46 protein-coding genes, 1 tRNA gene and 1 other RNA gene are annotated in these 42881 nt (G+C 38.4%); 38 read left to right on the forward strand and 10 right to left on the reverse strand.

Annotation, left to right across the window (positions count from 1 at the left end; translation table 11 throughout):
* Window positions 1-94: 94 nt before the first annotated feature.
* Window positions 95-700, reverse strand: coding sequence for an ATP-dependent Clp endopeptidase proteolytic subunit ClpP (gene clpP, locus CHI06_RS01590; protein WP_095246672.1), 606 nt, complete (start codon window positions 698-700; stop codon window positions 95-97).
* 198 nt (window positions 701-898) lie between these two features.
* Here clpP and CHI06_RS01595 point away from each other — a divergent pair.
* From CHI06_RS01595 to ssrA, 15 genes are all read left to right on the forward strand, one after another.
* Window positions 899-970: transfer RNA gene (locus CHI06_RS01595), tRNA-Arg, on the forward strand.
* Window positions 971-1102: 132 nt separating this feature from the next.
* On the forward strand, window positions 1103-2104 hold the full coding sequence (locus CHI06_RS01600; RefSeq protein WP_095246673.1) for a DUF3231 family protein: 1002 nt from the start codon (window positions 1103-1105) through the stop codon (window positions 2102-2104).
* Window positions 2105-2250: 146 nt separating this feature from the next.
* Entirely contained in the window at window positions 2251-3576 is a 1326-nt protein-coding gene (rpoN, locus tag CHI06_RS01605) for an RNA polymerase factor sigma-54 (RefSeq protein ID WP_095246674.1), read from the forward strand.
* A 13-nt stretch (window positions 3577-3589) separates the two neighbouring features.
* On the forward strand, window positions 3590-3847 hold the full coding sequence (locus CHI06_RS01610) for a glutaredoxin family protein (protein ID WP_095246675.1): 258 nt from the start codon (window positions 3590-3592) through the stop codon (window positions 3845-3847).
* Window positions 3848-3980: 133 nt separating this feature from the next.
* Window positions 3981-5003 carry a sugar-binding transcriptional regulator gene (locus tag CHI06_RS01615; protein ID WP_095246676.1) on the forward strand — a complete coding sequence of 341 codons (1023 nt, stop codon included), beginning with the start codon at window positions 3981-3983 and terminating at the stop codon, window positions 5001-5003.
* A gap of 47 nt (window positions 5004-5050) precedes the next feature.
* Entirely contained in the window at window positions 5051-6058 is a 1008-nt protein-coding gene (gene gap / locus CHI06_RS01620) for a type I glyceraldehyde-3-phosphate dehydrogenase (protein ID WP_095246677.1), read from the forward strand.
* A 165-nt stretch (window positions 6059-6223) separates the two neighbouring features.
* The gene (locus CHI06_RS01625) at window positions 6224-7408 is read left to right on the forward strand and encodes a phosphoglycerate kinase (RefSeq protein ID WP_095246678.1); all 1185 of its coding nucleotides are present in this window, start codon (window positions 6224-6226) and stop codon (window positions 7406-7408) included.
* Between the two features lie 32 nt (window positions 7409-7440).
* On the forward strand, window positions 7441-8202 hold the full coding sequence (gene tpiA / locus CHI06_RS01630; protein WP_095246679.1) for a triose-phosphate isomerase: 762 nt from the start codon (window positions 7441-7443) through the stop codon (window positions 8200-8202).
* A complete protein-coding gene (gene gpmI, locus CHI06_RS01635; protein WP_095246680.1) occupies window positions 8195-9727 on the forward strand; it encodes a 2,3-bisphosphoglycerate-independent phosphoglycerate mutase in 1533 nt (510 codons plus the stop codon). The genes tpiA and gpmI overlap by 8 nt, the downstream gene beginning before the upstream one ends.
* A gap of 27 nt (window positions 9728-9754) precedes the next feature.
* Window positions 9755-11053: a phosphopyruvate hydratase gene (eno, locus tag CHI06_RS01640; protein ID WP_095246681.1), complete on the forward strand. Its 1299-nt coding sequence runs from the start codon at window positions 9755-9757 to the stop codon at window positions 11051-11053.
* 233 nt (window positions 11054-11286) lie between these two features.
* Window positions 11287-11520, forward strand: coding sequence for a preprotein translocase subunit SecG (gene secG, locus CHI06_RS01645; RefSeq protein ID WP_095246682.1), 234 nt, complete (start codon window positions 11287-11289; stop codon window positions 11518-11520).
* 138 nt (window positions 11521-11658) lie between these two features.
* Entirely contained in the window at window positions 11659-12405 is a 747-nt protein-coding gene (locus CHI06_RS01650; protein WP_095246683.1) for an alpha/beta hydrolase, read from the forward strand.
* 66 nt (window positions 12406-12471) lie between these two features.
* The gene (rnr, locus tag CHI06_RS01655) at window positions 12472-14769 is read left to right on the forward strand and encodes a ribonuclease R (protein ID WP_373558124.1); all 2298 of its coding nucleotides are present in this window, start codon (window positions 12472-12474) and stop codon (window positions 14767-14769) included.
* A gap of 87 nt (window positions 14770-14856) precedes the next feature.
* Window positions 14857-15324 (forward strand): SsrA-binding protein SmpB, encoded by a 468-nt coding sequence (gene smpB / locus CHI06_RS01660; protein ID WP_095246685.1) that lies wholly within the window; start codon window positions 14857-14859, stop codon window positions 15322-15324.
* Window positions 15325-15479: 155 nt separating this feature from the next.
* Window positions 15480-15815, forward strand: a transfer-messenger RNA (tmRNA) gene (ssrA, locus tag CHI06_RS01665).
* Window positions 15816-16153: 338 nt separating this feature from the next.
* Here the strand turns inward: ssrA and CHI06_RS01670 are convergent.
* Window positions 16154-16561: an LAGLIDADG family homing endonuclease gene (locus tag CHI06_RS01670; RefSeq protein WP_095246686.1), complete on the reverse strand. Its 408-nt coding sequence runs from the start codon at window positions 16559-16561 to the stop codon at window positions 16154-16156.
* A 143-nt stretch (window positions 16562-16704) separates the two neighbouring features.
* Complete coding sequence (locus tag CHI06_RS01675) at window positions 16705-17385, reverse strand: spore coat protein (protein WP_095246687.1); 681 nt, start codon at window positions 17383-17385, stop codon at window positions 16705-16707.
* Between the two features lie 162 nt (window positions 17386-17547).
* Here CHI06_RS01675 and CHI06_RS01680 point away from each other — a divergent pair, with 162 nt between their 5' ends.
* From CHI06_RS01680 to CHI06_RS01690, 3 genes are read left to right on the forward strand one after another with little or no spacing between them, the layout of a single operon-like run.
* Window positions 17548-18117: an IMEF encapsulin system ferritin-like cargo protein gene (locus CHI06_RS01680; RefSeq protein WP_095246688.1), complete on the forward strand. Its 570-nt coding sequence runs from the start codon at window positions 17548-17550 to the stop codon at window positions 18115-18117.
* A gap of 20 nt (window positions 18118-18137) precedes the next feature.
* Window positions 18138-18986 (forward strand): family 1 encapsulin nanocompartment shell protein, encoded by an 849-nt coding sequence (locus CHI06_RS01685; protein WP_095246689.1) that lies wholly within the window; start codon window positions 18138-18140, stop codon window positions 18984-18986.
* Complete coding sequence (locus CHI06_RS01690) at window positions 18986-19330, forward strand: 2Fe-2S iron-sulfur cluster-binding protein (protein ID WP_095246690.1); 345 nt, start codon at window positions 18986-18988, stop codon at window positions 19328-19330. The genes CHI06_RS01685 and CHI06_RS01690 overlap by 1 nt, the downstream gene beginning before the upstream one ends.
* A 127-nt stretch (window positions 19331-19457) precedes the next feature.
* On the opposite strand, the gene CHI06_RS01695 is transcribed toward CHI06_RS01690, so the two are convergent.
* The 3 genes from CHI06_RS01695 to CHI06_RS01705 all read right to left on the reverse strand — a co-directional run bounded on the left by CHI06_RS01695 (window position 19458) and on the right by CHI06_RS01705 (window position 22607).
* The gene (locus CHI06_RS01695; RefSeq protein WP_095246691.1) at window positions 19458-19922 is read right to left on the reverse strand and encodes a hypothetical protein; all 465 of its coding nucleotides are present in this window, start codon (window positions 19920-19922) and stop codon (window positions 19458-19460) included.
* 208 nt (window positions 19923-20130) lie between these two features.
* The gene (locus CHI06_RS01700) at window positions 20131-22014 is read right to left on the reverse strand and encodes a vWA domain-containing protein (protein ID WP_257009128.1); all 1884 of its coding nucleotides are present in this window, start codon (window positions 22012-22014) and stop codon (window positions 20131-20133) included.
* Window positions 22015-22253: 239 nt separating this feature from the next.
* The gene (locus tag CHI06_RS01705; RefSeq protein WP_095246693.1) at window positions 22254-22607 is read right to left on the reverse strand and encodes a DUF192 domain-containing protein; all 354 of its coding nucleotides are present in this window, start codon (window positions 22605-22607) and stop codon (window positions 22254-22256) included.
* A 241-nt stretch (window positions 22608-22848) separates the two neighbouring features.
* On the opposite strand from CHI06_RS01705, the gene CHI06_RS01710 reads away from it, so the two are divergent.
* The 10 genes from CHI06_RS01710 to CHI06_RS01755 all read left to right on the forward strand — a co-directional run bounded on the left by CHI06_RS01710 (window position 22849) and on the right by CHI06_RS01755 (window position 30403).
* On the forward strand, window positions 22849-23034 hold the full coding sequence (locus CHI06_RS01710) for a Flp family type IVb pilin (RefSeq protein ID WP_095246694.1): 186 nt from the start codon (window positions 22849-22851) through the stop codon (window positions 23032-23034).
* 78 nt (window positions 23035-23112) lie between these two features.
* Complete coding sequence (locus tag CHI06_RS01715; RefSeq protein ID WP_095246695.1) at window positions 23113-23619, forward strand: A24 family peptidase; 507 nt, start codon at window positions 23113-23115, stop codon at window positions 23617-23619.
* Window positions 23619-24017, forward strand: coding sequence for a TadE/TadG family type IV pilus assembly protein (locus CHI06_RS01720; protein ID WP_095246696.1), 399 nt, complete (start codon window positions 23619-23621; stop codon window positions 24015-24017). Before CHI06_RS01715 ends, CHI06_RS01720 begins: the two co-directional genes overlap by 1 nt.
* Window positions 24018-24947, forward strand: coding sequence for a pilus assembly protein TadG-related protein (locus CHI06_RS01725; protein WP_095246697.1), 930 nt, complete (start codon window positions 24018-24020; stop codon window positions 24945-24947).
* A gap of 30 nt (window positions 24948-24977) precedes the next feature.
* Window positions 24978-25589 (forward strand): Flp pilus assembly protein CpaB, encoded by a 612-nt coding sequence (gene cpaB, locus CHI06_RS01730; RefSeq protein WP_095246698.1) that lies wholly within the window; start codon window positions 24978-24980, stop codon window positions 25587-25589.
* Window positions 25589-26776 carry an AAA family ATPase gene (locus CHI06_RS01735; RefSeq protein WP_095246699.1) on the forward strand — a complete coding sequence of 396 codons (1188 nt, stop codon included), beginning with the start codon at window positions 25589-25591 and terminating at the stop codon, window positions 26774-26776. Before cpaB ends, CHI06_RS01735 begins: the two co-directional genes overlap by 1 nt.
* A gap of 13 nt (window positions 26777-26789) precedes the next feature.
* Window positions 26790-28139 carry a CpaF family protein gene (locus CHI06_RS01740; protein WP_095246700.1) on the forward strand — a complete coding sequence of 450 codons (1350 nt, stop codon included), beginning with the start codon at window positions 26790-26792 and terminating at the stop codon, window positions 28137-28139.
* Window positions 28140-28141: 2 nt separating this feature from the next.
* Window positions 28142-29104 (forward strand): type II secretion system F family protein, encoded by a 963-nt coding sequence (locus CHI06_RS01745; protein WP_179292503.1) that lies wholly within the window; start codon window positions 28142-28144, stop codon window positions 29102-29104.
* 3 nt (window positions 29105-29107) lie between these two features.
* Complete coding sequence (locus CHI06_RS01750; protein WP_095246702.1) at window positions 29108-30037, forward strand: type II secretion system F family protein; 930 nt, start codon at window positions 29108-29110, stop codon at window positions 30035-30037.
* A 27-nt stretch (window positions 30038-30064) separates the two neighbouring features.
* Window positions 30065-30403: a helix-turn-helix domain-containing protein gene (locus CHI06_RS01755; RefSeq protein ID WP_095246703.1), complete on the forward strand. Its 339-nt coding sequence runs from the start codon at window positions 30065-30067 to the stop codon at window positions 30401-30403.
* A gap of 37 nt (window positions 30404-30440) precedes the next feature.
* Here the strand turns inward: CHI06_RS01755 and CHI06_RS01760 are convergent, their stop codons facing one another.
* On the reverse strand, window positions 30441-31085 hold the full coding sequence (locus CHI06_RS01760; protein ID WP_095246704.1) for a DUF2085 domain-containing protein: 645 nt from the start codon (window positions 31083-31085) through the stop codon (window positions 30441-30443).
* 63 nt (window positions 31086-31148) lie between these two features.
* Window positions 31149-31367 (reverse strand): hypothetical protein, encoded by a 219-nt coding sequence (locus CHI06_RS01765; protein WP_095246705.1) that lies wholly within the window; start codon window positions 31365-31367, stop codon window positions 31149-31151.
* A 222-nt stretch (window positions 31368-31589) separates the two neighbouring features.
* Here CHI06_RS01765 and CHI06_RS01770 point away from each other — a divergent pair, with 222 nt between their 5' ends.
* Window positions 31590-32597 carry an AI-2E family transporter gene (locus tag CHI06_RS01770; RefSeq protein ID WP_095246706.1) on the forward strand — a complete coding sequence of 336 codons (1008 nt, stop codon included), beginning with the start codon at window positions 31590-31592 and terminating at the stop codon, window positions 32595-32597.
* A 12-nt stretch (window positions 32598-32609) separates the two neighbouring features.
* Complete coding sequence (locus CHI06_RS01775) at window positions 32610-32843, forward strand: group-specific protein (RefSeq protein ID WP_095246707.1); 234 nt, start codon at window positions 32610-32612, stop codon at window positions 32841-32843.
* Between the two features lie 38 nt (window positions 32844-32881).
* Here the strand turns inward: CHI06_RS01775 and CHI06_RS01780 are convergent, their stop codons facing one another.
* Complete coding sequence (locus tag CHI06_RS01780) at window positions 32882-33589, reverse strand: DNA alkylation repair protein (protein ID WP_095246708.1); 708 nt, start codon at window positions 33587-33589, stop codon at window positions 32882-32884.
* 165 nt (window positions 33590-33754) lie between these two features.
* Here CHI06_RS01780 and CHI06_RS01785 point away from each other — a divergent pair, with 165 nt between their 5' ends.
* The gene (locus tag CHI06_RS01785) at window positions 33755-34726 is read left to right on the forward strand and encodes a cation diffusion facilitator family transporter (RefSeq protein ID WP_095246709.1); all 972 of its coding nucleotides are present in this window, start codon (window positions 33755-33757) and stop codon (window positions 34724-34726) included.
* Between the two features lie 30 nt (window positions 34727-34756).
* On the opposite strand, the gene CHI06_RS01790 is transcribed toward CHI06_RS01785, so the two are convergent.
* The gene (locus CHI06_RS01790; RefSeq protein WP_095246710.1) at window positions 34757-35269 is read right to left on the reverse strand and encodes an acyl-CoA thioesterase; all 513 of its coding nucleotides are present in this window, start codon (window positions 35267-35269) and stop codon (window positions 34757-34759) included.
* Window positions 35270-35428: 159 nt separating this feature from the next.
* Between CHI06_RS01790 and nadE the strand changes: the two genes are divergently transcribed.
* From nadE to CHI06_RS01825, 7 genes are all read left to right on the forward strand, one after another.
* Window positions 35429-36244 carry an ammonia-dependent NAD(+) synthetase gene (gene nadE / locus CHI06_RS01795; RefSeq protein WP_095246711.1) on the forward strand — a complete coding sequence of 272 codons (816 nt, stop codon included), beginning with the start codon at window positions 35429-35431 and terminating at the stop codon, window positions 36242-36244.
* Window positions 36245-36550: 306 nt separating this feature from the next.
* Window positions 36551-37978: an amino acid permease gene (locus tag CHI06_RS01800; RefSeq protein ID WP_095246712.1), complete on the forward strand. Its 1428-nt coding sequence runs from the start codon at window positions 36551-36553 to the stop codon at window positions 37976-37978.
* A 169-nt stretch (window positions 37979-38147) separates the two neighbouring features.
* Complete coding sequence (locus CHI06_RS01805) at window positions 38148-38981, forward strand: amino acid ABC transporter substrate-binding protein (RefSeq protein ID WP_095246713.1); 834 nt, start codon at window positions 38148-38150, stop codon at window positions 38979-38981.
* Entirely contained in the window at window positions 38968-39663 is a 696-nt protein-coding gene (locus tag CHI06_RS01810; protein ID WP_095246714.1) for an amino acid ABC transporter permease, read from the forward strand. The genes CHI06_RS01805 and CHI06_RS01810 overlap by 14 nt, the downstream gene beginning before the upstream one ends.
* Before the next feature lie 22 nt (window positions 39664-39685).
* Window positions 39686-40420 (forward strand): amino acid ABC transporter ATP-binding protein, encoded by a 735-nt coding sequence (locus tag CHI06_RS01815; RefSeq protein WP_095246715.1) that lies wholly within the window; start codon window positions 39686-39688, stop codon window positions 40418-40420.
* A gap of 121 nt (window positions 40421-40541) precedes the next feature.
* Entirely contained in the window at window positions 40542-41075 is a 534-nt protein-coding gene (locus CHI06_RS01820; RefSeq protein ID WP_095246717.1) for a hypothetical protein, read from the forward strand.
* A gap of 13 nt (window positions 41076-41088) precedes the next feature.
* On the forward strand, window positions 41089-42603 hold the full coding sequence (locus CHI06_RS01825; protein ID WP_095246716.1) for a flotillin family protein: 1515 nt from the start codon (window positions 41089-41091) through the stop codon (window positions 42601-42603).
* Window positions 42604-42881: the final 278 nt, after the last annotated feature.

Genomic DNA, 42881 nt, shown 5'->3' on the forward strand with positions numbered 1-42881 from the left:
TCTCGCACCTTCCGCTCCAATCAACAAAGTTAGCATTTTTTACTTAGTATTTCCAAAAAAAAGCAGCCGGACGAATCATCGGCTGCTTTTTTTTTTATTTTTCTTTCTTTTCTTCTGCAAGGCTTCTTGTGATAATGTGATCAACAAGACCGTATTCTTTTGCTCTTTCAGCTGTCATGAAGTTATCGCGGTCAGTGTCCTTTTGGATTACTTCAAGAGGCTGGCCAGTACGCTCTGATAGGATTCCATTCAATTTTTCACGAAGGAATAGAATGCGCTTTGCTGCAATTTCAATCTCAGTCGCTTGACCTTGTGCTCCACCTAATGGCTGGTGAATCATTACTTCAGCATTTGGTAACGCATAACGTTTACCCTTTGTACCAGCAGCAAGTAAGAAGGCACCCATAGAAGCAGCCATACCGATACAAATGGTTTGAACATCTGGCTTAATGAACTGCATGGTATCAAAGATGGCCATACCAGCTGTAATACTGCCGCCAGGGCTGTTAATGTAAATGGATATATCCTTTTCAGGGTTTTCCGCTTCTAAGAATAATAATTGTGCAACAATGCTGTTTGCTACATGATCATCAATACCACTGCCAAGCATGATAATGCGGTCTTTTAAGAGACGAGAATAGATATCGTATGCTCTCTCTCCGCGGTTTGTTTGTTCAATAACTGTAGGAATCAAGTTCATTTTTCTTCCTCCTTTAAGTGTGAAAGGTATTAGTATGTATAGTTAATGATACACTGATGGTCAATTAAGGTCAAACAATTCGCCTTTATATTTGTTCGACAATCTTCACTTTTCCATCATAACCAATGAGGGCTTTTTTAAACATATCAGAGTTGCAAAGTTTCGCAAATTGGCATATAATATGTAAGTCGCATATTTGCGCTCGTGGTGCAACGGATAGCACGTAAGATTCCGGTTCTTAAAATGGGGGTTCGATTCCCTCCGAGCGCGTCATCCAAAACAGAGCTCCTACGCTTTAAAAGCGCGGGGGCTTTTTTCGTATAGTCATTTGTCTTGAAACATGAATAAAGCACCTTTCTGCAGGGAATCTTTCATATAGAACATATAAGGAGGCTTTCATTGATGGTTAAGCACAGTATTAGGTTATCTAGTGCGGAGATTGGTGGTTTATGGGCTACCTTTATCCAAGATAATATGACGATTTGTTTAGTAAAATACTTTCTTTATCACAATCAGGATGAAGAAATTAAACCTCTTTTGGAAAAAGCGCTTAAGACTGCTGAAAACCATATTCAACAAATATCCGCTATTTTTACGAAGGAGAATATCCCCTTACCCGATTCGTTTACGGACGAGGATATTAATTATTCAGCGCCGCCTTTGTTCTATGATATGTTCGGGCTTACCTTTGTTTATATGATGAATCGGCTGGGAATGATTAACGCTGGTTTTCTGACCGCGAATGTTGCAAGAGAAGATGTTCTGAATTTCTACGTAACTACCGTTAATGAAGCATCCCTATTATATAAGGCATCGACGGAACTCATGCTGTCAAAGGGTATATATGATCGGCCTCCTATGATTCCCTATCCCAAGCAGATAGAATATATTGAGAAGCTTTCCTATCTAAGCGGGATGATAAAGAAAAGACCATTAAATGCAATTGAAATAACAGAAATCTTTTTTAATCTCGAACGCAATTATTTTTCCATGCTTCTATGTACGGCGTTACTCCAAGTTGTCGACGACAAAGAAATAAAGGATTTTATTAAAGAGGGAAAGGAAATTTCAGAAAAGCAAATAAGAGTATTTCTTGAAATTCTAGTAAAAGAACAACTTCTTGGCAATACCTCAACCAATACGGAAGTAACCGATTCAACTGTGCTTCCTTTTTCGAATAAACTAATTGTTACCTTATTTGATGCTTTGAATGGCATCGATATTACGTTGCTTGGCCACGCGGTGTCCGTGTCGATGCGAACAGATTTGGTGGTCAATTATCAAAAATTTATAGCAGAAATTTTAATTTATGCTGGTAAAGGGTTTAATTTATTAGTTGATCGCGGATGGCTACAGCAGCCTCCGATGGCACCCAATCGAAAGGAACTTGAAAATATGAAATGAGGAGGAAAAGGCTTGTTTCCATGCAAGCCTTTTTTGAGTTTAGTGACATTAAAAGTGGTAATAACCACCTAAAGTCAAGTTACCCAGATTTTTTCCATTCACCAATTCTCTATTATCCTGTAAAATAGAAAAAGGGGGGTTAGGAAATGGACTTAAAAGCAGGTTTATGGCAGCAACAATCTTTGAAATTGGCAATGACGCAGGAATTAACACAAGCGATTGCACTTTTACAATATTCAGCCCAAGAGCTTTCCTCTTTTTTAGAAAACAAGGCGCTTGAAAATCCCCTGCTCCAAGTTGAGAATAACAACATTCAGCCTATTAACCCTTTAATAGACCGCAATCGGCGGAAACATACGAGGAATACGGAAAACGAGTGGATTGAACAAATTGCAGCAAAGTCGTCCTCAATTGAAGAACAATTGCTAAATCAACTTAATCTTCATAAATACTCTAGTATTCAATTAAATATAATTAAACATTTGATTCAGAATCTAGATGTAAACGGATACTTAGCCTCTGAACCAGAGGATATCGCAGATAAATTAGGTGTCCACTTGGAACTGGTTGAAGAGAGCGTAATTGTGATTCAGGCCTTGGAGCCTGCAGGAATCGGGGCCAGGAACCTTCAGGAATGTTTATTAATTCAAGTCGAACGGGAAAACCTTAAAGATGATTTAGCACTAACGATTCTATCGGACTACTTCGTACCGTTTGCTGAAAAGAAATGGAAGAAAATTTCAAAAGAGTTGGAAATTCCCTTGCAAAAGATACAAGAAGTATTTGATACCATACAGAAGCTTAATCCACGGCCAGGTGCACTATTAGAGCAGGAAAATGCATCCTATATTATCCCAGATGTGATCGTTGAAAGAATCGGCGATCAGTTTTCCGTACGATTGTGTGATGACATTATCCCTAAAATTAGCTTTAACAATCACTATTACCAAAAATTTAATGCAAACCAGGATTCACAGGTTGGTCGGTTTTTGCAGGAAAAGGTACAGGATTATCAGTGGATACAGAGGAGTATTGAGCAACGAAAAGAAACCTTAACAAGAGTGGCAGGGAAAATTGTTGAAAAGCAGACGCTTTTTCTTCAAAAAGGGCGTGAATACCTTGTTCCAATGATCATGAAGGAAATCGCAATTGAGCTGGATATTCATGAATCCACTGTAAGCCGAGCAGTAAAGGATAAATACGTTCAGACTCCGGTTGGAACCTTTTCGTTAAAATCTTTTTTTACAAGTACAATTCAAACGGTTTCAAATGAAAATACTTCCTCTAGTCAGGTGAAAAACGCTATAGCTGCCATGATTGAAAAAGAAAACAAACAGAGACCGTTATCCGATCAAGAAATAGTGGAAAAACTAATGAGTACCCAAGGAATCGTGGTTTCAAGGCGAACCATCGCTAAGTATCGAGATCAGTTGGGAATTCATTCTTCATCCAAAAGAAAAAGGTTTGATTGAAAGGAAATAAACTATGCCGCAAACAGTGATTACCTTTTATACTAGAAAACGCTGTCCACTTTGTGAGAAAGCAAAAAAATTAATCCTTGAATTACAGGAAGAATGGAACTTTACTTTAGAGGAATTTGATATTGATGAGAGTGATGAACTAACGGAGCTGTATGGTATTATGATTCCTGTTGTTCATATTAATGGAGAAGAAGTTTCTTTTGGAATAATTAACAAAATCGACATAAGTAACCGTTTGCAAGAAAAAACACAAAACTTTTAAGTTGAAATAGGTTTTCACTCCTGTTAGAATGTAAATTGTTAGCAGGGGTGATTTTTTTTCGGTGATGTGGGACATAATTTGTCTATGGTGGACATTTTATGACCAGTCACATATAATAAAGGAGCAAGATGTTATGCAATCACTCATCGATATTCAGAAAAGATTATTACCTGATCTCCTTCAAGTGCTACATAAACGATATTCTATCCTTAGGCATATTGGTTTTATGCAGCCCGTTGGAAGAAGAAGTCTTGCTAACAATCTTGGCTATACAGAACGAGTCCTTCGCAGTGAAGTTGATTTCCTAAAGGAACAAAATCTTGTTTCCATTAACAATATTGGAATGAATTTGACCCTTGAAGGGAAAAATTTACTGGAAGACTTAGAAGAAATGATACGCGAGTTAATTGGAATTGATGTAATGGAACTGGAGTTGAAGCACCGCCTTAAAATTCGTAAGGTAGTGATTGTTCCAGGTAACAGTGATGAGTCCCTAATGGTGAAGGATGACCTGGGTAAGGCCAGTGCAATTTGCATGAAAAACAACTTAACAGGAAAAAATATTATCGCTGTAACTGGCGGCTCAACCATGGCAGCCGTCGCAAATGTACTTACACCAGAGCTTGGTAAAAAGGATTTACTTTTTGTTCCTGCTCGTGGCGGCATTGGTGAGGATGTTCAAAACCAGGCAAATACGATTAGCTCGATTATGTCAAAGAATACAGGGTCGAAACATCGTGTATTCTATGTTCCAGACCAGGTTAGTAACGAAATTTATGAATCCCTGATTAAAGAGCCAGAAATCCATGAAGTGTTAAATTTAATTAAATCGGCAAGCATGGTTCTTCATGGTATAGGGGACGCTATTACAATGGCTGAAAGAAGAAAGTCAAAACCTGAGGTTAAGCAAAAGCTAGAATCTAATGCTGCAGTCGGTGAAGCATTCGGCTACTATTTTAACGAAAAAGGTGAAATTGTCCATAAGGTATTAACGATTGGACTTCAACTGGAAGACCTAGCACAGATTCCAAATGTGATTGCTGTTGCGGGCGGAGCTTCAAAGGCAAAAGCAATAAAGGCGTATATGAGGAAAGCACCATCTTCAACGATTCTAATCACAGATGAAGGTGCAGCAAGAAAGTTATTAAAAGGTTAATCCCTTTTTAAAATAAAACCTTTTTTCAATACAAGGAGGAAATTACAATGACAGTAAAAGTTGGTATTAATGGATTTGGTCGTATCGGCCGTAACGTATTCCGTGCGGCATTAAATAATTCAGAGATGGAAATCGTAGCAATTAACGATTTAACAGATGCAAATATGCTTGCGCATCTATTAAAATACGATACAGTCCATGGAACTCTTCAACAAGATGTTACCGTTGACGGTCAATACCTAGTTGTTGGCAACCAAAAGGTAAAAGTACTTGCTGAACGCGATCCAGCTCAATTAGGCTGGGGTGAACTTGGCGTTGAAGTAGTGGTTGAATCAACAGGACGTTTCACGAAGCGTGAAGATGCAGCGAAACACCTTGAAGCAGGTGCGAAGAAGGTTATTATTTCAGCTCCAGCATCAAACGAAGATATTACAATTGTTATGGGTGTTAACGAAGATAAGTACGATGCAGCTAACCACCATGTATTATCAAATGCATCTTGTACAACTAACTGTCTAGCTCCTTTTGCGAAGGTTTTAAATGATCAATTCGGAATTAAGCGTGGAATGATGACTACCATTCACTCTTATACAAATGACCAACAAATCCTTGATTTACCACATAAGGACTACCGTCGTGCACGTGCAGCAGCTGAGAACATGATTCCAACTTCAACTGGTGCAGCTAAAGCAGTTTCTTTAGTTCTTCCAGAACTTAAAGGTAAATTAAATGGTATGGCTGTTCGTGTACCAACACCAAACGTTTCAATTGTTGACTTAGTAGCTGAGTTAGAAAAAGATGTAACTGCTGAAGAAGTTAATGCAGCATTAAAAACAGCTTCTGAAGGTCCATTAAAAGGAATTCTACACTATAGCGAACTTCCATTAGTTTCTACTGACTATAATGGCAGCCCTGCTTCATCTTCAATCGATTCATTATCAACAATGGTTCTTGAAGGCAATATGGTTAAAGTATTATCTTGGTATGATAACGAAGTTGGTTATTCAAGCCGTGTTGTTGACCTTATTGGATATATCGCTCAAAAAGGTCTATAGTCCTAAATTTTCATTCATTATTTGGCTGGTATTGGTAATTTTCTCTTCTAACAGCTATAATGATTTATGGTATTTCAAAGGGGAGCGGGGAACATTCCCCCTCTCCTTTTTTCATGTAATTAAAGATTGTGATTCAATAGCTTTTTATTATAGGAGGCTTCTCGCATGAACAAGAAAACATTAAAAGATGTAGATGTTAAAGGAAAACGGGTTTTCTGCCGAGTTGATTTTAACGTACCTATGCAGGATGGAAAAATCACGGACGAAACAAGAATTCGCGCTGCAATACCTACTATCCAATACCTAATCGATCAAGGCGCAAAAGTAATCCTGGCAAGTCATTTTGGACGTCCAAAAGGCAAAGTTGTAGAGGAAATGCGTTTAACTCCAGTCGGGGTAAGACTTTCTGAACTTCTTGGCAAAAACGTACAAAAAGCCGATGAAGCTTACGGTGATTCTGTTAAATCTTTAATAGAAACGATGAATGAAGGCGATGTACTTCTTCTTGAAAACGTTCGTTTTTACCCTGGAGAAGAAAAGAATGATTCTGAACTGGCAAAATCCTTTGCAGAACTTGCTGATGTCTATGTAAATGATGCATTTGGTGCAGCACACAGAGCCCACGCTTCAACAGAAGGTATTGCACACCATCTACCTGCTGTATCCGGTCTTTTAATGGAAAAAGAGCTTGATGTACTAGGAAAAGCATTATCAAATCCGGAGCGTCCGTTTACTGCAATTATTGGCGGTGCAAAGGTGAAGGACAAAATTGGCGTTATTGAAAACCTTTTAGAAAAGGTTGATAACCTAATCATTGGCGGTGGACTTGCGTATACCTTTGTTAAGGCACAGGGACATGAAATCGGTAAATCCCTTCTTGAAGCAGATAAAATTGACTTAGCGAATTCCTTTATTGAAAAAGCAAAAGAAAAAGGTGTTAATTTCTACATACCTGTTGATGCGATTGTTGCTGATGATTTCTCGGCCGACGCGAATACTAAGGAAGTAGCTATTAATGAGATTCCTGCAGATTGGGAAGCTCTCGATATCGGTCCAAAAACAGCTGAAATTTATCGTGATGTTATTCAAAAATCAAAATTAGTGATTTGGAATGGACCTATGGGTGTGTTTGAAATCGATAAATTTGCTGGTGGTACGAAGGCAGTTGCACAAGCACTTGCTGAAGCAGAAGGTACATATTCAGTGATTGGCGGAGGAGACTCTGCAGCAGCAGTTGAGAAATTTGATTTAGCTGAAAAAATGAGTCATATTTCAACAGGCGGCGGTGCTTCACTTGAATTTATGGAAGGCAAAGAGCTTCCTGGAGTAGTAGCATTAAACGATAAATAATTTTTTACTGTAGTAAGGAAGGATGTGCCCGCATGCGTAAACCGATTATTGCAGGTAACTGGAAAATGAATAAAACACTAGCTGAGGCAAAAAGCTTTACGGAAGAAGTAAAAGGACTTGTACCTCAAGCAGACAAAATCGATTCTGTCATTTGTGCCCCGGCTTTATTTTTACAAAATCTTGTAGAAATTACGGAAGGTACAGAAGTGAAAATTGGTGCCCAAAATATGCATTTTGAAGAGAGCGGAGCGTTTACCGGCGAAATCAGCCCAAAACCTCTTTCTGAAATTGGCGTGCAATATGTGATTATTGGTCATTCTGAACGTAGAGAAATGTTCAATGAAACGGATGAGTCTGTAAACTTAAAGACACTTGCAGCCTTTAAATATAACTTAACACCAATTGTTTGCTGTGGTGAGACACTAGAACAGCGTGAAAATGGCGAAACGATGGATTTTGTAGGATCTCAAATTCAAAAAGCGCTGGCTGGTTTAACGGATGACCAAGTGAAACAGACCGTTATTGCCTATGAACCTATTTGGGCAATTGGAACTGGAAAATCATCTACTTCACAAGATGCGAATGATGTTTGTGCACATATTCGTCAAGTAGTTGGCCAACAGTTCAGTGAAGATGTTGCTAATGCCGTTAGAATTCAATATGGTGGAAGTGTGAAACCAGAAAATATTAAAGAATATATGGCACAGCCAGATATCGATGGTGCTCTTGTAGGCGGAGCCAGCCTTGAAGCCCGCTCATTCTTGCAGCTATTGGAGGCAGGAAGCTATGAGTAAGTCTCCCGTTGCCCTCATCATTCTAGATGGATTTGGATGCAGGGATGAACAAAAAGGGAATGCAGTCTTTCATGCAAAAAAACCGAATTTTGATCGGTATTGGAGTAATTTTCCACACTCGCATTTAACGGCTTCAGGCGAGGCAGTAGGGCTTCCTGAGGGACAAATGGGTAACTCAGAAGTGGGCCATTTGAATATCGGTGCCGGCCGTATTGTTTACCAAAGCTTAACACGTGTGAACATTGCCATTCGTGAAGGTGAATTTGAAAAAAATGAAACCATCTGTAGTGCGATGGATCATGTTAAGAAAAACGGAACTAACCTACATCTATTTGGATTACTATCTGATGGCGGTGTACACAGCCATATTAACCATATGTTTGCACTCTTAAAGCTGGCGAAAGAAGAAGGCATAGAGAATGTTTACATTCATGGCTTCCTTGATGGACGTGATGTTGGCCAGAAAACAGCTGCAACATATATACAACAAACTTTGGATAAAATGAACGAGTATGGCGTTGGAGAATTCGCAACCATTTCTGGACGCTATTATTCAATGGACCGTGACAACCGCTGGGAGCGTGTTGAAAAGTCATACTGTTCCATGGTTTATGGCGATGGGCCTGCTTATACAAATCCATTAGAGGTAGTAGAGGATTCCTACCAGCATGGAATTTTTGATGAATTCGTTATTCCTTCCGTAATCACAAAGGAAGACGGTAAGCCTGTTGCAACCATTCAGGACAATGATGCAGTCATTTTCTATAATTTCCGTCCTGACCGAGCGATTCAAATTTCTAACGTATTTACAAATGAAGATTTCCGACCATTCGATCGTGGAGAAAAACATCCTAGAGATTTATTCTTCGTATGCTTAACACACTTCAGTGAATCAGTGAATGGTTATGTTGCGTTTAAACCTTCTAACTTGGATAACACATTAGGAGAAGTATTAGCTCAAAATGGATTGAAGCAATTAAGAATTGCCGAGACCGAAAAATATCCCCATGTTACTTTCTTTATGAGCGGCGGCCGTGAGGATAAGTTCCCAGGCGAGGAGCGGATTTTAATTAACTCGCCAAAGGTTGCGACTTATGACCTTCAGCCTGAAATGAGCGCCTATGAAGTAACAGATGCACTCATTAAGGAAATACAGGCAGATAAGTTTGACGCCATTCTTTTAAACTTTGCAAACCCAGATATGGTTGGACATTCTGGAATGCTTGAACCAACTGTTAAGGCAATTGAAACGGTTGATGAATGCTTAGGAAAAATTGTTGATCTAATTCTTGAAAAAGGTGGTACAGCTATCATTACAGCTGACCATGGTAATGCAGATGAAGTAATCACGCTTGAAGGTGATCCGATGACTGCTCATACAACCAATCCTGTGCCTGTAATTGTTACTAGGAATGGTGTAGAGCTGCGTGACGGTGGTATCTTAGGAGATTTAGCTCCTACGATTCTGGATCTTTTGGGAGTACAGCAGCCAGCTGAAATGACAGGAAAATCATTAGTTAAATAATTTTCATATTAAAAGGAGAGAAATTAAATGCCATTTATTGTAGACGTATATGCACGTGAAGTATTAGATTCCCGCGGTAACCCAACAGTAGAAGTTGAAGTTTTTACAGAATCAGGAGCTTTTGGCCGTGCGTTAGTACCAAGCGGTGCTTCAACAGGTGAATATGAAGCAGTAGAACTTCGCGATGGCGATTCAGAACGTTACCTTGGTAAAGGTGTATTAAAAGCAGTAGAAAATGTTAATGAAATTATTGCTCCACATCTTGTTGGTGAAGAATTTAGTGTTTTAGATCAAGTTTCTGTTGACCATGCTTTAATCGAACTTGATGGAACAGAAAATAAAGGTAAATTAGGTGCCAACGCAATCCTTGGTGTTTCTATGGCCGTTGCTCATGCTGCAGCTAACTACTTAGATGTTCCTTTATATCAATACCTTGGCGGATTCAATGCAAAGCAGCTTCCTGTTCCAATGATGAACATTGTAAACGGCGGCGAGCATGCTGATAACAACGTTGATATTCAAGAATTCATGGTAATGCCTGTAGGAGCTCCAAACTTCAGAGAAGCCCTTCGTATGGGTGCTGAAATTTTCCACAGCTTAAAATCAGTTCTTAAAGAAAAAGGACTTAACACAGCAGTTGGAGATGAAGGCGGATTTGCTCCAAACCTAGGATCAAACGAAGAAGCACTTCAAACGATTGTTCAAGCAATCGAAAAAGCTGGCTACAAGCCTGGTGAAGAAGTATTCTTAGCAATGGATGCTGCGTCTTCTGAGTTTTATAACAAAGAAGATGGGAAATACCACCTTGCTGGTGAAGGCGTTGTGAAGACTTCTGCTGAAATGGTTGATTGGTATGAAGAGCTTTCTAATAAATATCCAATTATCTCTATTGAAGATGGTTTAGATGAAAACGATTGGGAAGGTCACAAGCTTTTAACTGAGCGTATTGGAAACAGAGTTCAATTAGTTGGTGATGATTTATTTGTTACTAATACTAAGAAGCTTTCTGAAGGTATCACAAATGGTATCGGTAACTCAATCCTAATCAAAGTAAACCAAATTGGTACATTAACTGAAACATTTGATGCAATTGAAATGGCGAAGCGTGCTGGCTATACTGCTGTTATCTCCCACCGTTCTGGTGAAACAGAAGATAATACAATCGCTGACATCGCGGTTGCAACAAACGCTGGTCAAATCAAAACAGGTGCACCTTCACGTACAGACCGTGTAGCGAAATACAACCAATTGCTTCGTATTGAAGATCAATTGGGTGAAACAGCACAATACAACGGATTAAAATCTTTCTATAACCTAAGAAAATAATTCGATATACGAAGGCACTCATTGACGAATGAGTGTCTTTCTTTTTCTGGAGTGACCGAAACGTAAAAAGTAGAGAATTCACGGTCACTCAAGCGTGACTTTAGTTTGGAGTGTCTCATCCATCCGTTGGTAAACTCCTAAAAGCTGCCACAAATACTAGTATTGTTAAAAGGGCAATAATATGGTAAATTAAAAATACTGTGAAATGTACGAAATAACAGGAGGTGGCTTACATGCATGCATTGGTTGTTACATTATTAGTAATCGTGAGTATTGGACTTATTTTAGTTGTTTTATTGCAATCAGGTAAAAGTGCTGGACTATCTGGTGCCATTTCAGGTGGAGCTGAAACATTATTTGGTAAGCAAAAAGCACGAGGACTTGATTTAATTTTACATCGTATTACCATCGTTTTAGCAGTTCTTTTCATTATCCTTGCGGTATTGGTTGCATACTTCGAAGTTTAATAAAGAATGCTCAAAAAACCTGGCTCTAATGTCAGGTTTTTTTTATGCACAAAAATCGAAGGCTTATTTCTGGAATGTTACCCAATTCTTTGCTTAAACTAAGATAATGGATTTTATAGAACTGAAGGAGTTTTAACTATGAAAATTGCTGTACCGAAGCCCTTTACCTTTAGAGGAGGAAAACGAGCGGTCCTTTTACTTCACGGATTCACAGGAAATTCGGCTGACGTCCGGATGTTGGGACGCTTTTTAGAAAAAAGGGGATATACCTGTCATGCACCGCACTATAAGGGACATGGTGTTCCACCAGAGGAACTAGTTCACACTGGCCCTGAAGATTGGTGGCAGGATGTCATAAATGGCTATAATTTTTTAAAAAATCAAGGGCACGAAGAAATTGCAGTCGGAGGACTTTCGCTTGGCGGCGTATTTTCCTTGAAATTGGGTTACACTGTACCTATAAAAGGTGTATTTCCAATGTGTGCACCCATGTATATAAAAAGTGAAGAAGTGATGTATCACGGAATTCTTGAGTATGCACGCGATTATAAGAAACGAGAAGGAAAAAGCGAAGAACAAATTGAACTAGAAATGAATGAGTTTGCGAAAACACCGATGAAAACCTTAAAGGCTCTGCAGGACTTAATTTCAGATGTTCGCAATCATGTGGATATGATTTATGCTCCATCATTTGTTGTTCAAGCACGTCATGACAAAATGATAAACACAGATAGTGCAAACATCATTTACAATGAAGTGGAATCCGTCATGAAAGAAATCAAATGGTACGAAGATTCAGGACATGTGATTACGCTAGATAAAGAACGTGATCAGCTACATGAAGATGTTTACGACTTTTTAGAAAAATTAGATTGGAAGAATTAATCCTATTGAGGAGGGATTTTATTGGAAGATAATATTCAACTGCACGTTGACAAGCTATTACAATATATGAGGGACGAGGCTTACAAGCCTTTGACTGTTCAAGAGCTAGAAGAGGCTTTTGGTATTTCAGATTCTAGCGACTTTAAGGAATTTGTAAAAGCACTTGTTCAAATGGAAGAAAAGGGACTAGTCGTCCGTACTCGCAGCAACCGTTATGGCTTGCCGCAAAAAATGAACTTAATCCGCGGGAAACTAACAGGTCACGCTAAAGGATTTGCCTTTGTGATTCCCGATGAGCCTGGGATGGATGATATTTTCATTCCGCCAAATGAAACGAATACCGCGATGCACGGAGATACCGTTCTTGCCCGTATTTCATCAGAAAGCTCGGGACAGCGCAGAGAAGGCAGCGTCATTCGCATTCTTGAACGAGGGGTTCAGCAAATTGTAGGTACCTATGTAGAAAGCAAAAGCTTTGGTTTTGTTATTCCTGATGATAAAAAGTTTGCTAGTGATATTTTTATCCCCAAATCAGCATCTAAGGGTGCGGTCGAAGGTCATAAAGTTGTCGTTAAATTAATCACCTATCCTGAAGGCAGGAAAAGTGCTGAGGGTGAAGTCATTACGGTCCTTGGCCATAAAAATGACCCAGGTGTGGATATTCTATCTGTTATTCATAAACATGGTCTGCCGATGGCATTCCCTGATGAAGTATTAAAGCAGGCAAATGATACTCCAGATACGATTGATGAAAGCGAACTGGCCAACCGCCGCGATTTACGGAATGAAACCATTGTCACAATCGATGGTGCTGACGCAAAGGATCTTGATGATGCTGTTACCGTGACAAAGCTTGAAAATGGCAACTATAAACTTGGGGTACATATCGCAGATGTGAGCTATTATGTGAAAGAAGGAACGCCCATTGATCTTGAGGCGGAAGAACGGGCAACGAGTGTTTACTTAGTAGACAGGGTTATTCCGATGATTCCACATCGTTTATCAAATGGTATTTGTTCACTCAATCCAAAGGTAGATCGTTTAGTACTGTCATGTAATATGGAAATCAACGACGAAGGTCAAGTTGTTAATCATGAAATTTTTCAGAGCGTGATTAAAACAACTGAGAGAATGACTTATTTTGATGTAAATAGGATTTTAGTTGATAAAGATGAAGAAACACGGAGTCGATACGAGTCTCTTGTTCCGATGTTTGAACAAATGGAAGTGCTGGCACAAATCTTGCGCGAAAAGAGAATGAAGCGGGGAGCCATTGATTTTGATTTTAAGGAATCAAAGGTATTGGTTGATGAAGAAAGTAAACCGATAGATGTAGTGCTTCGTGAACGTTCAGTAGCAGAAAAATTAATCGAAGAGTTTATGCTGGCTGCAAACGAAACCGTTGCAGAGCATTTCCACTGGATGGAAGTACCGTTTATTTACCGTATTCACGAGGATCCAAAAGAAGATAAGCTAAGAAGATTTTTTGAGTTTATCACTAATTTTGGATATATTGTCAAAGGAACGGCCAATGATGTTCATCCTAGGGCTCTTCAAGAAATTATTGAAGAAGTTCAAGGCAAGCCTGAAGAGATGGTCATTTCAACGGTTATGCTTCGTTCTATGCAACAGGCTAAATACGATCCAGAAAGTCTAGGGCACTTTGGATTATCGACTGAGTTTTATACTCATTTCACATCACCAATTCGTCGATATCCTGATACCATCGTTCACCGCTTAATCCGGACGTATCTTATTGAAGGAAAACTTGATGAGACAACAAGGGAAAAGTGGAATGTCAGATTGCCTGAAATTGCTCAGCATTCATCTAAGATGGAGCGTCGCGCGGTTGACGCAGAACGTGAAACGGATGAACTTAAAAAAGCTGAATACATGGAGGACAAGATTGGTGAAGAGTATGACGGTATTATAAGCTCAGTGACCAATTTTGGAATGTTTGTCGAGCTTCCAAATACGATTGAAGGCCTCGTTCATGTCAGCTACCTGACAGATGATTACTATCGTTTTGATGAGCGCCATTTTGCGATGATCGGCGAGCGGACAGGTAATGTATTCCGAATTGGCGATGAAATTACCGTTAGAGTAGTAAAAGTAAATAAAGACGAACGTTCGATTGATTTTGAAGTCGTTGGCATGAAAGGAACTCGCCGCGAGCGGCCTGAGAATACGAGAGTATTTAAAACAGGCAGTGACACGAAAAAGCCGCGCCGCAATACAACAGAAGGTCGTGGTGGTCAAAAGTCTGAAGGAACTGCCCAAGGCTCAGGTACGAGAAAGAAAAAGAAGTTTTACGATAATGTACCGAAAAATAAAAGCACTAAGCGGAAAAATAAGAAAAGATAATTTTGGAGAGGGTCTCGTGCGAGGCTCTCTTTCAATTGTTATGAATACGGTTTTCTGCTAAAATTAACCCATAACGAGGTGAGAGACATGCCAAAAGGTATAGGGAAAGTGGTTGCGCAAAATAAAAAGGCATACCATGATTACTTTATTGAAGAAACATACGAAGCTGGAATTGTCCTTCAAGGAACAGAAATCAAGTCCATTCGTGCTGGGAAAGTGAACTTAAAGGATTCTTATGCTAGAATTCATAACGGTGAAATGCATTTATTAAACATGCACGTAAGTCCATATGAGCAAGGGAATCGCTTTAATCATGATCCTTTGAGACAAAGAAAGCTTTTGCTCCATAAGCGGGAAATTAACAAGCTTTTTGGAGAAACAAGAGAAGCAGGATTTGCGCTTATACCATTAAAGATTTATTTGAAAAATGGATTTGCCAAAGTTTTGTTAGGATTAGCAAAAGGTAAAAAGAATTATGACAAACGTGAAGTCTTAAAGCAAAAAGAGGCAAAACGCGATATCGAGCGTGCTTTCCGAGATCGTCAAAAGATGTAATTACAAATACTTACAATTGAAAAATGCTCGAAGTGTGTTATAATAAGTTTGTCGCTGAGATATGCGATGAGAAACTTTTGCTCAAACTATTGTTGAGCATCCTACGCTTGCTAAAATCTTTAACTAGATTTCAGCACATTTTATAATGGGGGCGCTAAGGATTCGACAGGGGTAGTTCGAGCTTAGGTTGCGAGTCGAGGGGATCGGCCTCGTTAAAACGTCAACGCCTATAACTGGCAAAACTAACAACAACCTAGCTTTCGCAGCTTAATACTGCATAGCTGTTCGCCCCTCCATCGCCTATGTGGTAGGGTAGCGGACTCACTCTAAGTAGGCTACGCCGGAGTCCACCGTCTGAGGGCGAAGGAAGAGAACAACCAGACTAGCTGACCGGCCGCCTGTCGGCAGGCAAAATGATCAGCGAAGCGCCAATATGTCGACTACACTCGTAGAAGCTTAAGTGCCGTTATCTTTGGACGCGGGTTCGATTAGTAATTAGTCGCCTTATGTGGTAACACATAAGTGAAAATTCGGCTTTATCGGTGAAACCTAAGTCGCTAAAATGGCGATAAGGCAATGCCGAGCGGTATGTGGAGTAATCCAACAGCCGTGTATCGACTTATAGGCTGCCATTTCAGAATGGTAGTACTAGGATGCGAAATCCTTACCTTTAGGTAAAAATTATATTTCGCATAAGACGCCGAGGGACCTGTAAACTACGCAGGTTCAAGATATAGTCAGTGCCATGACGAAAGCATGGAAACGCACGTCCCGCCGTCTCCACCATACATAAGGTGGATTACAAGGCTAGCAGAAATGCTAGCCTTTTTTATATACTAAAAAAGCTTTGTTCAAAAGCTAGTTTCTTCTCTAGTGATTTCAAATTGTACTTTCCGTTTCGAGGAGTAACCTCCTCATACTTCTTAAGAATCCATTGAGCTCGGTTTCTTTTTTTATCTACTCTTAGATAAGGTGAGGTGTATCTTAGTAAGGAAATAACAGCTTCTTTATTCTTTATATTTAATGTATATGAATCCTTATGTTTATCAGGATTGTAATTCTTTTTATTATTGATTGTTCCTCCTGATAGGGACTGAATGTAAATTAATAGTTCTTTATCTGTTGAAGCAATGGATATGCAAGGACGTCGATGTTCGCGTTCATGCATTCTAGTTAATGAAATGGATCCCTCCCCATCAATAATTCCAGCAATATATGCAGCTTCCCAACATTCCATTTGAATCACTCCTCATAAAATCCCTATCCACATTAAAGTAGAACGTATGTTCTTTATTTATTATAGTATTTAATGTAAAATTTTTCAAATATTAACAAAAAAGCTATCCTTCATTTATAAATGAAAGGATAGCTTTTTTTAATTTAATGCTGCATATTGTTGTTCATATTGTTATTTGGCATTTGCCCCATCGTTTGTCCCATAGGTTGACCCTGTGCAGTTGCGAATGCATTTCTGTACTGATTCATGTCTGTCTCTGCAAGCTGCGGAACTTGGTAGTAGTGATGTTTATTTTGATAAATAGAGAGTTCATATCCCATTTCAATGCAATTTGGAATGGAATCAGCCAGCACACGGCGGACAACTGGATTTGTTGTTTCTAGTGCTGCCATCGTTTTCATCGAAGCGCCTGATTTGCATGAAGCCAGCATGCAGCTTGAAATGTATTCATCATTAATTTCTGATACGGATTGCCAAGGTTTCTTTGGCTGAGTTGGCTTCATCCCATAGATGAAGTCATTCCCTTGGTTCATCATATATTTTGAAGTAGGATGGGAAGGATTTTGTCCGGTTTTCAAACATTCCACAGTGATGTTGTATTCATCCTGCATAAATTGATATTGGCGATCAAGTATATCCAGTAATTCTGGATCCTTTACATGTTGGCGTAATAACATGTATGAATTCAATGTGCCAATAGCTGCTCCTAAAACCTCATTTAAGTCAATAACCTCATGGCCTCCATGATTCAGTTGTGGAGGGACATTACCCGTATGCATATTTTGGTGCATTTGTCCTTGTTGTCCTTGCTGGTTTTGCATCATATTCTTTTCCTCCTAAGTGATTGATATTTGCCATAGTTATTATGTATCAATTGACCGGAGTTATTCACATTAACATTTTGTTCAAAAGATTGTAACATAAAGGTTTTAGAAATAGGATTCAATGTCAATAATGACAGGTAATGAGTATTAGGAGGTACAGCAGTGCAAGAAGAATTAAAGATTTTTTATCAAATATTTACAAACACCAAAGACGCAATCGAAAAATTTATGAATATGCTCGACCCGGTCATTCAAAATGCTACCGATGAACATGAGAGACTTTATTACCACCATATTTATGAAGAAGAAGAACAGCGGCTTTCCCGTTTAGTTGTCCTGATTCCGCTTATTAGTAAATTTCAACAAGTGAAGGATGAGAAAGAGTTTTCTCCAACCAACAATGAATTTAACCGACTTTTACAGGAACTTAATCTTGAAAAATTCGGATTACATAATTTCGTCGAACACTTAGATTTGGCTCTATTTCGCTTTACAGATGAAGAGCGAAGCAGCTTGTTAAATAGCTTAAGGGAAGTTTCGTATAAGGATTATCAGCAGGTAAAACAAATATTAATTGAAATTAACAGTCGATTTGATAGCAATTATGTAGACCCACATGCCCATCATGATGAGGATCATGACCATTTAGATCGATCAGGAACTGCAACAGTGGTTAGTCATGCTCCCCAAACTAAACAGAGAAGGGGCTTTACGGTGGGAAGCTTAATCTAAGGAAAAGAGAGGATAAATCAATGAATAAAATACAATTATATCCGGATTCACCATTATCAAACCAAGAATTTACTCAGTTGGATCAAACCGTTATTGATGCAGCCAGAAGGCAATTGGTCGGGCGCCGCTTTATTGAACTGTACGGTCCGCTCGGAAGAGGCGTACAAAGTATCTTTAATGATATTTTTGCAGAAAATCTAGAAGCGAAAATGGATTTTCAGGGGTCCTTCGATACAGATATCGAGACTAGTAAAAGGGTGAACTATACTATTCCTTTACTTTATAAAGACTTCGTATTATATTGGCGTGACATAGATCAGGCAAAGGTATTAGATATCCCAATAGATTTTTCAGCAGCAGCCAATGCTGCCCGTGATGTAGCGATACTAGAAGACCAAATGATTTTCCATGGGACTAAGGAATTTGATATTCCTGGATTAATGAATGTGCCTGGCCGTTTAACACACTTAATTGGCGAATGGTTTGAATCTGGAAATGCCTTTCAGGATATTGTCGATGCAAGGAATAAGCTGCTTGAGATGAATCACAATGGACCATTTGCACTTGTACTATCACCACAATTATATTCACTTATCCATCGTGTCCACCGTGATACAAATGTATTAGAAATTGAACATATTCGTGAATTGGTTACCGATGGGGTGTTCCAATCTCCTGTATTAAAAGGAAAATCAGGAGTATTGGTTAATACAGGGAAAAATAATTTAGATTTGGCGATTTCAGAGGACTTTGATACAGCTTACCTGGGTGTAGAAGGGATGAACCATCCATTCCGTGTATATGAAACTGTGGTTTTGCGAATTAAGCGACCTTCAGCCATTTGTACATTGGAAGCAATGGGTGACTAATGAATATTCGTGTATTCACAGTTGGCTCCCTCATTCCGGGAAGACTAATTGTAAAATCAATTGTGACACCTATTGTGACTGAAAAACCTAAACCAGTTGAGATTATTGTTGAGCAAAATGGCAGCAGATATGATATTCACCCTGTAAAAGGAAAACTACTGGACGCAGCCTTGAATCAAGGAAAGCCGATTCAGTATAAATGCCGGAAAGGGACCTGTGGGCAGTGTACAGTAAAAGTATTACAAGGGCATGGTTTATCTCAACCAAACGATAAAGAGTATACAAAGCTAAAGAATGAAGTAGAAAACGGATATCGGTTGGCCTGCCAGGCAGAAATCCTTTAAATTAGGTTATTGAAAAAGAGGAGTTCGCGGGATTAATTGGTATTCCCGCGGAATTATCTCAAATCCGCGCGGGATAAATCAAAAATCAAATAAAAAACGAGGTCCTTTTTAAGGAACCTCGTTTTTATTATGCAAATTTAATGATCTTTTCTTCTACTGGGAAGGGAAGAGAGATATTGTGATTTATTAATTCTTTAACACTAATATCCTGAACGATTTTCAGTGCTTCCTTCTTAAAAGTTTGAGTAACAAACCCGGCATTTACTTCACATAGCTTTTGTAAATATTGCAGTGTATCACGTACCATCATTTGCTTAATATACGTATTATTTAGTTGACAAATTAACTTATGTTGTAAACCTTTAATAACAGCAATTTGATCGACATGTGCAATAATGTTTTGCCCTTCTTCGTCAACAAAACCGATAGAAACATATTGTCCTTTAGAGATATCAACATTCGTAAACACTGGGTTAAGATAGTTTTCACCAGAAGTTAAACGGATAGAATCAGCTTCAGCTGCACCACCGATTTTTCGTTGATTCGCAATAACAGTATGAATATCCTTTAACCCATATAGCATGTTAAACATGTTGATAATCCCCCTCTTCCGAATATGTTTATAGAATCATCTTACCGATAATGAGAATCATTGTCAATGTAATTTATTGTCTAATTATGACGACATTTGAAATCTAATTTATGGAAATTCAAATTGATAGTGAAAGTGTGTAGTTAAACATCGGATGCTCGCGAAAATTAAAAAGGCGACGGATCTCTATTGAGATTCGCCGCCTTTCTTAAGCTTGTTTGAAATTCTTAAGTAACTGCTTATTTTTTTCCAACCCTATAATTTGAACATTAATTGATATATTCGCTTCTTTTAATCTGATATGCAACGTATCGTTAGGCCTAAATCGTTGATATTCTTCCTCAATCACAACGCCGTTCATTTCAATATCACAGTTTGATTTATTGAAGAGGAGTAAGGCATAATCAGTCAGCGGTACGAAGTTGATTAGATCTGTTTCGTTGAATTCTTCAGAAAGCTTAAACAGCTGGCACAAGGAAAATTCACCTTTAAATGCTTTTAATTTTTCAAATTGTTGACTAGTGATTTCCCCGGTTTCTTTATCTTTAATTTCAATAACTATTTGTCCGAAAAAGCCGCGATTTCCTTTTCTCGTTCCAGTCGAGAAGGTAAAGGCTGGGGCAACAGTCTGAGCGCTATTTTCACGCTTCTTTAATTTTTTTCTTTTTTTAGAATAGAAGTAGAAAGAAGTAACCAATAAAAGAGCCACTAACACAATTAGGACAGCGTAAGTCCAAGGGGAAAACTTAGATTCTTCATTCGAACTTACTTTTGCTGCTGCAGGTGCAGCAGCTGCCTTTTGAACCGAAATCTGCTGGACTGGCGTTTCCCGGAAGAAGCTACTGCCTTCGGCCTTTACCATTACTTCATAGACTTCTGAATTACCAAGAATAAATTGCCCCGTATATCCTTGCTTGTCTGCTTCTAAAGGAAATTCCTTTGTTTGCCCTGTTCCTAAATCCTTTACGAAAAGAGTAGCTTTCATTGTTTTATAGAGATCTGCATTTGCAATTTGTTTTCCGTTATCCTTAAAGAACGCTTCTATCTTGACGGTATCCCCAGCCTTATAGTTTTTATCACCAAGAGGGGAGAGCATGAGCTGTAAATCATAGTTAAATACGAAATTGATATCAATTTTATCTTCAGGAACACCTTTTACCTTTAAGGTCCAATCACCTGGAACTGGATTCAGCATTTTTAGCATAGAATAGGACTTTGATTTTGTAAGAACGATGTTATCTGATGGTATGAGTTGTTCAATACCTGAGGGGTCGATTAACTTCACTTCCACTGGCTGGCTCGAGACGAGTGATAGATTTGCTTCAAGTACGTTAGTTTTTGGAATATTGATCGTGATATCCTGGAACTCACCTTTCCCCACAAGCTCATCAACAGGAACCACTTTTAATTTTAAATGATTGGCAAAAATCTCACTAAGGATTCCTGGCAAGTCGTCCGCCGAGCTTGTTTCAAAAAATTTACCGTTCGTTGTGCTCGCAATGTTTTGAAGAACATCTTTATTCAGTGTGCCATCCGCGTTTAGTCCAATAACATAGATAGGAAAACCCTTGGCTTTCGCCTCAGCGACTGCAACTTTAAGACCTTCTGAGGCTTGCTCGAGTGTTTTCCCCTGTGCTTCAGCTACATCATTGTTTCCATCCGCTAGTAAAACAATGAGTGGCAGATAATCTTTTTCATGGCTGACATCTAAAGCCTTAATAGCTTCTTTCAATCCAATGGAAATGTCGGTATTTGGAAATTGTCCAAGTGAGTCAATGAAACCTTTAAGATCAAGTTTATCTTTCTCAGTCTGAAGCTTAACTAGATCCTTTTTAGCAACTACTTCACCTGCATAAGCAATGGCGCCGATTTTATCCCCTCTAAGCGAAGACATATCAATAAACATCTTCATCGCTTCGTTACTGATTTTGTTCGGGTCACTCGTCAGCATTGATTTACTTACATCTTTAACGAGAACCCCTTCAATCCGAGAAGAGGTGATGGCTGAATCTTCCGCCTGTACATGTAAATAATTCGTCAGCGAGAATAAATAAATGAACAAGACTAAAATACCTATTATTTTTTTCGACACTTGGGTTACACCTCCATTGTAATAAACTATTAAAAAGAACGTTGTGTTCTTTATATAAAACCATTTTATCATCAAACCATCATATTTCTAAAGAAATAATGAAAAAATTGAAAATAAAATTATTATGATAGTTCCCAAGTCATCGGACATTCGCTAGACAAAAAGGAACTGGCGGTTTTGCCCGGTTATTCATAACAACAATAGAAATCTAAAACTTCTTTTCAATTTCTCCAACACTCCTAATAATTGTTTTTAACTTTAATGAGAGAGCATTGAATAATGCTTCCTATACCTATCCCTAATTTTTCAGCTGATCCAGCTGGAAGCTCTAAGGTAGAGTAAGCCTTTTTAACTGGTTTTGTCATTTTCCAAGGCTTTAAACGATGGTGTACCCCAACAACTTTATTTTGTTCGTTAAGAAGAACGATATCTAATGGAAACTTCATAAAGAACATATGAACCGCATTACAGGGTACAATCAGTAGTCCTTCATCCTTAATAGGATCCTTTCGAAACATTAATCCCTTAAACCTTTTTAAAAAGGAATCAGCCATTTCAATTTGATAAGGGATGTTAACAATCTTTCCTTCCATATAAAAACTCCTTCCGTTTTTTAGATGGTACATGTTCATTATATTAAACAAAAAATTCTTTTTAAAGAACAGGAAACTAAGAAAAAACTAGAATAATTGAGAAAAGGATAGAATAACCCCTAAAAATCCGCTAAAACGAACAAAAATGACCGTTTTCAAATCTTCTAGTTCGTTATATATTTATTATAAGTTCTAAATATAGAACAAAATAAAAAACTAAAAAATAGTAGGAGGAAACAAAATGTTACAAAAAATGAAGAATTTAGTGTTTCAAGAAGAAGGACAAGCCCTAACTGAGTATGGGTTAATCATTGGACTAATTGCAGTGGTTTGTATTGTAGGTGTTACCTTACTAGGAGACCAGTTAGAGGCGTTATTTACTAAGTTAACTACTGCGTTAAAAGGTCCATCTGGAGTGACTGAATAGGATAAACTTAGAATCGGCCCTGCTTTTCAGGCATGAAAAGCGGGGCTATATTATAAAAGAAAAGGGGGGAACAATACCATGGAAAATATCATCCTTGTAGTTGTTCTTTTTATTTGTCTTTTTACAGATATTAAGTCACGAAAGATACTAAATGTTGTTACTTTGCCAACAATCATCTTTGGAATACTTTATAACTTAGTGGACGCCGGTTTAGAAGGGTTACTATTTAGTGGAAAAGGATTTCTAGTTGGTCTCGGACTTTTATTAATCCCCTATCTATTAGGTGGTATGGGAGCAGGGGATGTAAAACTAATGACTGCCATTGGGGCACTTATGGGAACTAGCTTCGTATTTTATTCATTTATTTACACGGCATTAATTGGTGGTTTCATAGCAATTTTGTTAATTATCATGAGAAAAGGATTTATGAACTCAGTTAAATCATTCTTTTTTTGCCATGTATTTTTAAGAAGTAATCTTGGATCATTGATCATAACCAAGGATAAAAGCAGTAGTATCTCTTTCCCTTATGGAGTTGCAATAGTGCTCGGAACACTTTGTACATTAGTCTGGGGAGGATTTTAATGAAATCGGAAAAAGGTCAAGCACTTGTAGAATTTGCTCTATCTGTTACAGCACTTGTATTTCTTTTGTTTGGAATCATAGATTTTGGAAGAGTTTTTTTTGTCTATTTAACAATGGATAATGCAGGTCGGGAGACGGCAAGGGCAGTTAGTGTTGGAAAGCTCAAAACAGATACCGAGATACAAACTTACGCAGTCAACAGTTTTAATTACAATACAGGTCCTCTAAACATTAGTCCCTTAACAGCAGGTGATGTGATCCCGGGTGGACCGCGTTCATCAGGTCAAGAATTTCAACTTGAAATTCGTTATAATGTAACGTTTTTAACTCCTTTGATCGGACAAATTTGGGGAGATGATCGTCCCATTAAGAATACCACGACAATGAGGGTGGAGTAGATGAAAAAAATTTTAAAATTGCTAAGGTTACATGATGAAAATGGTGCAGTAATGGTGATTGTCGCAGCTGCTATGTTAGGACTCATTGGTTTCACAGCTTTAGCTGTGGATGGCGGGAGAATCTACTCAGAGAAAAGTAAGCTGCAAAAGGCTGTTGATTCTGCAGTACTCGCTGGAGCACAGGGGCTACTGACTAATGAGAGTTCTGCTCGTGAGATCGCAAGTGATATTTTCTATGAAGAATATGGTTATGATGACAGTATTGTTTTTAATTTAACAGTTGAACAAGGTAAGTCTATCAAAGGAGAAGCTGTAAGTATTCCAGTTTCAATGACATTTGCTAAAGCAATAGGAACAGATGTAGCTCATATAAATGCTTCTGCAAAAGCAATTATTGCACCTTTAAAAAGTGCGAATGGTGTCGCTCCAATCGCTATAGAACAGAGTCAGATTCCCAACGCTACCCAATTGAATTGCAATAATCCTGGAAATAACCATGGCAACTGTGGGTACATTCGATTGGGAGATGACAGTGGAGCGAGTGACCTAGCAGATTCAATTATTAATGGAGGAAGCTATTTAGTTGATGAACCAGTGGATACTGAACCTGGAGGAATGAGTGGACCTGTTAAGGACGCTATTCAAACCTTGATAGATAATGACGCTGATAAACTACTTTGCCAGAGTGCAGCAACTGCGGATAACTCATGCGACCGGGTTATTACGGTAGTAGTTATTGATACTTGGGAGGGTTGTACAGGTCAATGTGAACGTAACGTTGTCGGGTTAGCATCTTATTGGATTAAGGAGATTAAGGGAAATGCAATTATCGGCGAATTTATAAAGATGGTCTCTCCAGGAGAAATTGGTAGTGGTTCAGGTATTGGAATTGGGGAATATAACCTATTTGGTGTAAAGCTTGATGAATGAGAGAAGTCGTCATGGATGTAGGAGGACATTATGAATACAAAAAAGATATGGATCATTTCATTAATGTTAGGATTAACTGTTGCAGGTTTTGTGTATCTATCTATTTATGCTAAAGATCGTGCTTCTACCCCTGCAAGTGGGCAGACAAGTGAAGAACAGGCAAAAAAAGTAGAAGAGCAAAAGGAAAACGAAAAGCAGGCTGAAAAAGAACAAGCCCTTTTAAGAGAATTCGTCAATCCGATTGTAGATGTTAGTACAGGGAAAAGGGCGATTTCGATAAAGGTATTAAATCTTGAGCAGGGTGCTTCGGGGTATATTACTCCAAATTCAATGGTTGATGTTATTGCCTATGAAACAACTAAAGACGATGCCACGAAAAAGGAGTTTAAATCGGCGGTTCTATTGCTTGAAAATGTAAAGGTTCTGACCTCAGGTAAATCATCAGACAACAAGGAAGCGGCACTTCTTTATGAAACGGTAACTCTTGAAGTCACACCTGAACAAGGAGTTGTGCTTAGTTTAGCATCCAGAGACAAAGATGCATTCTATTTAATGCTTCGAAATTCAGAGGATACGGAAACTGGAAAAGCTGGGCTTAAGCAAACAAGAGAAGTAATCAAAGAGGAGGGTACTGAAGAGTAATGAACATAAATTGGGTTTATTTTTCCGATACGAATACTCCTCCTGGAGATGTTAAAACATTACTAGAAAAACATGAATTTCAATTAACAACAACAAACGAGATTAACAGACTTCACAGCCTCTCAATCGACAATAACCAGTCTGTTCTATTTCTAAAGGCACATACATTGTATAACGTTTATGAACTCTGTCAGGAAATCTCTGTACTTTATCCACATGTTTATATCATTTTAATAGTCCCAGATAATATGGAGAATCTAAGGAAAGCAATGCTAATGGGGGCATCGGATACTCTACGTGCTTCCTATGAACTTGAAGAGCTTTCTGAGACGATTAATCATGCGAAAAAATTTATGCAGCATCGTGCTAGTAAGGACACTGGTTTAAGTAATTTTGCAAAAGAGAAAAGTAGGGTTATTGCGGTTACAAGTCCAAAGGGCGGTATAGGTCGAACCGTTTTAACCGTTAACCTCGCTGCTGCGCTAGCAAGAATGGGCAAAAAAGTCGCAATTATCGATGCCAACCTCCAGTTTGGTGAAGTGGCGATGTACTGTAATATCAAACCAAAAAGAACGATATATGAATGGGTAAAGGAAGGCTATGGGCGCCCTAATTACACCATTGACCAATACATGTCCGTTAGTGAGTCTAATGTATCTATACTTGCCGCTCCTCAGCGACCTGAGTTCTTTGAGGGGATTACAGATGAGCATATAAAGACTGCAATTGAAGAAGCGAAGAAAGCATTTGATATAGTCTTAGTCGATATGCCTATATATCTATCAGAAATTCATTTACGCTCTCTTAGTTTAGCAGATGAAATCTTACTGCTCACTATAAACGAAATCTCCGTTTTAAGATTAAGTCAGCTTTATCTAGAAACCTTAGATACGATTAAGTTAAAAGATAAAGTAAAGCTTATTTTAAATCGTTACGTCAAGGGACAAAACTTAGAACTGGGTAAGATTGAGGAGATTTTTGGTCTTGAAATCTATCACTCTTTGCCCGAGCAAGCAAGTGTTGCCAACGCTTCCATAAATGCTGGTTACCCATTTATTCTTTCAAACTCACGGAGTCATCTTGGCAAAGCAGTATTAAAATTATCAGATAAGCTAGTTGAACAATTATCAAGTGGTGCACCACTAGAGAGTAAAAAGGAAAGACGCTGGTTTCTATTAGGCAAGTGAGGGGGATGAGGGAATGTCATTATTTAAACGGTATATAGAAGGCGGTACTACAACTGCCACCGCCACAAACCAAAACATCCAAGAATTTCCTGTTGAGAGAAGGTCACAGGAATTTTGGGACCTAGAAACCGAACTTCACAATTACCTATTGGAAGAATTGAAAAAATATGCTGGTCACGATAGTGAACAGCAAAAAGCGAAAATCGAGGAATTAGGTGAAGCTTTTTTTGAACAAGTGGGAATTAAGTTAACCTTTGAGGAAAAAAAGGATATTATGCATTACGTTAAAGATGAACTTCTCGCATATGGACCGATTACTCCACTTTTAGATAATCCGTTAATCAGCGAAGTAATGGTAAATAGTCATGATGAAATCTATTATGAGAAAAACGGAAAGGTTTATAGGAGTAGTGTGAATTTTATTGATAATCAGCATGTCATGCGTGTCATTGAGAGAATTGTCTCTCCGATTGGGCGCCGTATTGATGAAAGTTCACCGATGGTCGATGCCCGCTTGCCGGATGGATCTCGTGTTAATGCGATTATACCTCCGCTTGCGTTAAAGGGTCCAAGTTTAACGATTCGTAAATTCTCCGACACTCCATTTACAATTCAAGATTTAATTCATTTTGGATCCATGGATGATGTAATGGCAGAGTTTCTCGAAATCTGTGTTAAATCCAAGCTCAATATCTTTATCAGTGGTGGTACAGGTTCAGGGAAAACCTCAACTTTGAATGTGCTCTCTTCATTCATCCCAAATAATGAACGTATAGTAACCATCGAGGACGCGGCTGAGCTAAAGCTTAATCAGGATCATATTGTTGCTCTGGAGTCAAGACCTCCGAATATCGAGGGAAAAGGACAAATAACAATACGTGATTTAGTACGAAACTCTTTGCGGATGCGTCCAGACCGTATTGTCGTCGGGGAGGTTCGTGGTGCAGAGGCTTTGGATATGCTTCAGGCAATGAATACGGGGCATGACGGCAGCTTAAGTACTGGGCACGCCAACTCTCCAAGAGATATCCTTTCCCGCTTGGAAACGATGGTATTAATGGCGGGCTTTGATCTTCCGGTAAGAGCGATTCGAGAGCAAATTGCAAGTGCGATTAATCTAATTGTTCAACAAGCAAGGTTAAGGGATGGTACTCGGAAAATAACCCATATCACCGAAGTGCTCGGAATGGAAGGCGAAACCATTGTCCTTCAGGATCTTTATGTATTTAAAGAAACAGGCTATTCAGACGATGGAAGGATACAAGGAAGGTTTATTAGTACAGGTATTCGTCCAAAGTTCATTGAGCAGATTGAGTTGAATGGGAACAAATTACCTGCTTCATGGTTCGTTGGGGAGTGGTAGGGATGGAAATAGTCATTTTTTTGATTGGTATATTTTTAATAGTCAGTATGTTGATGTATCTGGTCATAAGGATATATCTGAATAAAAAAAGAATAAATAACAGAATGAAAGATTTTTTACCATCTCCTGAAATAGAAGAGGTAAAAACCGACCCTGAAAAAAGGCAATCATTTAGTAAGCGCTTTTTCAATGATGTTTCAACGATTTTCAAGAGTGTTCAATTTAGCGATAGCACAGAGAAGTTGTTATTAGAAGCTGGGAGCAAATTAAAACCAGAAGAATTTTTCGCTGTGCGAATATTAACTGCAGCAGGTAGTGGGCTCTTTACCTTTTTCCTCGGAATTCCATGGTACCTTGTCATCATTGTCGTAATAATCGGTTTTGAAGTACCGAAATTATCTATGAAACGAAAACGAAAAAAACGCTTAGCTTTGGTTAACTATCAATTAATTGAAGTTTTAGGGATGATGGCAAACTCAATGCGTGCCGGTTTCAGCTTTATGCAGGCAATGCAGCTAGTCGGTAAAGAAGTTCCCGATCCGCTCGGACCTGAGTTTGACCGTGTTGTTCGTCAGGTAGGTTTAGGGATTCCATTAGAAGAAGTATTCGAGGAGTTAGTCGAACGTCTGCCTAATAAAGAACTTGAAGTGGTCGTCCGTGGGATTCTTGCTCAAAGGAGGAGCGGAGGAAATCTAGCACAGCTGCTGGAAACAATGGAAGAAACGATCCGAGGCAGAGTTCGTATTCTCGAAGAATTAAACACATTAACAGCACAGGGAAGGATGTCTTCTTGGATTATTACTCTGTTGCCAGTTGGTCTAGGTTTATATTTGGCACTCGTGAACAGGGAATATTTCTCACCTATGCTTAATCATCCACTCGGGTGGACGATGCTGTTTGTTGCTTCGGTTTCCATTATTATTGGCTGGGTGGTAATACAGAAAATCATCCGGATTGAGGTGTAAAAAATGCTGGATATAATCATATTATTTTTGCTAGTCGGGTTTGCGACCACACTAATCGCCGCCCTGATGCTAACCATTTTTAAAAAGCAAATCGCCTTTAATGAGAGAGTGAATAAGTACTTTGTTGAACCGATAAAAAAGCAAAAAGAGGACCCTTTAAAGAATAATAGAAAAAGTTTAAAAATGTCTATCGATACCTATTGGAATAAAGGGACCGAAATTTTAAATAAGAAGGTTTCAAAAGAAGAAAGAAAAAAATTAGACATGCTCCTTAGGGATGCAGGATATCCTTTTAAGTCAGCCATCGACTTCAGATTGTTCCAATTTGTTTTAAGTGCAGGCATGAGTTTACCAATCTTTTTCTTCATTCTGACTGCTTCAGAAAGCAAAATGTTAAACTGGATGATGATCGTTACGATGGCGTTATTAGGCTTCCGACTCCCAGTATTTTATCTTGGCAAGAAAAAGACTGCAAGAATTAAAGCGATTAATGTCTCGATGCCTGATTTCTTTGATACAGTAAACCTCTTGCTTGAGGCAGGAATGGGACTTGATTTAGCATTAGCCGAGGTATCTCAAAAAATTAAAGGACCAATTGCCGATGAGTTCTTTCAAACGTTAGAGGATATGAAGCTTGGTAAATCAAGAAGAGAAGCCTTTTATGCTCTGCGGAAACGGGTGCCTTCTGATTCTTTCCAAAGTGTCATTACCTCATTAATCCAAGCAGATCAACTCGGGATTGGGATGGCAAAGGTGTTAGGCAATCTAACAGTAAGAATCCGCGAGCAGCGCAGGGAGGCGGCAAGGGAGCAGGCAATGAAGGCACCAGTAAAAATGCTTTTTCCGATGGTATTTTTCATCTTCCCTTCCCTATTCATTGTTATTTTAGGGCCATTGGCCATTACATTGATTACAAAAGGGCTTGGCGGTTAGTTGGCCCAAAACGTCTGGGGGGATTCTATGGACGGAAATAAACTCAAATTAATGAGGATAGAAAAAGGAATTTCTTTAAATAAGCTAAGTGAATTGACAGGGATATCAAAGTCCTATTTAAGTTTAATCGAACGAAATATTCAAAAGAACCCTAGCATCGACATATTGAGTAAATTAGCAAAAACACTTGAAATGGAAGTAGAAGATTTAATTCGAAGAGAACAGGAAGACAACGAATTGTTCTGTAAAGGAATACCGTCTGTTAAAAGTAAAATTAAATTAGAGATTGAAATATCTGGGGACCAACTAACCCCTGAGAAATTAAATCAAATAAAAGAATTAATTGATGCATTTAATTCTGATTAACAATTCCGCTCTCCGGATTGAGAGCGGAATTGTTAATTTATATAGGTAACGATAAAACCCAAACATGTGCCAAAGAAAGAAGTGAAAGAAAAGTTAAACTGACCGTAATCGAAAGAGCACACTTTAAACTTGGTTTACGAATAAACGGAAAAAGAAAGGAAGCCAACAGGCTGAACCATCCGATGACTGAAACGATAATAAAGCTGTCAAAGACGATATGCGATGATTGTCCTAAGTAAAACAGGCAGCCCAAAAAGGTACTTATCATTAGTGGAATGAATAAATCCTTCCACTTGCATAATACAGCGACGCTCTCATTGTCAAAGTTTTTTTTCGAAAGTAGAGGATAAATAAAATAAGGCAAGATAAATCCAAAGGCTATTCCCGTCAGCAATCTCCGAGGATTATTCGAATCAAATAGGTGTGAATAGGAACCTAGACCGTCTATTATCAATGGAATAAGGAACAACAAAAGCAAAAAGCTTACTTTAATAGAAGGAATCGTAATACTTTGTTTTCGTTTTGAAAAATGTAAATAAATGAGTGTTGAAAAAATGCCAAAATAAATCCCAGTATCTCTCGCGCAAACTGCCAGGGCATCACCTGACACTTGCAGCGATCGATCTTCTAATTGATGACATATCGCTCGACCAAAAAAATGGAGAATTTCATGAAGCAACATTTATCACTCCTATACTCAAAAAAAACCCAATTCAATCTAAAGAATTGGGTTTTTATCTGGAAATTAATACGTCATAAAGGCCGGAATAATGGACAATGCAGAAGCGGCAAACCAGCAAATACAACTAAGGACAATGGCAACAATACCGATAATTAAACAAGTTTTTCCGACTGCTTTTTTGTCAATATCTTGATCATTCATCCAAACAATCCCTAGAATGATTCCAACTACAGGTATGAAAAAAGACAAGATGTATAAGAGTGCTTTTTGACCTCCTGACAACTTCAATCCCCTCCAATTAAAAACTAGATAAATCACGCTCTTTGAATATGTATGAGAAGGGGTTGGATAATTTGCCTGTCTAGCTATTAGAAATTTCCTCTGGGTCTTTAGAATGAATCTTTTTTATAAAAAGATTCAGACTTAAAAGTAACAATCAGATACTTATTTGTTATAATAAAGTTAATACATAATTACTAGGACATAAAAAATGGGGTTTGGTAAATTAATATGATAAATAATCTACTTAAAAGCAGCGGTTTTAAAAGAATTTCTATTTTTGTCTTACTGGCACTTGTTCTTTATGGACTAAAAGATATGATCAATTTGATTTTATTTACGTTTATCTTCACCTTTCTAATGGATCGATTGGTAATCTTTTTGTCGAGAAAAATACCTCTTAATCGAAAAATACTAGTTGTTGCTTCCTACTCCACGATTGTAGGTCTTCTCTCGTATGGCCTTGTGAAGTATCTGCCAATGATAATTGGAGAAATAACGGCCTTAATCAAACAGATTACGGCATTTTATACCTCGAAGCATGACAATATCATTTTAAATTATTTAGTTAGCCGTCTTGAGGAAATACAAATTTCAAGTTATTTGGAGAGAGGTTTTACCTTTGTAATTTCCTATTTTACGGATATTAGTACATTTAGCCTGCAAATATTAATTGCTCTTTTAATGAGCCTTTTCTTCTTACTAGAAAAACCTCGTTTAATAGAATTTACAAAAAAATTCAAAACGAGTAAGGTTGCATCTATTTACGCTGAAATAGAATTTTTCTCTGGAAAATTTGTTAGTACTTTCGGAAAAGTAATTGAAGCACAATTAATCATTGCAGTTGTTAACTGTGTACTTACAACAATTGCACTTTGGATATTTGGATTTCCACAGTTAGGTGGACTTTCCATTATGATTTTCTTCTTAGGATTGATTCCAGTTGCTGGGGTAATTATTTCTCTAATTCCACTGGTCATCATAGGGTATAGTATTGGCGGAATCATGACAGTACTTTATGTCTTTATTGCAATCATGATTATCCATGCCATCGAAGCATATATATTAAATCCAAATTTAATGTCTTCAAAAACCAATTTGCCTGTTTTCTATACCTTCCTAGTATTAATTTTTTCTGAACACTTTTTTGGAGTTTGGGGCTTAATAATAGGTATTCCGGTCTTTGTTTTCATTTTGGATGTATTAGAAGTAACAGATAATAAGAAAGTATAGAAGGTGATCCTTATGAGCGAATGCAAACTGGACCATACAAAGGAAGATGTAAGAAATAAATATGAATCACAAGCTGCGTTTCTTCCAGAAGACATGAAGCCTTTATTTACTCGATTTTTTTCCGAGGAGCATACCCAGGACCTATTAAATGAAGTGTTTCACCTGTTGAAAAAATATGATTTATCTTCAGAAGAAGAAAGAAATGCAAGAAATAACCGACTACTCTTGGTATTGAAAAACGTATAAAATAGTGAAAACCCCCAATTCAATGGGGGTTTTTCTATTTAGCAAATGGCACTTTTCTTCTTCATACCTACTTTATCTTTCTGAGCAATTTTATTTAAATATTGTGTTGCTACTGGTACTTTACATGCGGTGTTACCGACATTCACATGGACCTTTCCAATTTTGTCAGCAACTAAAATGGCTTCTTCATGCAATTCTTTCACATATGCTCCTACACCAATAACAAAGGTATTCATTGCATAACGAACACGGTTTCGCTCCTCATGAATACTTGATTTTATTTGATTTAGCCTGCTTCGAATTTCTTCAATATCCAACTCTTCATCTGGATGAATGGAAAGATAATTTGTATATGTATTCCAGCCGCATACAGCTGTCATTTCTTCAGGTGAATTCATCCATTCACGTGCAAGTTCAAGTGCATATTCACTTTCTGATGCAACCCCTGCAACCGTATATTCGGCAAGCATATACCAATATGCTTTTTTAACCCAATCCTGCAGCGTTTCTTTTGAAATCAATTTCGGGTCCACAGATAGTCCAGCTAAGTACATCGCATCATGATTCCCCGTATCATAAAGTGCCAATGCAAGTTGATGGTCCTTTTTCACATACTTTATGAGCTTCTTTAAGTCACCTACTTTAACTCCAAAGAATGGCTCCTTTACCCCGTGGTTCATATAGATTCTTTTCGTTTGCTCTGACCCTAATTCCTCAAGCTTACTCATCACTTCTTCTAATTTCATTCCCAACCCTCCTCAACTCTCAGTATATCCCTTGGTATTACTTATTCTACCAGCATTTTTACCAATTGGAATAAATTCACTAAATAGGAAGTCGGCTATTTTCATGAAAATAGCTTTTTTTGAAAATAGTAAGGATATCTAAAAGCGCGAGAAAGTAGGGGTATGATGGGAGAATTATTTATATTATTAAGAAAAGGGAATAAATCTGCATTGATTGCAGCAATCGTTAACACAATCATTTCCATCGCTAAAGGTGTTGCCTATATGTTTACGGGAAACGTCGCGATGTTTGCGGAAACGATGCATAGTCTAGGAGATGCGGCTAACCAGTTTTTTGTATTTATTGGATCTGCCTTAAGCAAGAAGTCGCCAACTGACCGCTTTCCGAATGGCTTTGGTCGATTGGTTAACTTAGTCTTATTAGGAGCCGTCTTAATCGTTGGGATTATGGCTTTTGAGACCATCCAAGAAGGTTATCATCATATTCTACATCCAGCCAAATCGGAAGGATTCTTAATAAATGTAGGTGTACTGGCATTTGCTCTCATTCTTGAGGTGTACGTTCTCTATAAGGCAATGAAGGAGGTCATGCATGAGGTCGGAGAAGAAGCAAACGGTCTAAGTGTCGTAATAAGAAGTTTTTCCCATTTAGGGAGAGCCAAGCCGGCAACAAAGCTTGTTTTCATGGAAGATTTAGTGGCGACAAGCGGGGGCCTGCTGGCGATTCTTGCAGTAATCATATCCCATTTCACTGGTGTCCTTTGGATTGAGGGAGTTGCTTCGATTCTCATCGGTTTAATGATGTTTTTTGTTGTCGGCCGAGTCTTTTTGGATAATGCTGCAGGTGTTCTTGGCAGGGCAGATGAGGAAATGGAAGAGAAGATTGGTCAATTAGTGATGTCCGACCCTGATATTAAAGATATCCAAGACCTTGCTGTCATTAAAGAAGGGGAAGATTTACATGTGGAATTGGAAATTGAGATTGACCCTAATCTAACGATTGCCGCTGCAGATGATATTAAAGACCGGTTACAGGAGAAAATCATGGCAGAAAAAGGCGTCGTTGATGTCACGATTGAGTTTGATGAAGAAGATGGAGTGATGAAGTGGAACAGTGACTCTACGGTGAAAAAATAAAGATAGGCTAGCTAAAATAGCTGCCTATCTTCATTCCCAAGGTTTTTCGGTTGTAAAATAACTTGCGAGTTCCTTACTGTTTTTACGGTGCTCTTTCCGTTTTTCGGCTCTATCTTTGCCTGTTTCAAACAGCTTTTTTTCTTCTTCCGTTTCGGGAATAATCTCAGGAACCTTTGTTGGTTTTCCATCTTCATCCAAAGCAACAAAGGTTAAAAAAGCGGTAGCAGCAATTTTTCGATTACCTGTCATTAAATTCTCTGCAATTACTTTGACGAAAACCTCCATTGAACTGGTCCCAGTCCAGGTAACGAAAGATTCAATACATATAGAGTCCTGTTGAGTGATCGGACTTAAAAAATCAACAGAGTCTGTTGACGCGGTAACAACTTCTTTTCTTGCATGTCGTACAGCCGAAATGGAGGCAATCATATCCATGTCACTCATTAATTTGCCCCCAAATAAGGTATTATGATTGTTTACATCATTCGGAAAAATTCTGCCCGTCCTGACTACTCTCGATTCATTACATGTTTTTGAGTCCATTTTTTCCTCCGTGTTCTGTGATAACTTATTTTTATCTAAAAACCAATTCTATAATCATATCATTTGTTGGGGTAAGGAGTAAGATTTTATGTAAATATTAAACAATTATGATAAATTACTTATTAGCATGCATAATGAATGGAGGTTTAAATAGAAACCATGCAAAAAGAAATTATTCAGACATTGAATGTAAAACCTGAGATTAATCCTAATGAGGAGATAAGAAATCGAATTGATTTCTTAAAAAGCTATTTGTTAAAAACAAAGGCGAAGGGGTACGTCTTAGGAATCAGCGGCGGCCAGGATTCAACGCTTGCTGGACGGCTTGTTCAACTCGCGGTTGAAGAACTACGCCAAGAAGCTAATGATGCTTTATTTATTGCTATTCGTCTGCCTTATGGGGTACAGCGGGATGAAGACGATGCAGCACGTGCAATGAAATTCATCCGCCCAGACCGTGAGTACACGTTTAATATTCAAGTTGCAGTGGATGCAGTTCAAGCTGAGTATAATGCTGGTAATCCAGCAGAACCATTAAGAGATTATCATAAAGGCAATGTGAAGGCAAGAATGAGAATGATTGCTCAATATGCTTTTGGAGGGATGGAAGGTCTGCTCGTCATTGGCACGGACCACGCGGCAGAAGCGGTTACAGGTTTCTTCACAAAACACGGTGACGGTGGAGCGGATGTGCTGCCTTTAAGCGGATTAACAAAGCGCCAGGGCAAAGCACTGCTTAAAGAGCTCGGTGCAGAAGAAAGTCTCTATCTGAAAGTGCCAACTGCTGATTTGCTTGATCAAAAGCCAGGTCAAGCTGATGAAACTGAACTAGGGATTTCATACGATGACATCGATGATTACCTAGAAGGAAAATCAGTTTCACAAGAAATCGCAGAAAAAATTGAAAAACGCTATCTCGTAACCGAACATAAGCGGCATCTTCCAGCATCAATGTTTGACCAATGGTGGAAATGAGAAAAAGGGGATTACCCCCTTTTTTGATTTGGCTATGTTAATGATTAACATGTCGGGAGTATTTCCCCGAAGGTTCAATTCAGAGCAAATCAGGCAAGAAGAAAATAAAAATGTAAAAATAGTAATGTAATCGTATCAAAGGATTACCTTGCTATTTTTTTATTTTTTTAAGTATTCTGTGTGATATATTTTCCATTGACTATAGTGATGGAGACTCTTATTATTATTACGTTAATATAATAATTATTCACTTTTGGAAGTTGACTATAAATTATGCACCTTAAAGTTTGATAGGGGGGGTACATCTTGGGGAATTCAAATAAGTTAGGCTTTTGGGTTTTAACCGCACTCGTTGTTGGTAACATGGTTGGATCAGGTATATTCATGCTTCCACGGTCTTTATCAGAGGCTGCCAGCCCTGCTGGGGTTATGTTAGCGTGGCTATTAACTGGAATAGGTGTGTTAATGATTGCACTTGTATTCGGAAACCTAGCAATCCGGAAACCGAATCTGACAGGTGGTCCACAAATATATGCAAAAGAACTTTTTAAACCCGGATCGGAGAGCTCTATACTATCTGGATTTATGGCTTCTTGGGGTTACTGGATTGGAAATGTAGCTGGAAATGTTGCAATTATTACCACGTTTGCTGGATATTTATCAACCTTCTTTCCTGTCTTAACGAGTCAAGCTGACTGGTTTACGATTGGCGGATATACATTGAAAGTTGGTAATGGGTTAACGTTTATTGTTTGCACCCTTCTCTTATGGGGGACGCATTTTATCATTTTACGCGGCTTAGAAAGTGCTGGGAAATTAAATTTTGCCGCGACAGCAGCAAAGGTGACGGGATTTTTACTATTTATCATTGTCGGGCTTTATACCTTCGATAAAACAAATATTTTACCAATGGTAGAAACTAGATTAGGTGATTCAGGACAAACGTTTGGTTTAATGTCACAAGTTAACAATGCGGCATTAGTAACTTTGTGGGCTTTCTGTGGTTTGGAGTCAGCTGTAGTATTTGCATCACGAGCGAAAAGGAAAATCGATGTAAAAAGAGCAACGATTGTTGGGCTTTTTATCGCCCTTGGTATTTATATTGGGATAAGCACACTGGTCATGGGGATGTTAGACCAAAATACACTTATTAACTCGGAAAAGCCATTGATTGATGCGATTCAAACCGTACTAGGACCGGTTGGTGGAAAAGTATTAGCTGCTATTGGATTAATCAGCTTATTTGGTTCCACGATTGGCTGGGTTATGTTAAGTGCAGAAGTGCCTTATCAAGCGGCAAAGCAAGGATTATTCCTTCCTGCCTTCTTAAAAGAAAATAAAAAGGGCCTGCCGATATTTTCACTTGTATTAACAAACGGAATCGCTCAGATTTTTATTTTCTCAACGGTTTCTAAATCGATTTCAGGTGCTTTTGATTTTATTATTACTATTGCAACTTTAGCCTATTTAGTTCCTTATTTTATTGCTTCAGTTTATCAATTAAAATTAGTGATTAAGGGTGAGACTTACAATAATTCAAGGTCAAGAATGATAGATGGAGTTATTGCAATAGTGGCAACCATTTATTCAGTATGGGTCATTATATCAGGAACTTCAGATTTAAAGACCTTTATATTAGGGATTGTGCTTTTAACAAGTGGTATATTCTTTTACGGTCCGCTTAAGAAAAAGCTTGCTAATGATCAAACAGCAAAAGAATTATTATCAGCATAATAAAAATGTAACACCTGCTGGGATTCTAGCAGGTGTTTTACATTATAGTTAAGAAAATAGGGAATAATAAAATTGTGTACATTTTACACTTTTCCTTTACAGCCATAACAGATTATATTAAGATAGTTTAATCCGAGAAAAACAATCAGAATTAGGAGGATAAGTAGAAATGAAGAAATTAACTATTGTTTTTGCACTTATAGTCAGCTTTATGTTGATTTTGTCAGCATGTGGAAAAGATGATAAGGCAAATGAGGATAAAAAGGAAGACAACAAGGCAGCAGATAAGGCTGATGATCAAGATTTATTAGCGAAGATTAAGGAAGATGGCAAACTCTTAATTGGGACTGAAGGTACATATGCTCCATTTACTTTTCATGATGAAAGTGGAAATCTGACCGGATTTGATGTTGAGATTGCAACTGAAGTGGCAAAACGTATTGGAGTAGAACCTGAGTTTAAAGAAACTCAATGGGATGCCATATTTGCTGGGCTTGATGCAAACCGATTTGATATGATTGCGAACCAGGTTGGAATTCGTCCTGACCGTCAGGAAAAATACGATTTTTCTGATCCCTATATTAAATCAGCGGCTGTTTTGATTACACACAAGGATAATAATGAGATAAAAGCTTTTGAAGACATTAAAGGCTTAAATTCAGCACAGTCTTTGACAAGTAACTATGGAGATATGGCCAAAAAGTATGGGGCAAATCTAGTCGGTGTCGAAGGCTTTACCCAATCAGTAGAACTCCTTGCATCCAAACGTGTTGACGTAACAATTAATGATCGCATTTCGTTTTTAGATTATACAAAGCAAAGACCTGATGCGCCAATAAAAGTTGCTGCAACCAGTGAAGAGGCATCTGCCAGCGGACTTATGTTTAGAAAAGACAGTGATACGCTTGTAGCGGAAGTCAACAAGGCTCTAAAGGAAATGATTGAAGACGGCACATATACAAAAATCTCTGAAAAATGGTTTGGTGAAGATGTACTTAAATAGTATTTTTACCGACCCAGAGAGAACGGCCCGATTGATTGACATTGCTCAAAGTTCCTTTCTGCCCCTTCTGAAAGGGGCTATTTTTAATACTATTCCATTAACGCTGATTTCGTTTGTCATTGGATTGATCTTAGCTATATTAACAGCCTTGGCTCGTATTTCTAATGTAAAGGTTTTCCAAATGATAGCAAGAGTTTATGTTTCTGTGATTCGTGGAACTCCCTTATTGGTACAGTTATTTATCATTTTTTATGGCCTGCCCACTCTTGGGATTATTATTGATTCCTATATAGCTGCAGTCATAGGCTTTTCCCTTAGTGTAGGAGCATATGCTTCTGAGATTATACGCGCAGCGATTCTTTCAACCCCGAAAGGGCAATGGGAAGCTGGCTATTCGATTGGAATGAGTTATTCCCAAGTGTTAATAAGAATTATCCTGCCCCAGGCAGCTCGAGTTTCTATTCCGCCATTATCGAATTCGTTTATTAGTCTCGTGAAAGATACTTCCCTTGCATCCCTGGTGCTGGTTTCTGAGATGTTCCGTAAAGCCCAAGAAATTGCTGCCAGCAATTATGAATTTTTATTGGTCTATTCTGAAGCTGCCCTTATCTATTGGGTTATTTGCTTTATTCTATCCGTCATACAACAGATGATGGAAAAGAAACTTGACCGTTACGTGTAAGAAAGGGAGAGGGGTAGTTACGATGATTTCGATTAAAGGATTATATAAGCAATTTGGGAAATTAGAGGTTCTAAAAGGGATTGACTTAGAAGTAGAAAAAGGCAATGTAGTAGTGGTTATTGGACCTTCCGGTTCTGGGAAAACGACCATGCTCCGCTGTTTAAATGTATTAGAAACACCGACTAAAGGTGTTATTTCGATAGAGGGAAATATCCTTAATTTTTCAGGTCCTGTACCGGGAAAAAACATTGCAGAATTTCGCCGTTTAACAGGTATGGTGTTTCAAAGTTACAACCTCTTTCCGCATAAAACAGCTCTTGAGAATGTGATGGAGGGTCCAATCATTGTTAAAAAAGAGAACAGAAGTGCTGCACGAAAAAAGGCGCAGGCATTACTTGAAAAGGTCGGTCTAGGGGATAAAATGGATTTTTATCCTGCCCAGCTTTCAGGCGGACAGCAGCAAAGGGTTGGAATTGCCAGAGCATTAGCAATGGAGCCAAAGGTTATGTTGTTTGATGAACCAACTTCAGCTCTTGACCCTGAGCTTGTGGGTGAAGTGTTAAAAGTCATGAAGGACCTTGCGAACGAAGGGATGACGATGATTGTCGTAACACATGAAATGCGCTTCGCAAGGGAGGCTGCGGATGAGGTTATCTTCATGGATCAGGGTGTTGTGGTTGAAAGGAACAAACCAGAAGAAATCTTCACCAATCCAAAAGAGGAGCGAACAAGAAAATTTTTAAATATGATTCAGTAAGTGCTATGGCAAAAGTCATAGCACTTTTTTTATTATTTTGATAAAATTTTCATATAAATGTGAAACTTTTCCATTATTGGAACGTATTAAAGTTACATACATAAGGAAGGGTGTGATGCCGATGGAAGTATTCAATCTGCCATTAGAAACGATTTATTTATATGTATTAATTGGTTCAGGTATTTTAACCATTTTGTATGTTTTCTTTGCAGACGTTGTTCATTTTGATGGACCAGATTTTCTTAATCCCGTGATTATCTTTGCATTTGTTACTATTTTTTCGGCAAGCGGGTATTTATTTGAGAAGCTTACTTTACTACATTATCTAGCAATCTTAGGGATATCAGCCATTATTGCCTTAATTCTTGTTACTATCTTAAATGTTTTTATTCTAATTCCATTGTCGAATGCCGAAGAATCACTTGTATACAAAGAAAGTGATTTAAGAGGCAGGATTGGAAACGTGATTACAGCGATTCCGGCAGACGGTTATGGTGAAGTTATGATAGAAAGTATTAGCGGAAGAATTGCAAAACCAGCGACAAGCTTTGATCGTGTTCAGATTGATAACGGCACGAATGTGCTTGTGGTTGATATAAAAGATGGGGTGCTCCAAGTTAGCTCTCATCAAGAAATAGAGAAATATTTACTTTAGGGGAGGTTATTAGATGGAATTAAGTTTTTGGATTGTTATTGGGATTGTTGCATTTATTTTAATCGCTTTAATCGGTGTTTTTGTCACGAAGTATCGGACAGCTGGGCCGGATGAGGCACTGATTGTTACCGGAAGTTTCTTAGGAAACGGCAGTGTACATGTGGATGAATCAGGCAATAAAATCAAAATCATTCGCGGCGGCGGTAGCTTCATTTTACCGGTGTTTCAACAGGCAAAACCGCTTAGCCTGCTTTCAAGCAAGCTTGAGGTAACAACACCTGAAGTGTATACAGAGCAAGGCGTACCCGTTATGGCAGATGGTGTCGCAATCATAAAAATTGGCGGCTCGATAAGTGAAATTGCCACGGCTGCCGAACAATTCCTTGGTAAGGCAAAGGAAGACCGAGAAAATGAAGCCAAAGAAGTTCTTGAGGGTCACTTACGTTCTATCCTTGGTTCCATGACGGTAGAAGAAATATATAAAAACCGTGATAAATTCTCACAAGAGGTTCAAAGAGTTGCCTCTCAGGACCTGGCGAAAATGGGGTTAGTCATCGTTTCCTTTACCATTAGGGATGTCCGCGATAAAAACGGATACCTGGATTCTCTTGGTAAACCTAGAATTGCCCAAGTTAAACGTGACGCTGATATTGCAACGGCTGAAGCTGATAAAGAAACTAGGATTAAAAGAGCAGAAGCTGCAAAGGAAGCAAAGCGTTCTGAATTAGAGCGTGCTACTGAAATTGCTGAGGCAGAAAAAATTAATCAGTTAAAAGTTGCAGAGTTCCGCCGTGAACAAGATAGTGCTAAAGCACGGGCTGACATGGCATATGAATTGGAAAGTGCAAGGTCGAAGCAGGAAGTAACAGAGCAGGAAATGCAAGTTAAAATTATCGAAAGGCAAAAGCAAATTGAATTAGAAGAAAAAGAAATTCTGCGCCGTGAGCGTCAATATGATTCCGAAGTAAAGAAAAAAGCGGATGCGGATCGATATTCCGTTGAGCAGGCTGCTGCTGCGAATAAGGCAAAACAAATCGCAGATGCTGAAGCGAATAAGTATCGAATTGAAGCAATGGCAAAAGCGGAAGCAGAACGTGTTCGCTTAGATGGTTTGTCCAAAGCGGAAGCCCAAAAGGCCCAAGGTACTGCAGAAGCAGAAATTATTCGTCTAAAAGGTTTGGCGGAAGCGGAAGCGAAGGAAAAGATTGCAGAGGCATTCGAGCAATTCGGTCAAGCGGCTATCTTAGACATGATTATTAAAATGCTTCCAGAATATGCGAAGCAGGTCGCAAGCCCGCTTGCTAATATTGATAAAATTACGGTGGTAGACACTGGCGGTTCTGGAGAAAATGGCGGCGCCAATAAGATTACCGGTTATGCAACAAACCTTATGGCCACTCTTCAGGAGTCTCTAAAGGCTTCAAGTGGAATTGATGTGAAAGAACTAATCGAGAACTACTCAGGAAAAGGAAATGTAAAACGAAGCATCGAAGAACTCACAGACACAATCAAAAAGACCGACAACTAAACAAAAGGTCCTTATCAGAAATCGATAAGGGCCTTTTTTTATGTACAATGCTGCTAGAAGACTTTATTAATAGCTCTTTCGTAAACTTTGTTACTCGTTTTACAGGTTACCTCAAACATATTTTGGGTGAGTACAGAGGCAACTGTGTCCGAATAAAGTGTTCACTCGTGTATTTAGTCTTCAATCCGTGTATTAATAACTATTTTTTCTAGAGGCTCGTGAGATTAGTCCTCAGGCCCTTGGATTAAGGATAAATCGTTTTGGAGGCTCGTGGGATT

Origin of the sequence: Bacillus sp. 7884-1 (assembly GCF_002272245.1) — a bacterium.
In the GTDB taxonomy this organism is placed as follows: Bacteria; Bacillota; Bacilli; order Bacillales; family Cytobacillaceae; genus Neobacillus.

Bases quoted from the DNA above. Each gene is read 5' to 3' on its own strand.
- CHI06_RS01650 (WP_095246683.1), top strand. From the start codon at position 11,659: ATGAAAATTGCTGTACCGAAGCCCTTTACCTTTAGAGGAGGAAAACGA.
- CHI06_RS01755 (WP_095246703.1), top strand. From the start codon at position 30,065: ATGGACGGAAATAAACTCAAATTAATGAGGATAGAAAAAGGAATTTCT.
- CHI06_RS01600 (WP_095246673.1), top strand. From the start codon at position 1,103: ATGGTTAAGCACAGTATTAGGTTATCTAGTGCGGAGATTGGTGGTTTA.
- CHI06_RS01740 (WP_095246700.1), top strand. From the start codon at position 26,790: ATGTCATTATTTAAACGGTATATAGAAGGCGGTACTACAACTGCCACC.
- CHI06_RS01675 (WP_095246687.1), bottom strand. From the start codon at position 17,385: ATGATGCAAAACCAGCAAGGACAACAAGGACAAATGCACCAAAATATG.
- CHI06_RS01705 (WP_095246693.1), bottom strand. From the start codon at position 22,607: ATGGAAGGAAAGATTGTTAACATCCCTTATCAAATTGAAATGGCTGAT.
- CHI06_RS01720 (WP_095246696.1), top strand. From the start codon at position 23,619: ATGAAATCGGAAAAAGGTCAAGCACTTGTAGAATTTGCTCTATCTGTT.
- CHI06_RS01750 (WP_095246702.1), top strand. From the start codon at position 29,108: ATGCTGGATATAATCATATTATTTTTGCTAGTCGGGTTTGCGACCACA.
- CHI06_RS01725 (WP_095246697.1), top strand. From the start codon at position 24,018: ATGAAAAAAATTTTAAAATTGCTAAGGTTACATGATGAAAATGGTGCA.
- CHI06_RS01715 (WP_095246695.1), top strand. From the start codon at position 23,113: ATGGAAAATATCATCCTTGTAGTTGTTCTTTTTATTTGTCTTTTTACA.
- CHI06_RS01790 (WP_095246710.1), bottom strand. From the start codon at position 35,269: ATGGACTCAAAAACATGTAATGAATCGAGAGTAGTCAGGACGGGCAGA.
- CHI06_RS01735 (WP_095246699.1), top strand. From the start codon at position 25,589: ATGAACATAAATTGGGTTTATTTTTCCGATACGAATACTCCTCCTGGA.
- CHI06_RS01760 (WP_095246704.1), bottom strand. From the start codon at position 31,085: ATGTTGCTTCATGAAATTCTCCATTTTTTTGGTCGAGCGATATGTCAT.
- CHI06_RS01815 (WP_095246715.1), top strand. From the start codon at position 39,686: ATGATTTCGATTAAAGGATTATATAAGCAATTTGGGAAATTAGAGGTT.
- gpmI (WP_095246680.1), top strand. From the start codon at position 8,195: ATGAGTAAGTCTCCCGTTGCCCTCATCATTCTAGATGGATTTGGATGC.
- eno (WP_095246681.1), top strand. From the start codon at position 9,755: ATGCCATTTATTGTAGACGTATATGCACGTGAAGTATTAGATTCCCGC.
- CHI06_RS01670 (WP_095246686.1), bottom strand. From the start codon at position 16,561: ATGGAATGTTGGGAAGCTGCATATATTGCTGGAATTATTGATGGGGAG.
- clpP (WP_095246672.1), bottom strand. From the start codon at position 700: ATGAACTTGATTCCTACAGTTATTGAACAAACAAACCGCGGAGAGAGA.
- tpiA (WP_095246679.1), top strand. From the start codon at position 7,441: ATGCGTAAACCGATTATTGCAGGTAACTGGAAAATGAATAAAACACTA.
- CHI06_RS01710 (WP_095246694.1), top strand. From the start codon at position 22,849: ATGTTACAAAAAATGAAGAATTTAGTGTTTCAAGAAGAAGGACAAGCC.
- CHI06_RS01780 (WP_095246708.1), bottom strand. From the start codon at position 33,589: ATGAAATTAGAAGAAGTGATGAGTAAGCTTGAGGAATTAGGGTCAGAG.
- CHI06_RS01825 (WP_095246716.1), top strand. From the start codon at position 41,089: ATGGAATTAAGTTTTTGGATTGTTATTGGGATTGTTGCATTTATTTTA.
- CHI06_RS01690 (WP_095246690.1), top strand. From the start codon at position 18,986: ATGAATATTCGTGTATTCACAGTTGGCTCCCTCATTCCGGGAAGACTA.
- gap (WP_095246677.1), top strand. From the start codon at position 5,051: ATGACAGTAAAAGTTGGTATTAATGGATTTGGTCGTATCGGCCGTAAC.
- cpaB (WP_095246698.1), top strand. From the start codon at position 24,978: ATGAATACAAAAAAGATATGGATCATTTCATTAATGTTAGGATTAACT.
- CHI06_RS01685 (WP_095246689.1), top strand. From the start codon at position 18,138: ATGAATAAAATACAATTATATCCGGATTCACCATTATCAAACCAAGAA.
- CHI06_RS01820 (WP_095246717.1), top strand. From the start codon at position 40,542: ATGGAAGTATTCAATCTGCCATTAGAAACGATTTATTTATATGTATTA.
- CHI06_RS01695 (WP_095246691.1), bottom strand. From the start codon at position 19,922: ATGTTTAACATGCTATATGGGTTAAAGGATATTCATACTGTTATTGCG.
- CHI06_RS01805 (WP_095246713.1), top strand. From the start codon at position 38,148: ATGAAGAAATTAACTATTGTTTTTGCACTTATAGTCAGCTTTATGTTG.
- rnr (WP_373558124.1), top strand. From the start codon at position 12,472: ATGAGGGACGAGGCTTACAAGCCTTTGACTGTTCAAGAGCTAGAAGAG.
- nadE (WP_095246711.1), top strand. From the start codon at position 35,429: ATGCAAAAAGAAATTATTCAGACATTGAATGTAAAACCTGAGATTAAT.
- CHI06_RS01615 (WP_095246676.1), top strand. From the start codon at position 3,981: ATGCAATCACTCATCGATATTCAGAAAAGATTATTACCTGATCTCCTT.
- CHI06_RS01810 (WP_095246714.1), top strand. From the start codon at position 38,968: ATGTACTTAAATAGTATTTTTACCGACCCAGAGAGAACGGCCCGATTG.
- CHI06_RS01775 (WP_095246707.1), top strand. From the start codon at position 32,610: ATGAGCGAATGCAAACTGGACCATACAAAGGAAGATGTAAGAAATAAA.
- smpB (WP_095246685.1), top strand. From the start codon at position 14,857: ATGCCAAAAGGTATAGGGAAAGTGGTTGCGCAAAATAAAAAGGCATAC.
- CHI06_RS01785 (WP_095246709.1), top strand. From the start codon at position 33,755: ATGGGAGAATTATTTATATTATTAAGAAAAGGGAATAAATCTGCATTG.
- CHI06_RS01745 (WP_179292503.1), top strand. From the start codon at position 28,142: ATGGAAATAGTCATTTTTTTGATTGGTATATTTTTAATAGTCAGTATG.
- CHI06_RS01610 (WP_095246675.1), top strand. From the start codon at position 3,590: ATGCCGCAAACAGTGATTACCTTTTATACTAGAAAACGCTGTCCACTT.
- rpoN (WP_095246674.1), top strand. From the start codon at position 2,251: ATGGACTTAAAAGCAGGTTTATGGCAGCAACAATCTTTGAAATTGGCA.
- secG (WP_095246682.1), top strand. From the start codon at position 11,287: ATGCATGCATTGGTTGTTACATTATTAGTAATCGTGAGTATTGGACTT.
- CHI06_RS01625 (WP_095246678.1), top strand. From the start codon at position 6,224: ATGAACAAGAAAACATTAAAAGATGTAGATGTTAAAGGAAAACGGGTT.